Here is a 57,671-nt window from a genome sequence, read left to right as displayed (position 1 = left end):
AGTAATTGCTGACCATTATTAGATTGCGCCGTTACTGTGACTGTTTTACCTGTGCAGATTATTTTTAGTGCACAATCTACCAAAATTAAACTTTTGACACTGTCTTTAGAATCAATTTCTGCTGACTCTAAGAGTAATGAATTATCTTTATCAAGCAATCCATATAATGCCAATGGGCTATGTATATATTCTCGCACTTCGGTGATGCTAGTAACTTCACCTGGCGTTGTTGTTATATGACTAAAAATCAAACCTCATTCCCTCAAAAAAATAAAACCCCGCAAGCTAAGCTATGCGGGGTTTGAATAACGATACCTATGTTTCAGATAGACCATTACCGTCCCGCTATACCAGGCGCCACCACCAATGATGTGTAAAAGTTGCTACGTTATTCATGTTTGTTACCCTAAAATTTAAATATAAAAAAACCCGCAATAAGCGGGTTTAGAATGTGTTAGACACGACAATTCATCACCCGATAATTTACGAGTGCCACCACCAGATAGTGTTTTGGATTGAATTTATCATTGTTGTAATTCTATTTGTGTCTCAAGTGACTACAGTAAACCGTATCAACTGCGTTAGTGTCAAGTATTTATTTAAAACAATTTATTAAAAAATTTTGTTATACTTAATAACAACTTTCGCACATTTAATATGAGCAGTCTTCTCTTTTGATAAAATACGATTTACACAGTCATACCACACATTCTGACGGGCAATTAACTGTTGAGCAATTATTATTGCGTGCAGTTGAAAAAAATATAGATGTGTTTGCGATCACTGATCACGACACCACTGCTGCGGTTAAACCTGCACAAGCATATATAGAAAGCGAATCTCTACCATTAACCTTGATATCAGGGGTTGAAATTTCCACTAAGTGGGAAAGTTTTGAGATCCACATCGTGGCATTAAACGTAGATATTGACGAGTCAACATTGACCAGCTTATTGACTATCCAACAGCAAAAACGTGCTGATAGAGCTGTCGAGATCGGTCGTCGTTTAGAGAAAAATGGCTTTGATGGCATTTATCAACAAGCGCAAGAGCTTGCCGCAGATGCACAAATTACCCGTGCACATTATGCAAGAGCACTTATTGCTCGTGGCGTTGCAACTACAATTCCTGGGGTGTTTAAAAAATACCTTGGCCGCGCTAAAACGGGTTATGTACCAAGCGATTGGTGTGATATGCAAACCGCCATTGCCGCCATTCATGCCGCAGGTGGCGTTGCTGTGATTGCCCACCCTGGGCGTTATCAAATGTCAAATAAATGGCTGCGCAAATTATTGAGTCAGTTTAAAGATGCCGGTGGCGATGCAATGGAAGTTGCACAACCACAACAAGCACCGACTGAGCGACAGTTTTTAGGCGAATTGAGCCGTGAATACGATTTACTGTGTTCGCAAGGATCTGATTTTCATTTTCCTACTAGTTGGCTAGAATTAGGAAAAAACTTATATTTGCCAAAAGATTGCCAAGGCGTTTGGCAAACTTGGGAAGGGCAAACAGGAGAACTAAATGAGTGATTTTTTTCATATTCATCCAGATAATCCACAACCACGCTTAATTAATCAAGCGGTCGACATTATCAAACAAGGTGGAGTGGTGGTATACCCAACCGATTCAGGCTATGCAATAGGCTGTAATTTAGGTAACAAACAAGCAAAAGAGCGTATTGAGCGCATCCGTGGTATTGAAAAACACCATAACTTTACCTTAGTATGTCGTGATCTATCTGAGCTTTCTACTTATGCGCGAGTAGATAACCAACTATTTAGATTAATTAAAAACAATACACCCGGGCCTTATACGTTTATCTTTAAAGGCACTAAAGAAGTACCAAAACGTTTGTTAAACGACAAGAAAAAAACCATTGGTATTCGTGTAATAGAACATCCAATTACCTGCGCATTGCTAGCCGAGTTAGGTGAGCCATTGATGTCGTGTTCATTAATTTTACCCGGTGAGCAGTTTACTGAGTCTGATCCGGACGAGATACGTGATCGCATAGGTAATCAAGTTGATTTAATTATTCATGGCGGCTATTTAGCTGAGCAAGCAACCACAGTGATCGACCTGTCAGAAGATACAGTTGAGGTGCTGCGTGTAGGCTGTGGCGATACAGCTCCATTTGAATAACTACGCCAATAAACCATGAACGAACTACATACTGATGATGTAGCTCAAATACGAGAGCCGGGGCAACAAAAGTTGCCGCTGGCTTTTTTGCATGGCAAAGAAGTAATGAATACCCCGGAAGATTTGTATATTCCGCCAGACGCTCTAGAAGTAATTTTAGAAACCTTTGAAGGGCCACTTGATTTATTACTATATTTAATAAAAAAACATAAGTTAGATATTCTGGAATTGTCGATTTTTAGCATTACTGAACAATACGTCCGTTATGTTGAAATGATGACCGAGTTCCAATTGGAGCTTGCTGGTGAATATTTGGTGATGGCGGCATTACTTGCACAAATAAAATCACGACTATTACTGCCAAAACATGAAGAGCTTGAGGAAGAAGAAGATCCACGGGCTGAATTAATTCGTCGTTTACAAGAGTATGAACAATTTAAGCTAGCTGCGCAGAACCTTGATGATATTCCACGTGTTGGCCGCGATATTTTTATTGCCCATGCGTTAGTGCCTGAGCAGAACGAGCACGCTCAATTGTTACCTGATGTTGATTTAAAAGATTTACTATTTGCGCTCAGTGATGTGATGGCCCGAGCTAAAACTTTTGAGCATCATCAAATAACCGCAGAAGCTTTATCAACTCGCGAAAGAATGAGTTTAATTTTGCAAAAGTTATCGACAGCCGGCACGCAACTTCCTTTCACTGACTTATTCACTTTTGACGAAGGCCGCAGTGGTGTAGTGGTTAGCTTTATTGCTATGTTAGAGCTCATCAAAGAAAATCTTATCACTTGCTTGCAAGTCGATCCTACAACACAAATTTATATCGGTTTGGTTGAAAATAATTAAACAATTATTAGGGTGATGATGTTTATCATTGATTAACTTGCTAACTTGCTAACTTGCTAAATTTAATCTTAATTGTGCATATACGCACATAACTTGTTTGTTATTAGCTATTTTCTTCTATCTAGGTACGCGCTATTCTGATGTCATTCGATAATGGAATTAATAACACATGCTTAAAAATACAAAATCTTCGTACGGTGTGGTTGCCATTTTATTACATTGGTTAATGGCGGTAATGGTGATTGGCTTATTTGGCCTTGGCTTGTACATGGTTGAACTTACTTATTACGATAGTTGGTATAAAGGTTCTTTGGATTTACATAAAAGCGTAGGGATCACCTTAGTTGCTTTATTAATTTTTAGATTTGCTTGGCGTGCATTGGGCACGCAGCCTGAGCCAGTAGCGGGCAGCAGTAAAGCGTTAAATAATGTAGCGCATACAGTACATATATTTTTATATCTACTGCTTAGCGTCATTGTGATTTCAGGCTATTTGATTTCTACTGCGGATGGTCGTGCAATTGAGGTGTTTACCTTATTTAGTATTCCCGCAATTGATTTTTCAGTAGCTAATCAAGCAGATATTGCAGGTAAAGTTCACTACTATGTGGCATGTAGCCTCATAGGATTAGTGGTTTTACATGCTCTTGGGGCGTTAAAACATCACTTTATCGATAAAGATAAAACCTTAGTTAGAATGATAAAACCACAAAAGGATGATTAATAAATGAAAAAAATATTACTTTCAGCTGCAGTAGCAGCAACATTGTTTGGTGCTAATACTGCACACGCTGCAGATTATGTTATTGACACTCAAGGTGCCCATGCATTTGTAAATTTTAAAATTAAGCATCTAGGTTATAGCTGGTTACACGGTCGTTTTAATACTTTTGACGGCGGCTTTAGCTACGATGCAGCTAACCCAGATGCATCACAGATCATGGTTAATATTGATACTAAAAGTATCGATTCGAACCATGCTGAACGTGATAAGCATTTACGTGGTAAAGAGTTTTTAAATGTTGATAAGTTTCCAACAGCGACCTTCAAAAGTACGTCAATTAAGTTTGATGAAGAGGGTGATGAAGCTGATGTAACAGGTGAGTTTACCCTTCATGGTGTAACAAAAACGATTACCTTTGAAATCGATAAAATTGGTGAAGGTAAAGATCCATGGGGTGGTTACCGAGTTGGCTTTGAAGGTGAAACCAGTTTAAAGCTTGCTGATTTTGGTATTGATTACAACCTAGGTCCTGCATCTACACATGTTGATATTGGTTTATATATTGAAGGTGTGCGTAAGTAAAACCTAACCTGAATTCAGGTTAAATAAATATGCTAATATTGATAAACGCCTCACTCAGTTGGGGCGTTTTTGTTTGCTTGTAAACGTTGCTCTAGTAACGGTTTTAAATTATCTGGTAACCAACGTAATAACACTTCATGGTAGGCTGGTTGTTGTTTTATTTCTTTCAGTGCTGCATTAAGCACTTCAACTTGTGCGATACCTTGCTCGGTATTAGTACAGCCAATATAGCCATAACTCAGATCGGGAGCTTCAGTCAGAGGCAATTGCATTAACTGATCTTCAAACCCCATCGATTTTGCTAAATAGTAATGCTCGCTTGGGTAGCCCAATAAAATATCAATGCGCTTTTTCTTTAACATGTAAGTCAAACTGGCAAGGGTATCGCGACCAGGTCGAATAATTATGGATGCGTCGGCACTATTATTAATTACTGCATCAATAGCATTACCGTATGATCGGCTCATAGAAATCCCCAGTGCAAGTTGGTATTGATTGAGTAGGGTTTTCAATGATACAGGTGTACTTGTTTCAAGCTTGAGATGTTGCACAAGCTCTTGGTGAATAGCAATAGAAGGCGATAAGCCAACCGTCGAAGTCTGTTCACTAAAGCTGATGTGTTGTTTGCGGTGCGGGCTTTGGTATAGCGAGAGCATGCAGTAAGTATGATTTGGGTTAGACAGCTCCTGTATTGTGCGACTTGATGGAAAAATAGTACGGTTGAATGTATAGCTAGGAAGCTGTTGTTCTAATAAGGCGATAACACCTTCATCGCGGCCTGTTCCTGCGTATTGATCGTTAAAAATATAATAAGGGGCAAAGTCAGTGACTATCCAATCAATTGTTTTAGCATGCAAAGGAGTGCTAATTAACAATGATAAAAAAGCATAACGAAAGGCATAATGCATTAATTCAACCACAGATAAATTATTAATATACTAAGTGTAGCAGCTGTTGAATAGTTAGCTTAAAAAAAGCAAAACGCCAGCATTAGCTGGCGTCATTTAAATTGCGAGGAAGCAAATCAGTATCGATTAATTGGCTTTTAACCATTTAACAAATTGACGTGCGTCACTTGCTTTTGTAAATAAGGTATTTTTTAAACCTTGTGTATCAGAAAAAATAACACGTTGTTTATTTACTGAAATTGATTGCACTGGATGTGCGATTTGGATCATAGATCCGTTGTAACTATAAGACATAATAAAACTCACTTTTTTCTTGTTATCTTTAATGTGCGCTAATTTCTTTATTAGCTTTCAAAGCACAATTAGATAGACCGTGTTGTGTTTAGCTTCATTACAGTGTTGACGATCTTTATGACATTTATGCGACTATTTAAAAATATGCCGTAGTCTGAATTGGGGTTCTCGCCGTACAATAACTTAGCTCTATAATATACGTTTTGCGGGGATTACTGGATCAGGGTAAAGAGGTTAACCGCGAGGCTTTTTTAGGACCAAGAGGACAATTTACCCCAGTAATTTTATTTACGCAAGCATTATTTTAACTTTATTCTAGCCATTGTATTTTAACTGCTATATTTTAATTAGCTAATCTGAAAAAGGCGTTTAGCGGTATTTTAACTGTTGTGCGGTAATTTAACTGTAAATAATAAGATTTGGCTATGGAATACATTATCGTTAGTGATATTTTTGGTAAAACCGCTCATTTGAGTCACTTTGCACGGCAATTTAACGCTAAAAGCATAATTGTCGATCCGTACGATGGGCAATTGCAGCCAGTGATTGATGAGCAATTACAGTATGATTTATTTATCACTGAGTGTGGTCACGATAACTATTTCAACAAGCTTAATACCATTCTTAGTAGAGTAACTAAACCAACTACGGTAATCGGTTTTAGTGCTGGTGGAGCCGCTGCGTGGCGAAGCCAAGCAACTGTGAAAAATTCACAGATAAAAAGATTAGTGGCATTTTATCCAAATCAAGTTCGTCATTATTTAGATTTGTCTGCCAGCGTGGCCTGCGAGTTTATTTTTGCGAAGCAAGAAGTGCACTTTGATATTCTTCCTGTGCTCGCTTGTTTAGAGCAGCAAATCAAAGTGCAATGCCAGCGTGCAGACTACGGTCATGGGTTTATGAATCCCTTGTCAAAAGGCTTCGATAGCTTTGGTTATCAACAATATAGCCAATACTTGCTCACTGAAAATAATTAACTGAAATTACTACCTTGTAAAAAATCTTGGCTATACTTATTTTTTTATCCAATAAAATAATTATAAATCATGACCGTACAACTACCTCCTTATAGTCACTTTTTATCAAACCCTGTTGCAAAGCCACCATGTCGAATGACTAATGCAAATATGTATGGTTTTTTTGCAAAAATAGATCAGGATAAAGTTCAACAGTATATCGATACAACGCTTAATATTGTTGCAACGGATGAGTTATATTTTAAAGGCATAGGCGAATATGCATTATTAACCTTTACCGACATAGAAAAAATTGCCTCATTAACGCCGCCTTTTAGTGAGCACGGTTGGATGCAAGAGACTGATATTATTATTTGGTTACCAGTTGCAAAGGTTGAAAAGCAAGGCAATGATGAAGATATTACTCATCTTTATTGGTATCCGGCGTTTATTTGCGTAAATAATGTTTATGCATTAATAAACGGCAGAGAAACATGGGGTTACAATAAATATTTATGTGATTACCAGATGCCCAGTTCGGTAAGTGATATAACCGACTTTTCAGTTTCACTGGATTGTTTTAAGCATTTTTCGCCAACGTCAAAATTACAATCACAGCATTTATTTTCAGTCACCAAAAACGTCAAGACGCAAAGCGATGGCTTATTACCTGTATTAGAGGACTTTGGCGAGCATGTCGCCAATTTGTTTGATGGGGATCATCTTGGTATTGATTTTTCGCTATTAAAGCAGCTGTTACAGGGTTTTGTGAATCCACAGATGGATCAAATACTATTTAAGCAATTTCCTGACGGGCAAGGCGATAAGGCTGTTTTTCAAGCAGTTATGCACTCTCCTTCAGAAATAAAGAAAATCCATCAATTTAAGCTACTCAGTGGTGCTTATCAGCTACATTTACAGCAACTAGATAGTTTTCCTTTAGCGCAAATGTTTGGTTTACAGCTAGGAGCGCAAGCTGTGTATTTGCCGTTTTATATCAAGATGGATTTTGACCAACTTCAAGCTACACAAATACTCCCTAAGTAAGGATCCATTATGGAGCAAGAAAAAATAGTTATTATAGGCGGTGGTGTTGCCGCAATGACGGCTGCTTTATACCTGACTGAACAACCTAATTGGCAGCAAAAAAGACATATTACAGTGTACCAACAAGGTTGGCGTTTAGGAGGAAAAGGAGCCAGTGGCCGTAATGCTGTTATGGGGCAGCGCATAGAAGAGCATGGTTTACATGTCTGGTTTGGTGCCTATGTTAATAGTTTTAAAACCATTGAAACTGTATACGACAAGCTACAGCGTCCGCCAACGAGTGCACTGAGTACCTGGCAACAAGCACTTAAACCGCATAGTTTTATTGCCCTTGAGGAGCACATTGATGAACAGTGGCAAACGTGGCCTATAGACTTTCCTGTTTTACCTGGCAATCCTGCGAATGGGAGTTTAGATATTACCGTGTGGGACTTTGTAAAAATGACCCTTGCATGGCTAAAAAAATGGATACCACAATTTGAACTGGCCGCCAGAGTCCAAGCTAAGAGCACACAATTAACGACAAAAAAACCACGAGATAGATACCTACTACGCCATTTTCATCAACAAATTCAGACCTTGGTTTCTGATGGCAGTGATGCATGGCAAACCTTTACCAACGATATACAAAATCTCAATCAAGAAATCACTTCAACACCTAGCTTACTTGTCGATAAATTAAATAGCTTTGTGCAAAGTAACAACACACTGCAGCCACAAATTTCTGAGAAGAAAGATAGTTTAGTGATTTGGTATATTGTCAGAAAACTAAAACGCTGGATTAACCAAGAGTTAACCGAGTTACTGGATGACAATGCAGAGTTGAGGCGTATTTATATTTGTGCCGATTTAGCGATAGCGATGCTGGTTGGATTGATTAAAGATAAAGTTTATCGCGATGGTTTTGGGGTCATTAACAAGTATGATTTTCGTCAATGGTTATTAAAAAATGGTGCGAATAAACAATACAGTGTCGATTCTGCGCCCGTGCGTGGTTTTTATGATTTAGTGTTTGCCTACCCACAAGGTGATTTTAAAAAACCAAATGTAGAAGCTGGAGTTGCTGCACTTGCCATGCTTAGAATCGCATTGTGTTATCGCGGTGGGGTAATGTGGAAAATGCAGGCGGGAATGGGCGATGTTATTTTTGCGCCATTGTATGAACTATTAAAACAAAGAGGCGTTAACTTTGAATTCTTCCATCAACTACAGCAACTTACACCTGGGATTGATGAAAGTGGCCAAAACTGTGTTGCTTCTGTGTTATTACAACAGCAAGTGAGTTTAAATAACTCATCAGAGTATCAGCCATTAATTGATGTGAAAAACTTAGCTTGCTGGCCAAGTGAGCCTCTTTATCAGCAGATAAACCACGAGCAGGCCCTGTTACTAAAGCAGAATAATATTAATTTAGAATCATTTTGGAGTGATTGGCCCAGCTGTTACCAAGCACATTTTGGCGCACAACTACCAACTAAAACACTGCAGTTTAAAGATGATTTTGACCGGCTGATCCTTGGGGTCTCAGTTGCTTCATTAGAGCATGTTTGCCCACAATTATTAGCAATAGACGACAACTTTGCTGCTCAGGCTAAAAATGTTCTTTCGGTAGCTACACAAGCCAGTCAGATTTGGTTAAATAAAACAGATCAACAGTTAGGTTGGCAGTATATGCCGCCAAGTGAAGAAGGGCCTATTTTGAGTGGTTTTAGCGAACCGTTTGATACTTGGGCTGCAATGCAAAACTTAATTGATAAAGAGCAGTGGCCTGCAAGCAATAGTCCGCAGAATATTGCCTATTTTTGTAGTGCATTTCCTTGTCAAGAGTATCCACCACAGAGTGATCATGGTTTCCCTGCACGGGCAAAAGCACAAGTAAAAACTAACTTAACACAACTATTAACAACTAATATGCAGCCATTATGGCCGTTAGCTTATAACGATAATGACTTTGATTGGTCCATTTTATATACACAGCATGACGTGCCAGAATCAGCGCGCTTAGATCAACAGTACTGGCGAGTGAATGTTGATCCAAGTGAGCGTTATGTGCTGTCGGTTTCAGGTTCCAGTCAATATCGTTTAGCAACTGATGGCACGCAATTTAGTAATTTATTTATTACCGGCGATTGGATCAAAACAGGTGTTAATGCAGGTTGTGTTGAAGCTGCGGTTATGGCTGGAATGCAAACAGCACGAGCACTGTGTGGGTATCCGCAGCAGATCAGTGGTGAAAATGCCTTTGAAGCGCAGTAAAACTAGCTAATTAATGGATAACTTGGCGACTTTAATCAATAAATTAGTCTATAATCGTAAATAATTACAATATCTTTACATTGTCGGTATTAAGGTTCACCATCTAATGAAAAGCCAACGTTATCCTTTTTCAAATCATATATTGCTGCTGTGCTCGTCGAGCCTCGTTTTTGCTGTGGCTGCACAGGCAAAAAATGACGATTCGAGTGGCTCTAGCCAAAGCCTCGAAGTCATTGAGGTGTTCGCCCAAAAACGCGCGCAGGCAATTGAAGATGTTAGTATTGCCATTAGTCAGGTCAAAGGTGATAGCCTTAAAAATCAACATTATAAAGATTCAACAGAGTTATCGGTATTCGCGCCTAATTTAAAAATCAGCCAAAATGCGGCTGAAGGTACGCCACCGGCGGTAAATATCCGGGGGGTTGGTTTAGTTGACTACAATACGGCGAACACCTCGCCTGTGGCTATTTATGTAGACGACATTGCCGTAGGATCTGCAAGTAATCAGATCGTTAACTTCTTTGATATTGAGCAAGTGGATATTTTGCGTGGTCCGCAGGGGACTTTATTTGGCCGCAATTCAACTGGCGGAGCAATTTTAATTCGCACTAAACGCCCTGAATTTAACGAGTCGGGGTATTTAACAGCGGGTATAGCAAATAATAACGCGTTTAGTATTGATGCTATGTATAACAATCAATTAAGTGATAACAGCGCGTTTCGTGTCGCTTTAAATCATCAAGACTATGACTATTCAACCACCAATACTTTTGCACAATCACCTACCGCTGGAATGCAACAAACCAATGCACGGCTATCACTATTAAGTGAGTTTGATACTGTACAGGTATTGTTACAAGCGCACCTCGAAGATTGGCAGGGTATTGTGCAGCCTGTCGGTAATATCGGTGTAGTGGCGGATCCATTAACAGGTCAGTTATGTAGTCCTAGCGAAGCTGGTTCGACAAATTGCTATGATAACTTTGGCTTCAATGATGCCAGTGATGACTTTTACACGGTTAAAGTTAATAACGATTCTCCGCATAAAACGGATGGTAAAGGGTTTAGTGCACATATTAATTGGCAATTAAATGAGTTTAACGAAATTATTTCGATTAGTAGTTATAACCAATTAGAGCGCGATCATGCATTTAATTGTGATGGCTCACCAGCGCGATTATGCGAAGGAAATCTAGGTTTAGATACTCACTTATTTAGCCAAGAGTTACGCTTGCAAACGCAATGGAACAAACATACTTTAACCAGTGGTTTATATTACGCAGATGAATCAATCAAACAAGATAATATTAACGATATTTTAAGAGATTATCGCGGTATATTAGCCACCGACTTAACCGCAACCTTCTTCTATGATAACCAAATTGACACGCAAAATATTGCCGCTTTCAGCCAGTTAGACTATCAACTTAATTCAGATTGGTTGCTAAGTGTTGGACTACGTTATTCCTATGAGTCACTTGATTATGACTCAGTGGCACAATTAAATATGGTAGTTGATCCGAGTGATTTAGCAGGGGTTTTAGTGCCATTTTATCATGTGCAAGGCGAGCAATCTGATAATGGTTTTTCTGGCCAGTTTGCTGTGAACTACCTTATTAACGATACAACCCATGGCTATTACCGTTTTGCAAATGGGATTAAAAGTGGTGGTTATAATGGCGGGTTTTTATCTTCCCCAGAGCAAGCCGAATTAGCTGACTATGGCAAAGAGCGTCTCAATGCGCATGAAATTGGTACTAAATCATGGTGGCCTGAGCAAGGTGTGCGGTTTAATTGGGCTGCTTTTTATTATGATTATAATGATCAGCAAGTGTTTATGAACCAACCATCAGACTCACCACAAAAGCCACCCGTGCAATTATTAGAGAACGTTGGTGATTCAGTGATCTATGGCCTTGAAGCTGAACTCGATTATCAAGCGACTAAAGCACTTTCAATGCGTTTTGCGATGGGTTACATTCCCCATGCGGAATTTGAAGAATTTGTTGATCCTTTGGGTAACAGTTTGACTCATAATCGGCTGCCATTTACATCAAAGTGGAATGTTAGTGCAGGCGTAGAATATCGTTTAGAGCTTGCTGGTAATCCCTTAACAACACAATTACTAGTGGATTATCAATCAGACTATTATTTTGATCAAAACCAAAATCCGTATGCTATGCAAGATGGTTACAGTTTAGTCAATGGTAATATTCGTTATCAATTAGATAACCTAGGTTTTGTACTGTGGGGGAAAAATTTATTTGCCAGTGAGTACAGTAATTTGAAGTTTGATTTGAGCTCTTTCCTTGGCATGTTGGAAGATTTTAAAGGGGAAGGTCGCCGCTATGGTTTGGATATCAGTTATCAGTTCTAATCTTTTTGTCATTAAACTGAGGCGTATTGTATGCTGTTAAAAGCAATACAAGGTTTTTGCTATGTAGTCTTTTTAGGCTTGCTAACAATATATGTCTGCGAAGTGCGAGCAACACAGTCAGCGGGTGTGTTTGTTTATACAGAGCAACAACAAGATATAAATTTGTTTCAAGTTGGTACCTTATTAGCGGCAAGTTATGAAGGGTTTCCTGATAACAGCACTCAGATTGCGACGTGGCTTGACAATAAAAAACCACAAACAAGTACCACATATTATGGCGGAAGTTATTGGTTAGTTGTCGAACTTGAAAATCAGACTCAGCTAGCTGAATTAGTGTTGTTCCCTTACAACACCTTAGTATCGCGTATTGAAACACGTGTATATGATATGGCCGATCCCACATCTGAGGCCGCGCGTTACATAACAGGGGGGATTGAAAAAAACGAATTTGCTTTTCATTACGGCAATAAAATAGCACTTACACCAGGCAAGCGTTACTTTTTGATCACCAAGTATGAAAGTGACTACTTTTACACTCCTCCTAAACTGGTATTAAAACCCTATGCAGACTTCTTTACCCAGATCACCATCGAAAATATGGTGATGATGTTGTGCTTTGGGGTAGGCATTGCGCTGGGTTTGTATAACTTATTAATATATTTTGGCGCACGGGATGTAACTCACCTTTATTACGCCTTATTTACAGCATGCTGGGTATTTGCCTGGAGCCAGTTTTTCCATATTCCAGATCAACTATTTGGTTTTTATAATGCCCATTTTCATTGGCTAGGGTTTGTTTTAATACCATTAACTAACATTTTATTTTTCAATAATTTGCTTAAGCTAAAAGACAGTTTTCCACAATTAGCCAAAGCATCAATTATATTAGCTGTGGTGGCAACCGCAGGTTTGCCTTTCGCTGCTATGTGGCCAGGTTTTGGGTTTATTTGGGCAACCATAGTAACGGGGTGCACCTTATGCTTAGGCATGTACATAGGGGTTCGCAGTTGGATGAGTGGTTTTAAACCCGCGCGATACTTTGTCTTTGCTTACCTAGCGATGGCAATTCCTAATATGGTGGGAAATTTAACTAATTTAGGTGTACTGACGCCGATTGCAATCGATCTGTACTTATTAGGTTTGATTGGCACCGCCTTAGATGCGATGTTACTCGCGTTTGCAGTGGCAAATAAATTTAGTATCTTACATGATGAGAATGTTGAGCTTACTAAAAACCTCGAGCAAAAAGTGCAATTGCGTACGCAGGAGTTACAACAATTGGCGTCAGAACTCACTGATGCCAGTGAAGCTAAGAGCCGTTTTTTAGCAAATATGAGTCATGAAATACGTACGCCAATGACCTCTATTATAGGCTACGCAGATGGTATTATTTTAGGCGATATTAAGCCTCACGAACGAAATCATGGTATTCGGGTTATTTTACAAAACAGCCGCCATGTTTTAGGACTCATAAACGACATACTTGATATGTCAAAAATAGAGGCCAATCGCCTTGAAATTGATTTAGTCGAGACTGACTTATTTGCAACCATTGCGCATATAGAATCGCTATTAGGCAAACAAATTCGTGATAAAGGTCTTAAATTTAAAGTTGATTACCAATTCCCACTGCCTGATTGGATTATTTCTGATCCAACCCGATTACGACAAATATTGTTAAACTTAACAGCTAATGCATTAAAATTTACCACGGTAGGGCATATTCAATTAGTGGTGAGTTGCACTAAAGAGCAGCTTGTCATTAAAGTTAAAGACACCGGCATCGGGATGACAGAGGCTGAGCAACAAGACTTGTTCACGCCGTTTTATCAGGCTGACTCATCGATCTCACGTAAATATGGCGGTACAGGACTCGGTTTAAATATTTCAAAAAGTTTAGCCGAAAAGTTAGATGGTAATATCACCGTTCATTCCCATGTTGGCAGTGGCAGTGAGTTTAGCCTCAATATCGCGCTATATATGCCTGAACGAGTACGTTGGATCAATAGTTTTGATGAGATCTCTATAAGCAAAGAAAAAGAGCTGCCAAGTCAAGATCAGCGAAATCTCGTGGGTGAAGTGCTGGTAGCGGAAGATCATCCTGAAAACCGTGAATTGATCAAACGTATTTTAGAGCGAATGGGGTTAACGGTTACTGCGGTAGAAAATGGCAAAGATGCAGTGCAAGCGACCCTAGATCATCAATTTGATTTGATTTTATTAGATATTCAAATGCCAGTAATGGATGGCGAACAAGCGATTCATATTATGCAGGCAACAGGATTAACGACCCCCATTGTTGCCCTTACAGCAAATACTATGAAGCATGAAGTTGATCGCTATCTAAAACAAGGGTTTATTGATCATATAGGCAAACCAATTGACCGCAGTGAATTTAGTCATAAAATTGCTAGTTATTTAGATATCGAAATGCTTGAAGATGTAAAATTGCCAGAGCATGAATTTGAGGTGCTTAAACAGGTGTACATAAAAGGGCTTAAAAAGCAGCGAGAAACAATAACCAAGCAATATACAGATGGCGATATGACAGGGTTTGCACAAAGTGTTCATATGCTAAAAGGAACTGCTGGAATGTTTGAGTGCGAAACATTGTACCAACATGCAATCAAGTTAGACAAAGCCCTTAAAGCCGATAGCGTGATGTTAGATAGCCATTTAGTTTATCAAGTGTTTGATGAAATTGATGATATTTTATGTCACTCACCTCAGTAAAATAAGCTGCTCACGGGTAATGTCCGGAAAATCAGTACGCTGTGTATAACGGGCATATAAGGTTGAAAAAATGGCGCTGCGTGAAAGCTGATCAAATGTTGTGATCAGTTTTTTTGCTGTTGTTTTTGAGCTATAACAACACTCGTTATAGCGTTTTATTAATTGTGTCAAGCTTTGTCCTTGTTGCTGTAAAGCCAGCTCTGCTTCAATAAAAAATGCGCTACCACTCCAATAAACTCTTTGTTGTGCACCTTGTTGCCACATATCGTCGGCAAGTTCACTTAATGGCTGTTGCTTTGTTCGCGTTTGCTGACGTCCGCGTTCAAGCCCTGCAGATAGTCGATGTATAAATTGCTTCCTAGTGATCACTTTACTATCACGCATTATTATATTTTGCATATAGGTTGCAAATCCTTCACTTAACCAGAAGCCCGAATAGGGTAGTAACGGTAAGTAAAGGTGTGCCATTTCATGGTAGAGGGTCCAGTCATCACGTAATTGTGTAAAACTGGCAAAGCGATCAAAATGTAACTCTATGCCATCTGGATCACCACGGCGCACACTTCCCCAAGGCACGGGTTCAAATGCAATATACCGAGGGTGTAAATAAATGGGTAAATTAGAGTATGGCAGTGGGCCTAAAGTTGCCTGAGTTTGCTCAAGACTAAAATTCAGCCATTGCAGTATTATCTGCTGCTTGCTTTTTGACAGCTCGGTTAATCCTTGAGGATCAAGCTGGGCTGCGAAAACAGATGTACTCGCTAAACAAGTAACGAATAAAATTCGATTAAACAGTTTCATATCTGGTACTTAATGGTTTTTAATTGCTCACAGAAGACCGAGTAAAGCATAAAATCCGTTCACTATTTTATTGTTGAATGATAAGTATAGATGCTAAAACCACGACACTCACTGCCAACCATGGTTTAATGTTTATATGATATTTTATAATAAAAATATGGCAGGTTATGGGTTATCAACACATTGAAATCCCACCTCAGGGTGAACAAATTAGCATTGATAATAAAGGCGTGTGGCATATTCCGGCGCAGCCGATCATTGCTTACATTGATGGTGATGGAGTAGGGCAGGATATCTCCCCTTGTATGCGCGACATTGTGAACCATGCTGTGCAGTTATGTTATCAAGGAGTGCGAAAAATTCACTGGATGGAAGTCTTTAACGGTGAAAAAGCTGCGCAGCTATATGATGGGGATTGGTTTCCGCAAGAGACGATTCATGCGGTTCGGCAATTTAAAATAGCGATTAAAGGGCCTTTAACCACGCCGATTGGCGGAGGTTTTCGTTCACTCAATGTTGCTCTTCGTCATGAAATGGATTTGTTTGTAAATATGCGGCCGATTAAAGGCTATTGCGCATTACCGTCACCGTTAAAAAAACCTGAAAATACCAATATTGTTGTGATCCGCGATAGCTCTGAAGATGTGTACTCTGGAATTGAATGGCAAGCTGGCAGTGTCGAAGCCGAAAAAATGCTGGATTTTTTATGCCAAGAAATGGGCGTAACCCGTCTGCGCTTTGATCAACAATGTGGTATTGGCATTAAAAATATTTCTAAAGAAGGGTCAGAGCGGCTAGTGCGCTATGCAATAGCGTATGCGCTTGAACAAAATAGTGACTCGGTAACGGTAGTGCATAAAGGCAATGTACTTAAATTTACTGATGGTGCGTTTAAGCGTTGGGGGTTTGCCGTGGCGCAAACTGAGTTCTCAGCAATACCACACAGTAATGGCCGTTGGCTAGAAATACCGCGTGAGGGCTTGGCACCGTTAGTTATTAAAGAAGTGATTGCAGATAACATGCTCCAGCAAGCGTTAATGAATCCTGAGCAATTTGATGTAGTGGTAACAACCAACCAAAATGGCGATTATCTAGCAGATATGTTGACTGCACAAGTGGGTGGTATTGGTATTATGCCCGCAGCAAATTTAAATAATGAAGTGGCTTTTTTTGAACCAACTCATGGTACGTTTGAGCGTATTGCTGGACAAAATAGTGCAAATCCTACCAGTAGTATTTTAAGTGCGGTGATGATGCTACGGTTTATGAATTGGCACGAAGCGGCCAACAGTATAGAGCTGGCTTTGCAACAGACATTTATAGCCGGTGAAGTGACCTTTGATTTACAGGCAGAGCAGCAAAACTCGACCATCCTCAGTTGCAGTGATTTTACACAAAGGATAATCGAGCGTTTAAAAGTTTCATGAACTACGCTGCATTGGCGTTGTAGAGCTTTGCACGATACATGCAAGGGCGATTAGTCAGTGTTGCAGCACGTTGATAAATTGCTTTTGCATTGTGTTCATCGCTTGGTGTACCGCTTAATGTATCCATTAAAGCAACAACAATAATAGCTGGCACCTGACAGCAATATTCATCTAATACCGCAGTTGTTGTTTGTGCATCAACATGACAATGCGGGTGATTATGCTCAACTTGATACGCATGCAATAACGTTTGTACATCTAAACTGTCATTGTCAAAATGTTTGTTTTTACGACATTGACAGCCAAATTCATCAACCAGAGTCGCCAATGCTTGGTAAACATCATTACACTCAAGGGTGGTTTGCTTACAAAGTTTTTGTTCGATGAACGCATGTAAATGGCCGTCGATAAATAATCCGTCTTGTTGGGTGAAGCTTGCTGTAGTTTGCATCATAATGTTGTCTCTCAGTGTTAGTGGTTAACTCATTTGGTATGACTTCACTGTAGCCCTAAGCACACTATTTATGAAATTGTTGTTTTCAATAACTGATATTGATTTAATCAATAATAACGAGGGAGCTCCATTTTAATTAGAGCTTTCTAGCGATCAGCAATCGTATTAGCGAACGCTTGCAGTTCGCGGCGTAACCATTGGTGTGGGCTGGCATGATGCAGTAATGGGCTCCATAGCATTTTTACTTCAATTGGGACAATTTGAAACGGCACAGGGCTAATCACTAACTCGGTATGTTTAGTTAGCAGCATTGCTTGTCGTCTTGGTAGTGTGGCGATCAGTTGTGGCGATTGGCATAGCAAACTTGCCACCATGTAATGACGAGTAAACACCCGAATATGACGGGTTTGTTCAAGCTGCCAAAGAGCTTCGTCTACCCATCCCAGCTTTTGGCTACCTGATTTATTCGTGACGGCAGCTTCAGCCCCCCAGCCTGCACGATTTACCCAAATATGCTCTGACGCTAAGTATTGCTCTAGATCAGGCTGTTTTAAGTATGGGTTAGCTGGATGCATTAAACAGCAATAGTTATCGCGCCAGACACTGGCCTGATGAAAAGATCGTGGTAGGCCGTTGAAGCGATTGATGGCTAAGTCAATGCTGCCCTTTTCCATATCTTGCAGGCTAACATCGCTGGGGCTAAGCACATCAAAATTAAGTCCTGGATGTTTATTGAGTTGCTGGGTAATAAAAGGCGCGACTAGCGTTGATTCTAAATAATCATTCGCCATAATTCTAAAGGTGAGTTCGCCAGTGGTTGGATCAAACATATCACTGGGTTGGGTTATTGCCTCAGCCATTTTTAACAGCGCTTCTATTTCAGGTTTTAAACTCAGCGCTTTTGCAGTAGGAGTCATAGAGCCTGCGGCACGTACTAGGAGCGGATCGTCAAATAAATCACGTAAACGTTTTAGTGCATTACTCATTGCAGGTTGGGTTAATGCTAATTTATTTGCCGCTTTCGAGACATTTCGCTCATCTATCAGTACATTTAAGTACACAAGCAAGTTGAGATCGACATTTCTTATATTCATTTGATCAATCTTATTCATTCGCTGTATTAATTATCTAAATTAAAGCGTGCTTGCTAAGGTGTGTAAACCACTAAATAGACATAGTCATCATAAGTGATAGAAATATGCTAGAGCTAAAAACAGCAAATACGTTATCGACTCAAACTAGCAACGCAATTGAGCAAGTCATTGCGACCAAATTAGCGCGTGCCGTATTCGCAGGCTTTGAAGCGATGTTTGCTGAGTTTTTAAATATTACCTTAGGTGCACAAAGTCGTTTTGAGCAACGGCAATGGCAAAGTGTACAATCGGCAATGCGTGAGCGTTTACAAGTATATGAAAGGCAAGTTAAAAATGTTAGTGAAGCGGTGCGAGTCATTGCATTTAAAGAGCTCAACGATCCGCGACTGTGGCAGCAGGCAAAGCATATTTATGGCCAAATGGTGCAAGATCATGAAAACCAACCGATTGCGCATACATTTTTTAATTCAACTTTTGGCTCGATTTGGGATGATAAAAAAATTCGCACCGTGCATTTATTTGTTTTAAAAGCCAAATACCGCGCTAAATCTCGGCCATTTGATAATTTAGTAAGTCGTATTTCATTGCAAAATGGCTTTAGCCAGGCGGTGGAGCAACTTATTTATCGACAAGCTTTTCGGGTTGGATTTACAGATTTAGCTCATGATGTTGATATTTTGCAGCGTACTTTGGCGTTAGGTGCGCAGCAGCAATGTCGTCATGTGTATGAGCTGATGAATTTAAACGATGGCTATATTGAATACGCTAATTCACTGTTTTTTAGAAATAAAGCCTGCTACTTAATAGGTCGTTGTATTGCTAAAAATGGCGATAACATGCCCTTTGCTGTCGCTATTTTACATACCCAAAGCGGTTTAAAGCTTGATGCGGTGATGATGGGCGCAGATCAACTGAGTTTATTATTCGGCTTTGCTCGCACCTACTTTATGGTTGATACCGACCAACCCGCGCGCTATGTAGATTACTTATCAGTGCTAATGCCACATAAGCAACGATTTGAATTATTCAATGCCATTGGCTTTATTAAACATGCCAAAACAGAGTTTTATCGCTATAAGGTCGACACCACCAACAATAGTCCCATAGATGATAAGTACATTATTGCCCCCGGCACGCCAGGCATGGTGATGCTAGTATTTACCACTGCTGGCTCAGATTATGTTTATAAGGTAATAAAAGATAAATTTAGCGCGCCTAAAACATCAACCAAAGCACAGGTGATGGCAAAATACGACTTTGTAAAACAAGCGGATAGAGTCGGCCGTTTAGTCGACACCCATGAATTTCGCTATTTAGCATTTGATTTAAATCGTTTTAGCGATGAATTGCTTACCCATATGCGAGCGAGTATCGGCTCAAGTATGGCTATTGCAAATAAAGCCTTAGTGCTTAAGCATGTATACGTTGAGCGCAAAATGACACCACTTAATTTATACATCAATCAATGTGACGATAAACAACTGAATAATGTAATGCTTGATTACGGCAAGGCGATTAAAGAGTTAGCCGGGGCTAATATTTTCCCCGGTGATATGTTGATGAAAAACTTTGGTGTGACCCGTTGGGGGCGCGTGGTATTTTATGATTATGATGAAATTTGCCCATTAACTGATTGTAACTTTAGAGACTTACCGAGCAGTGAAAATAGTTTTGATGAACTAAGCAGCGAAAGCTATTTTGATGTTGCCGAAAATGATGTATTCCCGAGTCAGTTTAAAGTGTTTTTTAGTGCTGATCAGCAAGCATTTAGTCATTTTTGCCAGCAACATCAAGACTTATTTAGTCCTGATTTTTGGCTGCAGTGCCAAGCTGATATCAATGCTGGGCAATTGGCTGATGTGTATCCATACAAACAAAGTTGGCGATTTCAGCCGGGGGTTATTACCCATAAGTCTGATTAATTTTTGGTGTGTAAAAAGGTAAGCTTACATAAAATAAAAACCAAGGAAAACCATGAAATCTTTATTATTAGCAAGTTTATTTATCACCTCACCGCTGGTTATAGCTAACCCGCTATTAGGCAGTTGGGAGTTTGTGGAAGGGAAATATGCAGTTGAACAAGGTTATGTGACTGCCAAAGCACCAGAGCTGACCTCAGTTAAACTAATAACCGCCACTCATTTTAATTACATCACCCAAAAAAATGGCCAGTTTCATTATGCAGGTGGCGGGCAGTACACCTTAAAAAACCAACAATTTGTAGAGACTTTTGCTTACGGTAATATTGAATCGTTGCTTGGCAAAACCATGGCTTTTGATTACAAAATTGAAGGAGATTTGTGGCATCATTCTTTGACAGAAAATGGTAAGTTAGTCGAGGCCGAAGTGTGGCGCAAAATCGATTAACTCATCAATTCAGGAGCTGCAATGCAATTTATTTCTCATCAAGATCAGCATTTAACATTAAGCGACACCGCTAAACCGCAATTAAAAACTAATGAAGTGTTAATTAAAGTTGCTGCTATCGGCGTGAACCGCGCTGATTGTATGCAACGTCAAGGTAAGTATCCAGCGCCACAGGGCGACAGCCCCATTTTAGGGCTTGAATGCGCAGGCACAGTGATTGAGCTTGGCACCGAGGTTGATCAAAGTTGGCTTAATAAAGCGGTATTTACTTTGTGTGCAGGCGGTGCATATAGCGAATATGTGGCGGTCGATGCAGCACAATTAATGGCTTTACCAAGTGATTTAACTATGGCGCAAGGTGCAGCGATCAGCGAAGTATATTTAACCGCGTTTGGTGCGTTATTTCAACTTGGTAAGTTACAAGCAGGGCAAACAGCACTGATCCATGCTGGCGCAAGTGGCGTAGGTGGGGCTGCTATTCAAATGGCTAAACGTATTGGGGCAACGGTTGTTATTACCGCAGGTAGCGATGAAAAGTGCGAACACGCCAAAGCGCTTGGTGCTGATCATGTAATCAACTACAAAACCGACGATTTTGTTGTTTACATGCAAAACCATGGTTTAACGGCGAACGTGATTGTTGATCCGGTATCTGGGCGCTATTTAAGTAAAAATGCAGCAATCGCCGCCATGGATTGCCAAATAATTATGCTGGCATTTTTAGATGGTCGCTTCGCAGAAGTAGATTTTGCACTCTTGTTACAAAAGCGGATTTCATTTCATGGCTCAACACTGCGCAATCGCAGTCAAGCGTTTAAACGCCAACTACGCGATGAGTTTGTAGCAAAATTTTATGACGAAATAGCAAATCAACAGTTTGATTTAAATATTTATAAAACGTTGCCTTGGCAAGACGCTGGTGAGGCACACGCCATTCTTGAACGAAACGAAAATGCCGGAAAAGTTGTATTATTAGTTCAGTAGTTTAAAAACCAATATTTGCCCATATAACTATGGGCAACTATAAAGCGATTTAAGGCAAAAACATGAACCCAATTATAGCAACATTAAAAGAGCACAATGTTAGCGATGAAAAAGTACACGAACTTTTTCAAGCATTTACTCAAAACCCAATGATGGCAATGGCACTTGTGCAGCAACTCGGTATTCCACCAGAGAAGTTACAAGCACTAATGGGCTTGGTAATGACCCAGCCTCATTTAATAAAAGAAGCCGCTGATTCACTTGGTATTGGTGAAGGTGAGCTTGAAAAAGCTAAGCAGCAGTTTAAAAACCAATAACGAGTTATCAATGAGAGTACATTTAGTTACTCTCATTTGTTAAACATGCAATTATTAAGCAATGTCTATCGTGTAAGCGGCCAATAAGTTTTGCATTTTTTGTTGTTCATGTGCGGCAAACTCGATGCCCACACTTAAACGATCTCCCTGCATTTGATTGTTGCGCACATGCGCACTGATCACCACGGCACTGTTGTCGATAGGCGATAGAACATGCACAAACACGGGGCGTTTCTTAAGCGCTAAAAACCCTGAATTAACATGCACAGTAAAGCGACAACCAGTCGGTGAAATATCGATGATCAAACCTTGCAATAGATTTTCACTGTCATAAGTATGCGATTTATTAATGCTAATCTTTGCTGGTATATGGGTTTGTAAACGGCTGACTTCACGCAGTTGCCGACTCTCAATATTCTTAGGGTAAGCAAGGTAAAGTAACTTTTCTGGTCGAAAAGAAATAGCTAATATAGTGGTCGAAAAAGCGACGCACTCCCCACGTTCACCTTCGACTATATAGCGTACAATTGCGCCATTGCCTTCTTTTAACACATCAGCATATTGGCTTTTTTTTGCTTGGACAGGGTACTTTAAAATTAAATACTTACCAGCTTCATAGCCAACTAAAGAGAGTTTAAATCTGACACTTAATGGGTTGGTGAACTGAATGTCGATTAATTTACCAGGCAGTAAGTCTAAGCAAAACTTAGCTTTGCTAGCTTGCGCTGGTCTGTCTTGTGTAATTTCCATATATACGTAGTTATTATTATTTGTTTCCAAATATTATCCATCAAAAGAACTAAAAAATCACTACGAAAAACGACTGGTATTAGTTTATTAGCCTTAATTAATAGAAGTAATACACGCCTTGTTACAAAGTTGATTGAACTGATAAATATCTGCTTTGTCTATTAAATAACATACTAACTTATGGAACAAAACTGTGAAATACCTTTATAAAATATGGAAAAATAACCGCTCATTAATCGTATTTATCTCGCTGATGTGTGTTTTTAGAAGTGCAGTGGCTGACTGGTACGAAGTACCCACAGGTTCAATGCAGCCAACCATTGTTGAGGGCGACCGTATATTGACAGATAAAATGGCGTATGACCTACGAGTGCCTTTTACTAAAATTTCGCTGGTTAAACTAGCCGAGCCAGAGGCCGGCGATATTATTGTATTTGATTCTGTTGCGGCACAAAATCGCCTAATAAAAAGAGTGATAGGTGTACCGGGCGACACTGTTGCTTTAGTTAATAATCAACTTGTTATTAATGGTGAAAAGCTTGATTACGAAACTGTAGCTGAAACCGCCATAAACCGAGTGGAAATAGAGAATTTGCATGGCATAAAACATACCGTAAAACTCGCTAAGCAGCGCTCTTATATGCAAAATTTTGATCCACTTATCATCCCTACAGATATGTATTTAGCAATGGGGGATAACCGTGATAACAGTGCTGATTCACGAGTAATAGGCTTAGTACCAAGAGCTGAATTGCTCGGAAGGGCAAAGCGGGTGATAGTTTCACTGGATTACGATGACTATTATTTACCACGTAAAAACAGGCTTCTAAAAGAATTACAGTAATAGTAAGCGCTGTTATAGTCTGGTAAAGGATAGCACTGATAAAGAATAGTAGTGCAAAAAATAACAGCGCTAAAACTTAAAATAGCTTAGCGATTAAATTTAGCGTTGTTGACTCTCACCTAACAATAAACTGTATATAAAAATAGTGTTTATGATTTTGTCAGATATTACTGATCTCTAGCATTTTTGTATATTGCTGCATTTGTAAAAAATGAGGTGAAGTTAACTAGTTGTTTACAGGTATCTGTTTGATAGCTAAGATAAAAGCATTGTAATATATGGATATTTTTCTGTTTGTAAAAAGATAAATGTCGTAGATAAAATTGTTATACCTTCAAGGAAGCTCAGTGAAACTTTTAGTTTTGTTATTTTTATTTACTTCAATATCAACTTTTTCTTGTGATAAAAAAAGCGAAATAAAGAAAGTAGCGGCGTTTATAACTCAAGATAATTTCGCTGATTTATCAGAAATAACGGTTTATTACCCTGTTAATTATGGTGTTGCTGAGGCTGTAAGAGCTGTAATCTCTCTAGGTGAAATTGATAGGGTAACCTTGTATGTTCCTACAATTATTTCTGAACCATATGCTTTTGAAAGCAATCATGAGCTAGCTGATTATAAAGTATCAACCTTTACAATTAAGACTGATACGATAAATGAGGCTTATATTACTGTGAATTACCGAGCTCCGAAGAAAAATGATGGCTTAATCACTTTTTGTATGGGACCTTTTCGAGTCTATAAAATAAGTGAATTACCGATAAAGAAGGTATAATAAACGCATCAGAAATGACTTCAAACGCTTGGCTGGCGCTCATTCTTCGCTAATTATAGCCAAGCATTTTCCGCAATTTATGCGGGTGTTAACTTAACTAAACATGGTGCCCATATTGAGAGTTTCTGAAAGGCTGAAATATGCAGTCATCTTATCTTTTGCCAGTTGGCCACTATTCATTTGGCTGGGCACAGATCTCGTCGGTAGCTTTTGCGCACTTTCAGGGTTTATAGTTGGCTATTACTTTGCTCCAATAACTCACAGACAAACCAAAAAGTACCAAGTACAGCTTTTAGGTTTGGGCATGGGCTTTCTAGCTCTGTATTTATCGAGCTTTTTAATAAGTATATTTGAGTTAATTTCAGGTGAGCCTTTTAAAGGTGTAGGTTACTACTTAATATCAGCACTAACAGGGCCTTATTTTGGTCTAATGTTTTTCGGTATACCACTTATAATTTTTTCTTTTACCAATTATATGATTTGGCTATGGTCACCCAAACGTTAAGTTAACTGGGTAGCCGCAGGTCGCTAACTTCAGCCTCCACACCACCCATCATGCGCTTTTTATTAACAGGAAGTACAATGCGCGATTCACCTCCCGTAATGAATATTTATCCAAATATCTCTCAGTGACGTTATTTTATTGAAGGAATGTCAAAGGTCAGGCTGTATTGAGCCAGCATTCTTTTAAGTAAAAAGCGCAATCTTACAGTTAACAAAGGGATGAATAAATTGACCTTATGCGGTCAAACGAAAGTGAATGCGTTCGCTTCATCATGTGGCAACTGTATTGCCTGGTTCATAATATAGAAAAACGACAAAGCACGATGTACTAATTAGGGTAAGCCCTTACTTCCTCTAATACAGCCACCACAGATTTTTGAATACTCCCCTATAGGAGATGTTATGTGCTAATTTTTCACTTATTCAACAGCTTTAAGGCGTTTTGTTATAGCTTGAAGTTTATCTTCTAGAGTGAAAGATAGTACCAATGTTTCTTCTACAACTTCTTTTGTCTCATCTACTAACCCCATCAGCTCCGATTCTTGTTCTTCATCCAATCCTAAGATAATCATTTTTGATTGCACCGCTTGAGATAAATCATTAACGAGTATTCTTATTTGTTTATCTTGATCTAAACATAACTTTTTTATCGTGCCAAAATCTTCAGCAAGTTGACTTTTAAGGCTATTTAATGCGAGTTGCCGTATACTGCTTTTTTCTAATTGTTCTTCAATAAAGTCTATTCTACTTTCTACAATAGTAAGTAAGATAGCAAAGTTATCGCGAAGACGGCCAAGTAAGTCTTCATCTCTTGCATTGATCCCTTTTACTATCATTGAGCAGGTAGGCGAGTTAAATAATAAATTGGAACTAAATGGCACTATTCGCTTAGCTCCTCGGCCTAACTCAAGAATTTCTTTTTCTAAGTCAGTAATAGTGTGTTGTGGAAATTGGTGATATTGCTTTGCTACTCGAAACTCGACACAACAGCTCGCGCCTACATTGGTAAAATAGCGTTGGATGTTGCTAAATAAGGTATTCAGATCTGTTACTTCAAGATTGTCGGTAAAAAATTTTACTAAATCTCCAAGTTCACTTGCCTGTTGCATAGATGTGAAAGCGGTAGATGAAGCTACTTCGAACATTTCTTTTAAGTTGTTACGCTCTGTAATACGCAGCTCAACACGTTTTAATTTTTCACAAAGTACTTTGAAATCGACTGGCTTAGCAATATAGTCATCGCCTCCATATCCATAAGCGGCGAGTTTGTCTTCACTCGATGTTAAGGCTGAGATAAATATAATTTCACACTCGTCGTACGCACCGCATTCCTTTATCTCTTTAACTAAATCGTAACCCGTGAAGTCATTACTAAGTAAGATATCCATCAGTACTACCTGTGGCTGATGCTCTTCCATCAAAGCTAAGATAGGTTCACTCCCATCAGATGAAGTAATGTCATATTGCTTAGATAGCACCATTTCCATGATATTTCTATTTTGAGGGTTATCGTCGATGGACAATATTTTCACATGCACTCCTAAATTTAATTATCCTTATGCTGCATTATTTGATAATAGCCATGGAAATGGTTACCCGCAAATAATAAACTCATTTATGTTTTGAGCGCAGGCTTGGAGGTCAGCTTATTTTTAAAATAATAAAAGGCAAGTAATTTTAATTACATAGGCACTCATGCTAAATTTTGTAATGTCTAGCTTAAGAACTACAATTAGGTAAAGTATGCAGCAGGAAATAGAACTAAATAGATTGTTATTGCGTCCTTTCGTTTTTTCTGACGCTGAATGTGTTGCAAAATTGGCTGAAAAAACAATTTGTTCTGGCAATTAAAAAAGCCGTTGTTTAAAACAACGGCTTTTTAGTGTTAACTAGTTAAAGTCGAATTACATTACACGCATACCTGGCTCTGAGCCGTCGTCTGGGTTTAAAATATAGATTTCTTTACCGCCAGGGCCTGCTGCCAGTACCATGCCTTCTGACATGCCAAAGCGCATCTTGCGTGGCTTCAGGTTGGCAACCATAACCGTAAGTTTGCCTTCAATGTCTTCAGGGGCGTAGGCTGATTTAATACCTGCAAATACTTGGCGTGTTTCGCCGCCTAAGTCGAGCGTTAGTTTAAGTAGCTTATCAGCGCCTTCAACGTGCTCTGCTTTGGCTATTTTCGCTACACGTAAATCTACTTTGGCAAAATCGTCAAATTCGATTTCAGCTGCAATAGGCTCTTTTGCCAAAGGACTGTTTGGATCGATTTTGTCTTTTGCAGCGAGTAAGCTTTCTTTTGATTCTTCGACCATTTTATTTACTTTATCCATTTCTACACGTTGCATTAACGGTTTAAATTTATTGATAGGGTGGCTAACAAGCGCAGTTTGCGCGCCTTGCCAAGATAGATCATCATTTAAGAAGTCTTCTACGTTTGCCGCCATACCCGGTAATACTGGTTTTAAGTAAGTCATTAACACGCGGAATAAGTTAAGCCCAAGCGAACACACTTGGTGAGCTTGTTCTTGTTTCGTTTCGTCTTTGATCAATACCCATGGTGCTGCGGTATCAATAAATTGGTTTGCTTTATCAGCAAGCGCCATTATTTCACGAATAGCACGGCTATAATCACGGTTTTCATAGTGCTGAGCAACGGTATCGGTAGCTGCTTGGAATTCAGCTAATAATTGCGGCTCCATGACAGTGTCACTTAATTTACCGTCAAACTTTTTAGTAATAAAACCGGCGCAACGGCTGGCAATGTTAACCACTTTACCAACTAAGTCTGAATTTACACGTAGTGCAAAGTCTTCTAAGTTTAAGTCAAGATCGGTGATGCCGCTGTTAAGTTTAGCTGCGTAGTAATAACGTAAAAACTCAGGGTCGAGGTTGTCTAAATATGTACGCGCTTTAATAAACGTGCCTTTCGATTTAGACATTTTAGCGCCATTAACCGTTACAAAACCATGCGCGAATACATTGGTTGGCTTTCTGAATTTTGCGCCTTCAAGCATTGCTGGCCAAAATAAGCTGTGGAAGTAGATAATATCTTTACCGATAAAGTGGTAAAGCTCAGCGTCAGAGCCTTCTTGCCAAAATGCATCAAAGTCGATGCCTTGTTTGTCGCATAAGTTCTTAAAGCTGGCCATGTAACCAATTGGCGCATCAAGCCAGACATAAAAATATTTACCAGGCGCACCAGGGATTTCAAAGCCAAAGTAGGGCGCATCGCGGCTGATATCCCATTGTTGCAGGCCATCGGCAAACCATTCGTCTAGTTTATTGGCCATTTCTTGCTGAATAGTGCCGGAGTGAAGCCACTCTTTTAACATGCCTTCAAATGCTGGCAGGTCAAAAAAGTAATGCTCAGAGTCTTTAAGTACTGGCTCAGCACCTGACATCACAGAGCGCGGGTTGATAAGCTCTGTTGGGCTATATGTTGCGCCACATGCGTCACAGCTGTCGCCATTTTGGTCTTCAGACTTACAGGTTGGGCACGTACCAGTTACAAAGCGATCGGGTAAGAAAATGCCTTTTTCAGGATCAAATAACTGTGAAATAGTATGCTTTTTGATATGACCGGCATCGTTTAAGCGATTATAAATAAGCTCGCTGAACTCTTTGTTTTCTTGGCTGTGGGTGCTGTGGTAGTTATCAAATTTAATATTGAAGTCTGCAAAGTCACGTTGACGTTCAATGCTGACATTTTTTACCATTTCTTCCGGCGTGATCCCTTGCTTTTGTGCATTGAGCATAATTGGCGTGCCATGGGCATCGTCGGCGCAAACATAATAAGCTTCGTGGCCTTGTAGTTTTTGAAAACGTGACCAGATATCAGTCTGAATATATTCCAATAAATGGCCTAAATGTGTTGGGCCGTTGGCATAAGGTAATGCACTGGTAATGAGGATCTTTCGCTGTGCCATAATCATTCCGAATTGACGGTTCCTGTTAAGGAACGGATGAAAATCATAATATTATCAGCAAACCTAAAGGAAACACCTTCGTGGTTGGCCGATTTTCATTAATTGACTGGTGTTAATGCCCTGAATGTTACATAATTCCGAGGCAATTTTCATCAAAGAAACACTATTTTATTGTTATGTTTGGATTGTCGAAACTATTCTCCTCTAAATCGGTGCAAAAACAACCGATTCTTACTGCCTTAGCAGGGTATCGCAGTGCCGCTTTTGCTGTCGGCATTGATGAAAAATTCATTAAAAGCATTGAATCAAAAACTGATAAATCAATATTGCTTCATTTAACGCTGCCATTTGCTGCGTTATCTGAAATGCCAAAGGTAGCAGCGTTTGTAAGCCAACAACTTAATCAAGCAGTGACAATTAACGCAAGCATTGAGCTGACTGAAGCATGTAAGTTCAAAGCGATAAAACATATTGTGTTGATTGCATCAGGCAAAGGAGGTGTGGGTAAATCAACCACAGCGGTAAATTTAGCGGGCGCACTCAAAGCTGAAGGCGCGAAAGTGGGGATTTTAGATGCGGATATTTATGGCCCGTCTATTCCAATGTTGCTAGGCCTTGAAGGAGCAACACCCACGGCTAAAAATGACAAGCAATTGCTACCATTTGACGCTAATGGCATCAAAGCACAATCAATTGGCTTTTTAGTGCCTAGTGATGATGCCACTGTTTGGCGTGGACCGATGGCGTCGGGCGCATTAACGCAACTGTTAAATGAAACTGCATGGGGTGAACTTGATTACCTGATTGTAGATATGCCACCAGGAACTGGGGATATTCAACTTACTATGAGTCAGAAAGTACCTGCCAGTGGCACGGTGATTGTGACGACTCCGCAAGATTTAGCACTTGCTGATGCGCAAAAAGGCATTGCCATGTTTAATAAAGTGAATGTGCCAGTATTGGGCTTGATTGAAAATATGAGTCATTTTTTATGCTCACATTGCGGCAAACCAAATCATGTGTTTGGCAAGGATGGCGCAATAAAATTAGCTCAGCGTCATGGTGTGCCTGTGTTGTCGCAAATTCCTTTGGCGATTGATATTCGCGAATACTCAGAGCAAGGCAAATTAATTGCGATGGATAACCAGGCTGCGGTGAGTGAAACATATGCTGATGCTGCGCGGCTGATTGCCAGTATGCTTTACTATCAACAACCCCATCATAATTCAGTCGAAATTGTGATTACGGATGATTAATTAATGAGATTATCAGATACCCATATTAAAGAATATATTGCCCAACAGCGTATTATTATTGAGCCAAGTCCGACCGATGAAATGATTTCTGGGGTAACGGCAGATTTACGTTTAGGTAATAAGTTTCGTGTATTTCAAGATCATACAGCAGCTTATGTTGATTTAAGTGGTCCAAAAGATCAGCTTAATAAAGCAATGGAATCAATAATGAGCGATGAAATCGTGTTAAAAGAGGGCGATGCATTCTTTTTACACCCAGGTGAATTAGCCCTTGCGATGACCTATGAAAAAGTCACGTTGCCGGCAGATATCGTTGGCTGGCTTGACGGCCGTTCATCTTTGGCACGTCTAGGTTTAATGGTGCATGTAACGGCCCATCGGATTGATCCCGGTTGGTCTGGTAATATCGTGTTAGAGTTTTATAACTCCGGTAAATTGCCGTTGGCATTACGACCAATGATGAAAATCGGCGCTATGAGCTTTGAGACCATGTCAGGCCCTGCTGAAAATCCGTACAACACGCGTAAAGATGCTAAATATAAAGATCAAACCAGCGCAGTTGCAAGTCGTATTAGTGATGATAGTAACTAATTAAAATATAGCTTTAAAATAAAGGCTTATCATTTGATAGGCCTTTTATTACTTAAGAATATAATCACTCGATTTAATTACCATACACTCTGCTTAAGCATTTTACTGACATATTATTCCCAAGTTTAGGTTATTTACTGGCAATTTCACTTAATACCTCCATACTTTAATTATAGTTTTATAATGTACTATTTATATAATGCACATGGAGTGACAGTGGATCAGGCAAGCATATTAGCGCGAACATATTGTATAAAGATTTTGTTAATATTGTTTAGCATCACTGCTACAACGCCTTTGCTGGCTGATGAAGTGATTTCCAGTGGCTGGATAGTGCCAGCAAATACGCCTTTTCAAACTACCAAACCTCTACTAGAACAAGTTGTCGCTACAGACTCAAAAACAGATTTATCACATGTTCGTATCAAGGCAGAGCAAGGCTATTGGTTTATTATTGATTTGGATAAACAGTCGCAATCAAAGATTGAGGTAATTTATGCAGATAACTCCCATTTAGCACAGCTTGATTTTTATACTCTTGATGAGAATTTCAACCCGTTAGCTGAAGTAAATAATGATGCATACCGTTACGTTAATAAGGTACTGCCACATGCAATTTTGCCTACAGAAGAAGATACTCGCTGGGCTGTAGTCTATGTTCGTCACAGTGAAGATGAATGGCTCAGTGTTGGGCTTTCTACAGGTACGCATTTTGCTAAGTTGACCAACACTAAACTGCGAAATTTCTTTTTGATAACAGGATTATTGCTGTTGTGTATTGCCGTTGTTGGCACTGTATACGGTTTATCCTATCAAGCAAAATCACTTTACCTACTTGCATACCTTGTATGTGTGTTAAGCGAGTTCTTAATAGCAAAAGGGGTATTGAATTACTTTAATATTGAATTTGCGTCTTTATGGTATACAAAGCTACAGTTTTCATTTCAAGTGCTGGCATTGGGGGTGATTAATTTTTACTTTATCCATTATTTACAGTCGCAGAACCTTTTAAATGCTCGACAAGATAAGTTAACAGTTTATATAAGTTTATTTTGTTTTGCAGCCATCTTAAGCTGTTTTATGAAGCAATCAGTACATCTAACCGTGGTAATTCTATGTTTAGGTTTTATGTTAGTGATGCTGAGTTATTTATTTTTTTATTGGCTAAGTAATACCAAAAAAGTGGTGCAATTTAAGTTTGTACTTGCCTGGTTTGCAGTGATTTTACAAACGTTATGTTGGCAAGCAACGCTGGTGGCAGGTGCACAGATACAGCAATTTAACGATGTGTTACTGGTGGTAAATGTGATTGCTGCTGTGATGGCGTTACTTATTCATGAGCGTAAGTGTGTTAAGCAATATAGTTACAGTCTTACTCATGACGACGATACAAAACTACCCAATAAACAGTTACTAATTAAGCGCCTTGATAGCGAGGTGAAATTAGCAATCGAACATTCTTTATTGTTATTTAGGCCTGCTGTACTGATTAATGCTCGAGCAAATTTTGGCTATGAACATGTAAATGAGCAGATAAAATTAACCATGGGCAAATTAGCGCAGCAATTAGCCTCAATGAATGTATTGTGTGTTGAAGCTAACCATCAGCATAGTCGTTGTATTGCCAGGTTAGATGACAGTACTTATGGGGTCGTGATAATCGGCAAGCTAGAGTTAAGCCAAATAGAACAGTTTGTATGTGTGATTAATAGTGTCTTTGCTGAGGGTCTAACTCATAAACGTATTCACTTAATTGATAAAGTTGAAATCGGTGTAGCAAATTATCCTCTACATGCCAGTACATCATTACAACTAGTCCAGCGAGGGCTGCAAGCACTGGCGGTTAAACCCCTTCATGGTGAACGCTGGCATATGTTTAATATAGAGAATGTGACGTTATCGCAACGGCGCATTGCGATTGCATCAGCTCTAAAAGAAGCCATTGAATGCGATCAGCTTAGTTTATTTTTTCAACCGCAGATATATCTAAACACCGGTAAAGTGCACGGCGCGGAAGCTTTATTACGTTGGGAGCATCCACAATTGGGTAATGTTCCCCCTGATTTATTTATCCCTATTGCTGAATCATCAGGGATAATTTCAGATTTAACCGAATGGGTTATTACGCAAGCACTGCAATATCAAAAGAAAATGATTGTATTATTGCCTGAGCATATTGTATCTATCAATATTTCGGCTAAAGATTTGCTGCGTAAAGATTTACCAGTGTTATTTATAACGTTGTTGAATGAGCATCAACTCAACCCGGCTAATGTAATGTTAGAACTAACGGAATCGGCAACACTCTTTGAGGGGGTTGATATAAAAAATGCCCTGAATGATTACCGTTTAATTGGCGTTAAAATAGCAATTGATGACTTTGGCACGGGGTATTCATCACTCGCGTATTTGAGCAAAATGGGCTTTGATGAAATAAAAATAGATAAGCAATTTGTAATGAATATTGAATACTCTAAAAATGATCAAACAATTTGTCGTGCTACCTGTGATATTGCCAAATCACTGGGTTCATACGTAGTGGCCGAAGGGATAGAAGATAGCCAAAGTATGGCTAAATTACAAAGCTATGGCTGTGAAGTTGGTCAGGGATACTTTTTTTCACGACCATTACCGTTTGACGATTACATGCAGTGGCTTGAAGAAAATCTTGAAACCACCACAGTATTTGTTAATGATCTTGAAAAAGTCGTTGACCTAATTGGGAAAAATAATTATTAAGTGCGTGATTACAAATTTTCAAGCTATCGTGTTTAGGATAAATAAGTGCTGAGCTATTGAGCCCAGAGACTAAAAAGTGATTAACGATCTGCTCATTACAAGCAATACATGCTTCAAAACTACGCGCAGCTAGCTCTTCAGGCATACTCATATAAAACTGCTGCTGTTGTTTATCAAATTCTATACAGTCTAAAACATATTGATTAGCGTGTTGACCGGTTGGTTCTAGAAATACTCCTTGGTAAAACTTATTTAATGCTAAGTTTAGTGGGTGACTTTGCTCAATCGTGTGCTCCAGCCAAAGTTTAGAGGCAAAATGCTGTGGCGAATGCTGGGGAAATATGTGCTTAGTTATGTGATGATCAAACGCATGAAACCATTCATGCGCCAGCGCGCCACCACCTGCATTTTTTGCCAGCGCAAGAGTTCGAGTACGGCTATTATAATGTGCTTGGACGTGTTGTTGACCGCCATGGCCAAAAGCAAAATTGAGTTTCCCCCTCAGACCAATGGTCTTTGGCGGCACTTGCAGTATTTGCGCTAAATCGGCTAGTGCGTCGTAAATTAAATTAGCACTAATAAAGCGTTCTTCTTTGGTGACCCATTTACCCACCACCATAGTACGAAAACCAAATGTATCGCGGATATCACTAAAGTCAACTTGGTCATCAAATCGATAATCCGGTCCCTGGCGGTAAAACCCGCGCTTTAAGCGATTATTGGCACTCATTTGGCTTGATAACGCGCTTTAACATGCTCAGGCATAAACTGGGTTTGTTTGCTGTTGAGTGCTTCCAGTGCGTGATACAGAGGTTCAGGGTTAATATGCTCAATCAAGGCTAAACTATGTGCAACCGCTTCTAATGTGGAGAGGCTATCTGCACGGGGAGCTTTGCGAATACGATATCGGTTTTGTGGGATCGTCGTAAAGCTGACCTTTTTAAAAGCCGCAAGGGCTGGGGTAAGTTGCATGATCTTAAATGCTTTTTTCCAGGTGCCATCGATTACAATTAGATGACTTAACCGGCTTTTAAATTGTTGTGCTGCGGTACTTTCATCATCCAGTAGGATGGCATTATCATCAGGGTAGAGTAAGGCTGTTGTGGCAACGGGTAGTGTGCTTAGTTGTGCAAAATCAGCCTGCGTTTCTCCTACCATGATGTCGTATTGCGTTAGGCACAGTGTGAGTAAACGGGCGGTGTTTTTAGTGATTTTTACTTCGCTAGGATGCTGCAAAATTATAACTTTGAGTTTATTTTCCAGTACCGACAAATCTTCACAAAGGCACGTTTGTAGACTAAATTTACAATTAACACACAATGAACGGGACATAAAATAATCTTGTTTAATAGCAATAAGTTGAAAAACCCGCTAATTATACGCTTAATGAGACAATTAGTTGGTTTTTTTTCTATAGAACGATAAAGTATAAAAATAGTATAAGTTACTGGTTTAGTGTTGCTAAATACAAAAGGATGAATAATGAATACAATAGTCATTGATGAAAGCGCATTGGAAAGTATGGAATCGTTATTAGGCGAGCAATTTAGCGATACGCTGACTTTTTGTTGTGCTGAATTTGAACGATTAGGCTCTGAAGTATTGGCTACAATACATAGTGATATCCAAGTCGCAAGTCGCCATGCTCATAGTTTAAAATCAAATGCCGCGCAGTTTGGTGCCAGCAGTCTATCTCAGGTGGCCAGAGAAATTGAACAAAGCTTAAATAATAATGATGTTTCTCAGGCGCTTGCGGCAGCTCAGCAGCTTGACAACCAAGTTGCCGGTTCAGCAGCTAAGTTAACTGATTGGTTACAAAGCCGTTAGTTAGCTATACCCAGACGTGAATTTATTTCAGTTTTGAAGTATTAAATCCACTGGTATTTAGCCCCTTTACTAGGTTAATCTAGCTGTTCCACTAGTAGAGGTAAAAATGTCAGAAATTAAAAAGAGTCATAAATTACAAGGCGTTTGTTATGACATTCGTGGGCCGGTGTTAGTTCAGGCTCGCAAAATGGAAGATGAAGGCCAAAAAGTTTTAAAATTGAATATTGGTAATCCTGCGGCATTTGGGTTTGATATGCCTGAAGATATGCACCGCGATATTATTCGTAACTTGTATTCAGCCCAAGGCTACTGTGACTCCAAAGGCCTCTACTCAGCCCGTGTGGCTATTTATCAGCACTACCAACAACGTGGTTTATATAACCTAGACGTCGATAATATTTATATTGGTAATGGGGTCAGTGAATTAATTCAAATGACGACCCAAGCCTTGCTGAATAATGATGATGAGGTGTTGATCCCAGCACCTGATTATCCATTGTGGACCGCTTCAGTCAAACTTGCGGGTGGTAATCCAGTCCATTACCTATGTGATGAAGAGCAAGATTGGTTCCCTGATATTGCTGATATTCGAAGTAAAATCACGTCAAAAACTAAAGCATTAGTGCTGATCAACCCTAATAATCCGACGGGTGCAGTATACGACGACGCACTTTTACAGCAGTTAATTGATATTGCACGTGAACATAAATTACTGTTATTGAGTGATGAAATCTACGAGAAGATTTTATACGATGGGATCACGCACAGCTCCATTGGTGCACTGTGTGATGATGTGCCGATAATTACTTTTAATGGCTTAGCAAAAACCTATCGCGCAGCGGGTTTGCGTATGGGGTGGATGGTATTAAGTGGCCGTACTGCATTGATGGATGATTTACGTAAAGGTTTAGATATCTTAGCCTCTATGCGTTTATGTGCCAATGTGCCGGCACAATATGCGATCCAGCAAGCATTAGGTGGCGTACAGTCGATTGATGATTTAATAAATCCCGGTGGGCGTTTATACGAACAACGTGATATTGCATGGCGTGGTTTAAATGCGATAGAAGGTATTTCGTGTGCAAAACCAAAAGGAGCATTGTACGCATTTGCCAAAGTAGATACTGAGCGTTTTAATATCAAAAATGATGAAAAAATGATTTTAGATTTACTCAAAGCAGAAAAGATCTTACTGGTTCACGGAAGAGCATTTAACTGGCCAAATCCAGATCATTTCAGATTGGTATTTTTACCTAACAAAGATGATTTAACGACTGCTATGAGTAAGATGCAACGCTTTTTTAGCGATTACAGACAAAGCTAACGTAGTAATAAAGTTATAAATACTAAAAAGCGAGCATTAATACTGCTCGCTTTTTAGTTTAATGTAATAGCTTAATAGGCTTTATCAACGCGGACTGTATTATCTGATAAATATACTAAGCGCACGCTGTCGCCAGTTCTAAATATCATTTGATTGTCTTTGTCTTGTACCACCATAAATTGTTCACCGTTTTCAACTTTGATCATTAACTCGACTAAGTGGTATTGATTATAATGGCTGCTTTGTTGCCTGTTGTTCGCCACACTGCCACCGATGACCGAGCCTAGAATAGTCGCTGCGGTGCGACCACTGCCGCCGCCAAATTGGTTACCAATAACGCCACCAAGTAATGCACCGCCAAAGGTTTTCCAGCCACTATTTTTGTCTTGAACAAGTTCTTGCTCGGTAATATTACGTACAGATTGAACACTGCCAAATAGTACTTGCTGGACAGGAACGGCTTTATTGCGTTCGTATGCGGCAAAGCTTGGATTACTGATGAGCAGGGCTGTACACAGCCCAAGTATGAGTTTATTCATCATTTACCTCCTCAGCTGAATTACCAGCCAAAGGTTGATTTTTCGCGGGTTTTACGAATTTCTGTTTCGTCCGCCCATTCTACTAAGCCACTTTTTAAATCCATTAAGCGCATTGTGAATTTATAGTATACGTCGGCTTTATCAGCATTCGATTTTACGATGCTCGACAGGTTGCCATAAAGCATATACTGCGCGCCAACTTGTTGGCCAAATGCAATCGCTTTAGTTGGGTCTACTAGGGCATCATCATTTTGAAAGTTCAATTGTTCTCGAGCGGCTTCTACGCGACCCATATCAACAAAACGAAATTTACCACTGCGCAATAATTGTGTTGAAATTGAATCGGTAATTGATTCAGTATCAATGTGTTCACTGGTTTTGTTTTTTATACGTTCAACAAATACGATTGGTCGAGTATTAGCTGTTAATGTGCCGACCACAGGTGATGCCAACAGTGAATCCGTCATTTGGCTGGCGACTTTTTGTAAGTCAGTTGAACCGAAGTTAATATCAGTTGTTTCTACAGCTTGTGCGTCTCCGTAGCTGACTACGGCTTTATTGGCACAGCCACTGAGGGCAAGCGCACTCAAACCTAACAACGCAAAACCCGAGAGTGTTTTAAGCGTTGGTTTTTTAGTTGTGTTTACTGTATTCATAATGGTGTCCTTTAATCTTTAAATTCTTGTGCTTGTGTCGATACTTCGCGTACCGCTAATGAAAATGTAACCGCATCAGATGTAGGTGCAAGGCCAGGCAGTTGCACGTTAGCAAAACCGAATAAAGTCAATGATTGCCAAGGAGAATGATTGCCTTTGATCACAAAACCATCGCCGTCATACCAGGTAAATTGATACTGTAAATATTGTGATTTTTTATACTGACTCGAAAGTGTGACAACAACATCAGTTAATTGATTCGTTTGGCGAGTCTTTACATCACTAATGGCCAGCTTTTTACCTAGTGCAGGATTATCGACTTTTAGCTGTTGTTGGTATTGCGCTGAAGCTTGTTCAACACTTATACCTGATGTAGTCGGTCTACTGGTACAGGCAGCAAGTAGACAGACCGTTAATAATGGCACTAAATATTTCATGATAGCTCCTAAAGTTGCACTACATGGGAATTAAAATAGTTGTTAATAGAGGTTAGATAAATCAAGGTTAACCCTTGCTTACTAACCGTAAAGTTTATGTCTTTCTGATTGGCAAGTTTTAAAACATGGTCTCCTGCTGTTAACTGGGTGCGCGCAACACTTATTTGATTAGGTAAAGTTAACCAACTGCGGGTATCTGCTTGCTCAGAGGCTAGGTTGTATAGATTAGCGAGTATATTACCCACATCGCCGCCACTTCTAGCCAGCTCTGCCCGTACTTTTTCTTTAGCGACTAACCGCAGTATTTGCCTCGATACTCTTGCCGGTGTTTGCTCTTCAAGTGTTTTAGCCGCTAACGCTTCTATTCTTACCAATGGACTCAAAGGTAAAATCTGTGTTCCGATACTAATATCACTAACCGCTGGTATATAAGCTCTATCTTTATAAACGGGCATCGCTAAGCTATAAAAACGGGCATCACCACCGGATGTATAAATAGGCAGACGCAACACAAATTCATCTTTTTCTGGCACTAAACCTTGTTCGATCAAGACCACAACGTCACCGCTGTTGGCGACTTGTTTTGGTAATTCAGCAAAGCGTTTTTTATACTCGGAAAAATCTTGATCAAACCCTTGCTGTTTTGCTAATTGCAGCACAACCTGCTGCAAATAGGTATTTTCAGGATTGATCTCTAGTGCCTTTTTATAATCAATATAGGCATCATCGTATTGCTTATTACTTTGATAGAGCAAACCTGACAGATAAAATGTAAACGCATTTTGATAGCCATTTTTTACGTTTTTGATCACCTCATCCATACTTGGGTAATGTTTTTGTGCTGCTTTTACGCTAGCATCTATGTCGTCTTGATTAGCCGTTAACGCATCTGTTTGTACTTTATTTGCACGGCGAACTTCGACTAATGCGCCTTCAATATTATGTTGATATATATAATTAAGTGCTTGGTAACTGTGCAGCATACTCATTTCATAAGCCGCTGGCGTATAGCTAATGACTGAATCATTGGTAAAAAGGGCGTTACTTTGTTCAAGCCCTGAGCTTACTTGTATTTTTGCTGCTTGGCGTTTTATTTCCATTTGCTGATATACCGCTTCGTACTGTGGTTTTGCAGCCTCATTTTGATTATTTAAATTGCTTAAACGGGCCTGCTCTAATTGATTGAGCAAGTAGTTACTATGTGACTGCCCATTAGTCGGCAAAAGCTGTTGGGCTTGGTCGATATTGTTGGTCTTAATAGCTTGGCGTACAGGCGTCATTTGGGTAGCGTAATCTGAAAACAGATCACTAAACCCAATGGTGCTGCATCCACTTAGCATGACACAAAAGCCAAAAATAACACTGCGTTGCACATGGCACTCCTTTTATAAGCGTTAATACAGATTAGCATAATCTAATCCAGAGAAGATGTTAAACAATGTAAAAAAGCGTAGCAATCACCGTGTTTATAAGAAATAGTTACGCGATCATTGGTCACTGAGTTGTTGCACGATACATTCGAATGATCAAAACAAAAGGTAAGCTTTGCGCTATTATGGCAATCCTGTATAAATAGGTACTTCAGGCAAACAGGTAGCTGATTTTCTTATTATGTTGATTAATTAATGGATCGAGTGGTTGCCGACTACTAAACGATAGAATAACTCACCTCATAGGGTTTAATGCTTAGCAAGATTAAAACTAAGGATCACTTTGAAAGCAACACTGTTTACGGTACTCGCCCTAGTGGCATTTGCAGCTAATTCTCTTTTATGTCGTATGGCATTAGCACAAAATTACATTGATCCATGGAATTTTACAGCTTTGCGGCTATTCAGTGGCGCATTGTGTTTAGGATTTATTTTCCTTATACAAGTAGTACCAACAGAGTCTTTAGCTAGGGAAGATAACAATCTTAATAATGCAGAGCATGAACGTGGTAGTTGGCGCAGCAGTGTTAGCTTACTGGTTTATGCGTTATGTTTTTCAATTGCCTATGTAGAATTGGACACTGGAACTGGCGCGTTGATTTTATTTTCTGCTGTTCAATTGACTATGATTGGCTGGGGGATTTTCAACAAGGAGCGACTCACGACTGTACAGTGGTGTGCATTTATTATCGCTGTCATTGGTTTTGTGTATTTAATGCTGCCATCGGCAACGATGCCGTCAATGAGCCCAGCATTATTAATGACGATTAGCGGTATTGCGTGGGGGATATACAGTATTCGCGGAAAAGTGTGTCTATCCCCACTGAAAACCACAACGTTTAATTTTGTGCGTAGTTTATTTGCATTACCGATATTGTTGATCGTGGGTTTTGGTTATTTATCGGGGATCAGTTGGCAGGGGATCGCGCTTGCATGTGCATCTGGTGCTCTTGCGTCGGGTATTGGCTATAGTGTTTGGTATGTTGCCGTACCCTTATTAAAAAGCAGTCAAGCCGCAGTGGTTCAGCTGTGTGTGCCAGTGATAGCTGCACTGGCAGGGATGTTATTTTTAGCGGAAGAACTAAGCATTCAGTTTGTTATTGCCAGCGCCGTTATTCTTGGCGCTGTGCTAGTTTTTTTACTGGCTAAACAGCCGCAGGGCTGACATTCAGCACGTAACGCTGATACAGTTGCGGCAAATTCGCCAAAATAGCAGCTTTGCCGGCAAGCTGACTGTTATTTATAGTATTAGCTAATACGGTTAAACTCTGATGTTGTAGTAAAATGTCAGATTGCACTATGTGGCTAATATGCCAAGGTTCAGGCGCAACGCCGCCTAAATCATGTTGATAAGGGCGATAAAAGCCATACTTTTCTAAATGACTATCAAGCCACTTGGTCAGCGCTGCAAAAGGGCCATTGTCTTGGTATTCGTGAGGCTCTAACTGCAGCTGATAGTCATCAGAAACACTGGCTTGGTCAAAAATATCAAGATCAGTACCAAAGTGATGGCGACTGCTTCCCGGTAGGGCTGAATAAAGCATAATGGCATGGCATTTTTCAATGTCTGTCATGGAGGCTAAATCAACGGGCTGTTGCTGCTTATTGAGCACAGGTCGATGACCATTAAATTTAGCATTCCAAATCAATGCTTGACGTTCAAAGTTACGAAAGCTTGATGCAATAGTCAGTGCAAAGCCTGCATCGCGAGCTGCATTTTGCAACTGCATAAAGTCATCAATAATGTCTTTATGCAGTTTATGATCTTGATAATCAACAAGCAGTAGCTCGTCTTTACCACAGGCACACTCAGCCAACTGCTGCGATGTGAGCTTAGCAGGGATCATGTTAAAAGTTGCTCTAGAATTTGCTCGTAAATATCAGCAAGTGCAATGAGATCATCACAATTAACGCACTCATTCACTTTATGAATGGTGTCGTTACGTGGGCCAAGTTCAATAACCTTTGCGCCGGTTTGTGCTATAAAACGTCCATCTGAAGTACCGCCAGTGGTTTCAAGTGCGGTATTTAAGCCAGTTATTGATTTGATAGCTGCAACCGTGGCATCAATAAGCGGGCCGCCTTCGGTGATAAATGGCTGACCGTTAACAATCCAACTCAGCTCGTATGCAAAATCATATTCAGCCAGAATGTCGTTAACTCGTTGCTGGAGTTGCTGATGAGTTACTTCGGTACTAAAGCGAAAATTAAATTGCACTTCAAGCTCGCCTGGGATCACATTGCCAGCTCCCGTACCGCCATTAATATTTGAAATCTGAAAACTAGTAGCAGGGAAAAATTCATTGCCGTTGTCCCATACCGTTTGACTCAACTGGGCAAGCATTGGCGCTGCAATATGAATAGGGTTTAGAGCAAGTTGCGGATAAGCCACATGACCTTGTATGCCTTTAACAGTTAAAAAGCCAGTCAGTGAGCCTCGGCGGCCATTTTTAACGACATCACCCAGTACATCACGCGATGAAGGCTCGCCGACCAAACACATATCTATTTTTTCACCTCTGGCCTCCAGCGTATCGATTACTCGCGTGGTGCCGTTGATAAAAGGGCCTTCTTCATCAGAGGTAATTAAAAAAGAAATTGAGCCTTTATGATCGGGGTGTTTAGTTACAAATCGCTCGGTTGCTACCACCATGGCAGCTAAAGAGCCTTTCATATCAGCCGCACCACGGCCATGCAACATGCCATCGGCTAGAAAGCCAGAGAAAGGCGGGTGCTGCCAGTTCTTTTCTGGTCCAGTTGGTACTACATCAGTGTGACCTGCAAAGCAAAAGTGCGGTGAGCTGTCGCCTTTACGCGCCCATGTATTTTGGGTGTCAGTAAAAAACAGTGATTCAATATTAAAACCAAGCTGTGCCAATCGCTCATTCATTATAGTTTGGCAATCTGCATCTTCAGGGGTGACTGAGCGACGCTGTATTAAGGCTTGTGCAAGTTCGATGACAGGATGACTCATGATGCAAAAATCTCATCGTATTGCGCTGATTTAAAACCTAAATGATAGCTGTTGTTGCGAATAAGCACTGGGCGCTTGATCATTGCCGGTTGTGCTACCAAAATTGCCAAGGCAGTGTCTTTATCAAGGTTCTGTTTTTGCTCATCTGATAATTGGCGATAGGTTGTGCCACGTTTATTGACCAGATCTTGCCAGTCGATGTGCGTTGCAAACTCAGTGATCATATCAAGGCTTATGCCGTCTTTACGGTAATCATGAAAATTAAAGTCAATGTTGTTATCGGTTAAATATTTTTTGGCTTTTTTTATAGTGTCGCAGTTACTAATGCCGTAAAGAGTCGTCATATTAATTACTTCTTAGTTAGTGTTAAAAGAGTATCTACCCCAGCTGTAACCTGAGATAAAGAATAATGTATTGGTTTAAGTTGATGCCCGTTAAGTAAAATAAGGCTGGCAAGTAAGGGGCTATTGAGATCTCTAAGATCAAAATAAGCGAGCCGTTGCCCTTTGGTTATTTTACTGCCGTTGAGTTGGGCTATATGAGTGTGTTTAATGTGTTTAATGTGTTGCTGTTGGTCTAAATATAAATTTAGAAGCACTTTTAAGCCATTGTTGGCTTGTAAAATAAATTCAGTACCGGCATTTTTTACTTGCATTAATGTACCATCAAAGGGCGCTAATATTTTATGATTGCTCAGGGCAACCATAATCCCTGGGCCAAGTGTGCCGTAGCTAAAGAAGGGTTCTGGGTGCTCGCTTAATGGGGCAACTTTACCACTAAAAGGGCTACAAATTGCAATGCTGTTAGCCGCTAACTGACGTTGTGGTAAATAACTAATATCCGTGTATTTCATTATGTTAATTTGGGCTCATTGAGAAACTGATAGCCATCTTTTTTTAACGCGCTGATGGCATCTTTAATACGCTGTTGTTTTACTAAAACGTAATCGGTGTCGTAGGTTGAAATAGCAAAAATAGAGATATTTGCTCTGGCTAAAACTCCAGAAATATTTGCCATTATTCCGGTTAATGAAAAACCCAGTGGACCGATCACTTCTAACGCGCGCCAATCGTGCTCAGCATCAAGGCTTTCAATGGCGAACTGGCTAGGGCAAACAATAGATAACTCATCGTTGGTTTTGGCGATAATAAACATTGATTGTTTGAATAAAGCAGCGGGGATCTCGCTATCAACATCAAGGCTATGAATGGTAAAGGCCGTACTATGCAGTTGTAACGTTTGCTTAGACATTGCTACCCCTTTTTTAATTGTGAGACTTCCCATCTGTGTATACTGATCAATAGTATAGATTATCTTACTTAAATAAAAGAGCAATGTTGTCCACAATTTCTGTGGATAAGGTTGGGAATAGGGAGGTATAACAACGCTAAGTTATTTATTTTATTTATAATTATTATTAGCTAAAGAAATGCACAGGGTAAAGTGATCATCATGCAATCACTTTACCCATGGTGTTAAATGTTTTCGGCTTGTGCCGCTTGGATAGCAGTAAGTGCAATGGTATAGACAATATCATCAACCAAAGCACCGCGGCTTAAGTCATTGACGGGTTTGCGCATACCTTGCAACATTGGGCCGATACTTATCAAATCAGCACTTCGTTGCACCGCTTTATAAGTGGTATTACCGGTATTTAAGTCTGGAAATATAAACACCGTCGCTTTACCAGCCACTGGGCTATTTGGTGCTTTTTTAAGTGCGACATTTTCCATAATCGCCGCATCATATTGTAATGGGCCATCGATGATCAGATCAGGGCGTTTTTGTTGCGCTAACTTTGTTGCCAGACGGACTTTTTCTACATCAGCCCCAGTGCCTGACGTGCCGGTGCTGTAGCTTATCATCGCTACTCGTGGCTCAATACCAAATGCGGCGGCTGAGTCTGCAGATTGAATGGCAATATCGGCTAATTGCTCAGCGGTTGGATCAGGATTAATGGCACAATCCCCGTATACCAGTACTTGGTCAGGCAGCAACATAAAAAACACCGACGAGACTAATGATGACCCTGGTGCTGTTTTTATTAATTGCAGCGGCGGACGAATAGTGTTGGCGGTTGTATTTACTGCACCCGAGACCAGACCATCGACTTGACCACGCTCTAACATCATAGTGCCAAGCACAACGTTGTCTTGGAGCTGTTCAAGGGCAACCACTTCAGTCAGGCCTTTGCTTTTACGAATTTCAACCATAGGCGCAACATAGTCGTTGATCACATCATGAGGTTCGATAATGGTTACATTTTCGTTTAGCTCAACACCTTGTTGTATAGCGATACGTTCAATTTCTTCTCGATCGCCCAATAGAATGGTCTTCGCAATACCACGTTGACCGCAAATAGCGGCGGCTTTTATTGTGCGAGGCTCATTGCCTTCAGGTAACACTATAGTTTTTGCCGCTTGGCGGGCTTTATCCGTGAGTAAATAACGAAATGCTGGAGGCGACATTTTACGAGTTTTGCCGACACTTTTAGCAAGCGTATCTAACCAGTCAGAATCAATATGGCTGGCATTATGATGCTTTACTTTATCAATTCGTTGTACGTCATCGCACGGTACTTCCATATTAAAGTTATGCAGTAGCAATGAAGTACGCCAGGTGTCAGCATCTGTACTGAGGATTGGCAGGCCGGTGGCCATCGCTTGTTCGCACAAGGTCATGATCCGTGGCTCAGGTTTAAAACCACCAGTTAATAAGATAGCTCCTAATTTAGTGCCATTCATGGCTGATAAACAGGCCGCAACTAACACATCTGAACGATCGCCTGGGGTCACCAGCAGTGCGCCTGGGGTAAAATGATTTAAGATATTTGACACTGTTCTGGCACAAAATGTTACGCGGCGTAGACGACGATGAGCCATATCACCTTCGTTGATCACGTCAGCTTTTAAATACGCACATAAATCTTTAACGCGCGGAGCAACCAGCTCAAAATCCCATGGGATCGAGCCAAGTAACATAAACGGATGTTTTCTAAAAATAGGTAAAGATGCTAAGCGATTGAGCTCATTGTCAAGCTCGTCTGGTTTATGTGCTTCCACGAGATCTGCGCGTGCTCTGCCTTCATCATCCAGTGGTGCATTTACTTTATTAAAAATACAGCCTAATACGCGGGCATGGTCAACACTGCCATAATACCCGGCTGCAATTTCTAGGCGGTCTTCAATTTGATCGTTACTGTCATTACCAGGAGTGAGCACAAAAACAATGTCAGCGCCGAGAGTTTGTGCTATTTCGCGGTTTACTCTACCTGCATAAGGTTGGCGGCGAGTAGGGACCATACCTTCGATAATTGCGACTACATCGTTGCCTATGGCATTTTCAAAGCGCTCAACAATTTCTTCAAGTAAATCATCACCTTTTCCATCCCCGATCATTTGCTCTGCATAATCAAGCGCAAAAGGAGTAGGTGGTGTAATAGGTGAGCCTTGGGTGACAATTTGTGTTGATTTTTCAGGGCCCGTTTCACCTGAGCGAGGCTGGGCTATGGGCTTGAAAAAATTAACTTTGACCGCTTTTTGTTCTAACGCACGCACTAATCCGACTGAGACCGATGTTAAACCAACCCCAGTAGAGATAGGTACTAGCATAATTCGACGTGCCATAATTATAACTCCTGTGCAATTGAGGCGGCATCAAGAGCAATGACCCACTCTTCATTTGTTGGCATTACTACTGCTTTTGTTTTTGCATTATTACTGCTGATAACCCCTTGTGTGCCAAATCGGGCTGCAAGGTTGGCTGTACTGTCGCAATCAAGGCCAAGATAGCTCAGTTGTATTATTACTTTATCACGAATAATATCGGAGTTTTCACCAATACCACCGGTAAAAATTAACGCATCAAGGCGTTGCAATGGCACCATAAATGCGGCTATTTGTTTTGCTAAACGATAACAAAACATCTCCAATGCTAAAATGGCTTTTTCATTTCCTGCAACAGCAGCTTCTTCTATTGTACGACAGTCATTAGAAAGTTCACTGATACCCAGTAAGCCACTTTGTTGGTTTAATAAGTCATCAATTTGTTGTGCATCGTAGTTAAGTTGGGTGGTTAAAAAGTTAAATAAACCCGGATCAATATCTCCGCTGCGGGTGCCCATCATTAAGCCTTCTAGTGGAGTTAAGCCCATGCTGGTATCAACACTTTTGCCATTTTTAATTGCACACACAGAGCAGCCATTACCTAAGTGAGCGCTGATAAAATTACTTTGCTCAATAGGCTGGTTTAAAAGGACTGCTGTTTGACCTGCAACATAATAATGGCTGGTACCATGAAAGCCGTAACGTCTAACACCATAATCAGTATAAAGTTTATAAGGGAGGGCATATAAATAGGCAACATTGCCCATGGTTTGATGAAACGCGGTATCAAACACTGCTACTTGCGGTAGTCCCTTGAATGATGCTTGCGCAGCAGCAATGCCTAATAAATTAGCGTGCCCATGTAATGGCGCAAGCGTAGCGGCTTGAGTGATTCCTTTAATTACATCGTCGTCAATCAGTACCGATTTAGTAAAGTGCTCGCCGCCGTGAACCACGCGATGACCTACTGCAATAAGGTTTTCAGCTAAATGGTGTTCGTTGATAAGGCTAACTAAGGTATCGATTGCTGCACTGTGAGCTTGATTAGGCGCAAGTTCAATCAGTTGTTTTTTGCCAAGGTATTTGTATTTCACAGATGGCGACGATGAGCCTAGGCGTTCAGCAAGACCTGAAATGATTTCTTCAGATGTGGTGGCATCTAAAATAGCGAATTTTAAACTCGAACTTCCACAGTTCAGTACAAGAACATGGTGAGGTGATGATTGCGAAGACATAACAGGATCCCATTTTTTGACAATTGCGCATTAAGCTTAGTTGTTATATAACCAAGTACTCGAGCATAGTGATTAAAGTAAAAGAGTCATTGGTCGATAAATTGCTATGGATATCTGTAATGACTATACTAAAGTCTAGTTGACTTAACGTGCGCTTATTTTAACTCATTAATTGTTTTAAGGTAAGTTTAAACCATGATCAAAAACACGTTTTGGACGAAAAAGGTGGAAGGGATTTTACACAGGAATGTTACCGTGAATATGATACACTCATTGCGGTAACATTAATAAATATACCAGCGACACCTAGGAGTCATGATGCAAAAAAGTGTGATGTCACAAGTCCAAACTGGTCGTGAATATGCAAAAAAATGGCCTATGCGTAAAGAATTAGCGCCTCTGTTCACGGAGTTTAGAGTGATCAAAGCCACCGAGCTGGCAATTACAGTAATGCCGATTTTGGCAATGCTCACTTTATTTATGCAAATTAATTATTTAGGCAGCAGTTTTTTACCTCAAGCAGTCGCTATCGCGTTGTTTTTTTTATCTCTACCGCTACAGGGATTGCTGTGGTTAGGCAAGCGTGCAGATACTGTACTTGAGCCTGCGATGGAGCATTGGTATAAAGAGCTCCATACGAAAATGGTAGCCAATGGCTACCAAGGGCATGTCCCTAAAGATAAACCACGTTATGCAGAGTTGGCCCATTTACTCAATGATATGTTTGATAAAATGGACCGCGCGTTTACCCGAGAGAATCTGTAACACGTTTAAATTGACTAACATAAAATGACAGGGTGACGACTTGCTCACCTTGTTGTTCTAGTTGTTGCCAATGTTCAGGACGAAACTTCCAAGCAAAGGGAGTCATAGTGATCAAGTTCTTCACATCTTTAAATGACAAGCTTATCTGTTGTTCTAATAATGTTTGCTCTATAAGCTCAAACCCTACAGGCGCAGCAATCGGTGTATGCGCATTGACGTCTCGGTAAATATAGTGCTTGAGTTCTTTTAAATGCCAAGGGCCAGGGCTTGCAACTACCAATGTAGCGTCTGGTTTTGCTAATCGAGCCAATTCAGCATCAAATAATGGGGCAAAAATACTCACTAATACATCTGCTGAGCCATCATTAAATGGAGCTTGGCTGATTGATGCAACGCTAAAATTACAATTACTGTATCGCTTTGCAGCATATTTAACTGCTGATTTTGATATATCGACGCCATAAACGTGTGCAGTACATGCATTGGCAATCGCATGAGTATAAAAACCTTCCCCGCACCCTAAATCAATTACCTGTTGTGGTGCTTGCAGAGCAACTCGCTGTGCAACGGCATGTTGTAAAAACTGGTAGTGCCCAGTGGTTAAAAAAGCACGCCTTGCTTGTACCATGTCAAGATTATCGCCAGGTTGCTTAGAGTTCTTTTGTTGCACAGGTAATAAATTCACATAGCCTTCTTTTGCAGTATCAAAGCTATGGTTGTTAATACATTTTAGCACTTTGGCATGTAACTCAAGCGATTGTTGGCAGAGCGGGCATTGGTAATCGAGACTCATGGATCTAGGTAATCCTTATCATAAAATGTTGTTACCCAATGTGGGCGATAGGTGATCAATAGGGTAATGGCCATGCCGTTTAACATCGCTTCAGGAAAGCAAATAATGACACATAAATAGAGATAGTTTTCACTTAATTCAAACCAATTGTAATTGCCGGTTAAATAATAAAATAAGCTAATGGTGATAATCTTAAAGCAGGCGATGAAAGCGGCGCAAATAAAAGTACATACAAAAATGTAAATGAAAAAATGCCGTGGTAATAGGTTATAACACAGTATAAATACCCCATAACTGACTAAAATGGGTAAGTAAGCGGTTAACAATAAGTGGATAGGTAATTGCGCAATGCTTATTTGATTGAAAGCCGTTAATAGCAGACTTGCTAGGGTTGCGCTCAATAATGCAAAGCGCCAGCCTAAAATAAGCGTTATGGCAGTTACACCTAAAATATGCAGTTCAAGACCGGGTAATATGCCGGCTTTAATTCGCCACAATAAGGCAAATGCTAACGCACAGACAAATAGGCCTGTTTGACGGGCTGGCGTGGTTATTAAATGTTGGTAGTGTGACTTATTGACACTCGACCAAAAAATACAGCCGATAACAAGCCAAGCAATTGCCTGAAGTTCAATGCTTATTATCGGGATTGTCGTTAGCTTATCCATTAGCGTTAACTAAAGGTTGACCATATTGGCGCATGATCTGATGGCTTTTCAATACCACGTAATTCATAGTCAATTCCCGCTTCAATACAACGAGCAGCCAAAGTTGGAGTCGCTAGGATAACGTCAATGCGTAGACCACGATTATCATCAAAGCCTCGAGAGCGATAATCAAACCAAGAGTACTGTTCGCTTGTGTCTGGGTGAAGTTCACGGAAGGTGTCTGTAAAGCCCCAATCTAGCAAGGTTGCAAGCCATTGACGTTCTTCAGGCTGGAATGAACATTTGCCAGTTTTTAACCAACGCTTGCGATTAACCTCACCAATGCCAATATCAAGATCAGTAGGAGAAATATTGATGTCGCCCATGACAATGACATCCTCGTCGTTACTGTGGTGGCTTTGTAAGTGAGTCATTAGATCACGGTAGAACTGTCGCTTATACGGAAATTTTGTTTCATGAGTAATGTTATCGCCTTGTGGAAAATAGCCATTCATTACGGTTAGATCACGGCCATTTTCTTGGCTAACAGTGACGCTGATCATGCGCTTTTGTGATTCATCAGTATCTGTTGCGAATCCTTTAACCACAGACTTAGGTTCAGTTTTGCATAACATAGCTACGCCATAATGTGCTTTTTGACCATGAAAATAAACGTGGTAACCCATATTTTGAACATCTTCGAGTGGGAAAGCTTCATCATGTACTTTTATTTCTTGTAAGCCGATTATATCAGGCTGATGTTTATCTATGATTGCTTGTAATTGGTGCAGACGAGCTCTCAGCCCGTTAATGTTAAATGAAATTACTTTCATGGCTTGACCTTTAATTAGAGTTATCTTTTGCAGATTATGGCAAATTCTACCATCAATTAGCGTATGGTACATGCGCTTATTTATAATAATAAGCCGCTCAATTGTTGAACAAAGTATGAATTTTTATTAAACATTGTTAACGCTTTTTTAAATAAAAAATTAAATAGATAATTCGGTTGATTTGTAAACTTCGGTCTATATAATGCGCAAAAATTGCTCACAATATAACTCCACTTAAAGGTAAATCATGAAACTACAATTATTAGCATTATTCGTCGCAGCGACTGCTTTCTCTGAGACTGCCAGTGCAGCACATTATTATAATGCTGATCATAAAATTGAATCTAAATTATGCTCAATCAGTGCTAACGAAGGATTTACTGCAGCACGCAAAGTTGCAGCCCAGCACGGGGTGTATTTATCACGTTATTCAAAAAGTATTTTGTGTAATGGTGATGATATTCGTGATATTGCAAAAAAAGTGGATGATAAAGTTCGCCAAGAAAAAGTAATTGAAGTGTTTGCTAAAAACTCACAGGCAGAAACACAGCTATGTATTACTGCCTTGAAGCAAGGTTTGGCTCCAGTGAAAGAAAAAATAGCAAACTTAAACTCATTGATTTGTAATGGTGAAGTGGTTACTGAGTTTGTGAAACGATATCAAGGTGCGACAATTTGATTAAAAATGTAACGCACTAGCTCGTTTATCTACAATAGCAGCGCTTTAATCGCTGCTATTTTACATTTTTATAGAATAACTTTTCCAACCTTTGTATTGATCTGGCATAATAGCGCGCTGAATATACCGCAACGTCTTGGTGCCTATGGTGACAAAATCTGCTACGAAAATGGCTACGAAACGAATCAGTGATGAGCAGCTTGTTGAGATCATTGAAGCGGCGATTTTTGTTGCGGGAAAACCAGTCAGTAAACGGCATTTAAAAGACACCGTATTAACTGAGTTAAGTGTGTCTATGACACGTATTAACCTCGCGATTGAACAGATCCAAATTCATTATCAAACCCGTGGTATTCGCTTAGTTGAAGTCGGTAGTGGATTTAGATTTCAGGCGTGTGCCAGCTTAGCCCCTTGGTTAAATAACCTTTGGCAAGAACGGGCGCCTAAATATTCCCGTGCACTATTAGAAACTCTTTCGCTTATTGCTTATCGTCAGCCGATAACTCGGGGCGAGATAGAGCAAGTACGTGGAGTGACCGTAGGCTCAACTATTATTAAAAGTCTGCTCGAGCGTGAGTGGATACATGTTGTTGGTCATAAAGAGGTGCCAGGTAGGCCCGCTTTATATGCCACAACCAAACAATTTTTAGATTATTTTTCGTTAACAGGTTTAGATAACTTACCGCTACTGCCAAAACAGCAGCAAAGTAAAATTGACCAGTTATTGAGTGATCCTTCTGTGAGAGAACTATCCGAATGAGTATACAAGGTGAAAAGTTACAAAAAGTCTTAGCAAGAGCGGGCGTAGGTTCGCGACGTGAGATGGAAAAATACATTGATGCAAATCGTGTCAGTGTTAATGGTAAAGTAGCAAAGCTGGGTGATCGTGTTGAAGAAACCGACCAGATCCGTGTTGATGGCCATACGGTAAAAATTGAAGAAAAAGCTGAACGTATCTGTCGCGTTGTTATGTATAACAAACCTGAAGGTGAGTTATGTACACGTAAAGATCCTGAAGGACGTAGAACGGTATTTGACCGCCTGCCGCGCGTTGATGGTGAACGTTGGATTGCTGTTGGTCGTTTAGATATAAATACAGCAGGTTTAATGTTGTTCACCAATGATGGTGAGCTTGCTAACCGCTTAATGCACCCAAGTTACGAAGTAGAGCGTGAATATTCAGCACGTGTATTTGGTGAAGTAACAGCAGAAACTATCAAAAATTTAACCAAAGGGGTTGAGCTTGAAGATGGTATGGCAAAATTTCTTACTATTAAACCACTGGGCGGCGAAGGTATTAACCGCTGGTATAATGTAACGCTGACTGAAGGGCGTAACCGTGAAGTTCGTCGTTTATGGCAGTCTCAAGACGTTGAGGTTTCTCGCCTTATTCGTATTCGTTATGGTAAATTAGAGCTCGATAAACGTCTACCACAAGGTGGTTGGGCTGAGCTAGATTTAGAGACTGTAAATTACTTACGTAAAACAGTTAAGCTTGGCCGTGAAACGCAAACAAAATTATCTGTTATGCCTGAAAAACGCAAAGATAAGCGCGCTAAAATTAATCAAATTCGTAAAGCAGTCAAAAAACATAATAATCGCGTTAAACAAACTAAACGCCGTTAATATCTGCCTTGCATTAAAAAAGCCGCTAATTAGCGGCTTTTTTATGTTTAGTACTTGGTTTATACCAATCGACTTAAATATTTAACCATTCTAGCGGGCTAAATAAAGTGCTAACTGCGTTAGGGATTTTTTATGTAGAACAACTACATGTCAAAATTCCTGCCTTGTTATCACTGTATTTATCTGTCGCTATAAATGGTCAGTAACTTAACACGACTGGTATTATTTCTTTGTTTGCGCGTCTAATGATTGACCATTGACGTCTTTTGAATCATCACTCATTAAGTATAAATAAGTTGGCATTAAGTCTTCAGGGCAGGCTAGTTTATCGCGATCTTCGCCTGGATAGACACTGGCACGCATAGCTGTGTGGGTGGCGCCGGGATTAATACAATTTATCCGGATATTCGTTTTACCAACTTCACATGCCCATGTTTGCATCATTCCTTCAACTGCAAATTTTGAAATGGCATACGCGCCCCAAAACTCACGACCTTGGCGACCAACCCCAGAAGAGGTGAAAATAATTGAAGCACTTGGAGATTTACGTAAAACTGGAAACATATATTTTGTGATCATCGCTTGAGCGGTAACATTCACTTTCATGATGTTATCAAACGTTGATGAACAAAAATGCTCAAGTGGACCCAGTGAGCCAATTATTCCTGCATTATTGAGCAAGCCATCTAGTTTACCAAATTGCTGTTCAATGGTAGCGCCTAAATCACGAAAGTTTTGTTTGCTTGCACCTTTTAAATCCATCGGTACAATCGCAGGTTTTGGCCCGCCAACGGCAATGATTTCATCGTATACGGCTTCCAGTTTGCTGGTGGTTTTACCCAATAATATAACCGTTGCGCCATGTTTGGCATAAGTTATTGCAGCCACTCGGCCAATGCCGTCACCTGCACCAGTTACTAAGATCACTTTGTCTTGTAGGGCATTATCAGCCGCTTTATAGGTTTGCATAATAAAGGTCCAAAAAATCAATTTGATTGATTTTAACATAGCAAAACACCAAGTTATCGAATTTATTGCAAAATAAGGTGGCGAAATTTGAAACTTTACGTTAACTTTAACTGGTCTAATGTCTTATTAATAACCTAATTACATTATTTTAACTAAATATTACGCGAAAACTTAAAAGAATTAGTAACAAAATTAGCTACACTTATTTATCAACACACATAAAAAAAAGATTACGTGCGGAGCAAACAATATGAAAAAAATGCTACTCTCACTTGCAATTACAGCTGCTCTAGCTGGTTGTGGCGGCGGTGAAACGTTAGAAGATGTTAAAAATGATACACCACCAGTTATTCCATCAGCTACAGTTAAGTTTGATCCCGCAAATGGGGTTATTTCAGTACCAAATGATTTATTAATGAGTGGTACAAAAGATGGCACTATTAATATCCCCGGTGAGTTGAGTGCTAATGGTGTATCAGTGCCAAGAAGCGCCTATGCTAACCCGTCCCTGGCACTAGGTGCACTTGATGGCTGGTCTAGCCAAGTTCCTTATAAAATAGATCTTACCTTTCCTGCGAATGTTAGCCTTGATGAAAGTTCGGCTGGTGCGCCGGGATCTGTGCGTATTTTTGAAGTTGTTATGGGCGCTAATTTAACAGATGCAGATTGCGCAGCGGTACCCGCTGGAGCCGGATGTAAACTATTAGGTGAATTAACCTTTGGCGTTGATTTCATCACTAAAGCAAGTGGCAATGCGGTTGCTATTATTCCATTAAAACCGTTTAAAGCTGGCAGCTCGTATATTAATGTGCTGACGACTGAGCTTAAAGACTCATTAGGGCGTTCTATCGAGCCTTCATCAACTTATGGTTTGGTTAGTGAAGAGACCCCACTGATCACCGAGAGCCAATTAGCGCTTCAAGGCGTGGTAAACAGTTATGAAAATGTGGTCACGTCAGGTGGCACTATTAGTAAAGATGATATTATTTTTAGTGGGGCGATGACGATTCAGTCTGTTGGTCCGGTACTTGGTACTATTAAAAAGTTACTAGCAGCAAGCCTGCAAAACCCAGCCTTGCCAACACCAATGGTTCAAATCCCAGAGCAACCACTGCTAACGGTTGAGCAAGTCTTTGCTTCACAAGGTGTTACTGGACTTTCGCCAGCATTTGCAGGTGTTCAATATCAAAAAGGTAGTGTGACACTACCTATGTATTTATCTCAGCCTGAAGGAAAAGAAATTTCAAATTTGGCTGACACATATTGGCAAGGCATGTGTTCAAGCCCAGTTGCCGTTCTTAATCAGCAAGCAGCTGATCAAGCGCTGCGCGAAGCAGGAAAAGAAGATGAAATTGATCCTACAATGTTTGATGTTGGTCCATATGAGCCGCTTTGCCAAGGTTTAAGTGAGGGGAGATTACATGATTACCCGAAAATTGATATTACTCGCCACTTAACAAAATACAATCCGATCCCAAAAGTGCAAAGCCAGCAAGAAGTAACTGTTCAGATAACAAAACCTATTTTGCCTGTAATAAATTTTATCAGAACACAAAGTCTTGGTATGTCGGCACTTGAAATGCCAGCTGGTGGTTGGCCGGTGGTGATAATGCAACATGGTATTACTTCTAAAAAAGAAGATATGCTGGCATTAACGGCTAGTTTAGCGATTCAAGGCTTTGCAACGGCCTCAATAGACCATCCAGTGCATGGTGAACGTGGTATTGACGTGGATGACGATGGTAATGATGATTTTAATGCATCAACAGGCTCTGTCCTGGCGTATATGAATTTGCAATCATTACTAGTAGCACGTGACAATTTAAGACAGTCTGCAGCTGATTTACTTGCTTTACGTCTTGGTCTAAACTTTACAAACGATACATCACTTAACACTTCTGATGTAGTGTTTATTGGACATTCATTAGGCTCAGTAGTTGCTCCCGCTTTTGTTACTCAAGCAAATACACCTTTAGATAGCCAAGTTGATGGTCTGTTCAAAGTCAATAGCGTCGCACTTGCTAGCGGTGGTGGTGGGATAGCCAGCTTCTTACTAGAATCGGCGAGTTTTGGCCCATTTGTTCAAGGCTCAGTATTGCTATCAGCTGGGACATCTGAATCTGCTGAGTTCCAAGCTTATAGAGAGAGCTCTGCTGTATCAAATTGTGGTGAAGCAGTTTCTACGAGCGAGAGTATTTCATGTGGGTATGGAGAATATTACACTTCGTTAAATGCAGCTGGTGAAATGACTAAGCTAGCTAACATTCAAGGTGTAATGAGTCAGTTCTCATTTGCAGCACAGACGGCACTTGATAGCGGGGATCCTACAAACTATGCATCTGCTATAAAAGCGCTTGGCACACCTGTTTATATGAATGTGGTAGTTGGAGATGGAGAAGTTAATGGAAATAAACCAGACCAAGTGATTCCACCAATGACTGTAAACAATCCAATTGCAGGCTCACTGCCACTTGCTAACTTAATGGGTTTAACGACAGTAACCCAGTCGCAAGCGCCTACTGACGATGGTATGAGTTATTTAGTTAAATTTACCAAAGGGCATCACAGCTCAGTACTTACACCTGCACCGAATGCAGCCGCAGGCGCGACGGCTGAAGGAAGCGCTGCCGCGACAAGTGAAATGCAATTACAGATTGCAACTTACTTAGTAACTCGAGGTCGTGCGTTATCTATTCAAAATACCGAGATTGTCACTGATTAACTTTTTAGAGTATTAAAATAAATGAAAAGCCACTGAAAAGTGGCTTTTTTTTGTTTGAATGGTAAATTAGGTCAAATTTTTGTTTGGAGAATACGATTGGAATTTCTATATGAGTACGGGCTGTTTCTAGCTAAAACGGCGACATTTGTGATTGCCGCCGCTGCGGTAATATTAATTAGTGTCGCTGCAGCGATAAAGCCTAAAAGTAAAAAAGGTGAGATTGAGATTGATGATATTTCTGAGCAGTTAGATGATTTGAAAAATGATTTTATTGCAAGCACCTTATCTAAAAAAGCATTAAAAGCACACCATAAAGCACAAAAGAATGATGCTAAAAAAAGCACTGATGAACAGTCGAAACCACGATTATATGTACTTGATTTTAATGGTAGTATGGATGCTAATGAAGTCGATAGCTTACGTGAAGAAATTACCGCAATTGTTGCAATTGCCGATCCTAAGCAAGACAAAGTGTTGGTTAGGCTAGAAAGTGGTGGCGGGGTAGTTCATGGCTATGGACTTGCTGCTTCCCAGCTACAACGCATTAAAAATAGAGGTATTCACCTTACGGTTGCGATTGATAAAGTTGCTGCCAGTGGTGGTTACATGATGGCCTGTGTCGCTGATGAAATTGTTGCCGCACCGTTTGCTATCGTTGGCTCTATTGGTGTGATAGCACAAATTCCAAATTTTAATAAAATTCTGAAGAAAAACGATGTTGATTTTGAACAAATCACTGCGGGTGAGTTTAAACGTACCCTAACTTTATTTGGTGAAAATACAGATAAAGCACGGGAGAAGTTTAAAGAAGAAATAGAGCAAACTCATGACTTATTCAAACAGTTTGTTAGCAGTCAACGGCCAAGTTTAGATATTAACTTAGTGGCAACAGGTGAGCACTGGTTT

56 protein-coding genes (2 of these 56 cut by a window edge) are annotated in these 57,671 nt (G+C 40.1%); 30 read left to right on the top strand and 26 right to left on the bottom strand.

The genetic code is table 11. From position 1 onward, the window contains the following. On the bottom strand, nt 1–251 hold the 5' end (the start) of the coding sequence (locus H5163_RS07525) for an anthranilate synthase component 1 (protein ID WP_182734838.1). It extends 1,318 nt beyond the left edge of the window; only the first 251 of its 1,569 coding nucleotides appear in the window; its start codon is at nt 249–251; the stop codon falls past the left edge of the window. Between the two features lie 423 nt (nt 252–674). On the opposite strand from H5163_RS07525, the gene H5163_RS07520 reads away from it, so the two are divergent. The 5 genes from H5163_RS07520 to H5163_RS07500 all read left to right on the top strand — a co-directional run bounded on the left by H5163_RS07520 (nt 675) and on the right by H5163_RS07500 (nt 4,300). Continuing rightward, nucleotides 675–1,532 carry an RNase RNM gene (locus H5163_RS07520; protein WP_145233653.1) on the top strand — a complete coding sequence of 286 codons (858 nt, stop codon included), beginning with the start codon at nt 675–677 and terminating at the stop codon, nt 1,530–1,532. Further along, entirely contained in the window at nt 1,525–2,145 is a 621-nt protein-coding gene (locus tag H5163_RS07515; protein WP_145233655.1) for an L-threonylcarbamoyladenylate synthase, read from the top strand. Before H5163_RS07520 ends, H5163_RS07515 begins: the two co-directional genes overlap by 8 nt. Before the next feature lie 15 nt (nt 2,146–2,160). Next, nucleotides 2,161–2,994, top strand: a complete 834-nt coding sequence (locus tag H5163_RS07510; protein ID WP_182734836.1) for a ScpA family protein — start codon at nt 2,161–2,163, stop codon at nt 2,992–2,994. Between the two features lie 169 nt (nt 2,995–3,163). After that, complete coding sequence (locus tag H5163_RS07505) at nt 3,164–3,718, top strand: cytochrome b (RefSeq protein ID WP_149981004.1); 555 nt, start codon at nt 3,164–3,166, stop codon at nt 3,716–3,718. Between the two features lie 3 nt (nt 3,719–3,721). Beyond that, a complete protein-coding gene (locus tag H5163_RS07500; protein ID WP_145233661.1) occupies nt 3,722–4,300 on the top strand; it encodes a YceI family protein in 579 nt (192 codons plus the stop codon). Nucleotides 4,301–4,350: 50 nt separating this feature from the next. Here H5163_RS07500 and H5163_RS07495 read toward each other — a convergent pair whose 3' ends face one another. Together H5163_RS07495 and H5163_RS07490 are read right to left on the bottom strand one after the other, a co-directional pair. Beyond that, nucleotides 4,351–5,208, bottom strand: coding sequence for a TIGR02285 family protein (locus H5163_RS07495; protein ID WP_145233663.1), 858 nt, complete (start codon nt 5,206–5,208; stop codon nt 4,351–4,353). 126 nt (nt 5,209–5,334) lie between these two features. Next, nucleotides 5,335–5,478 carry a hypothetical protein gene (locus H5163_RS07490; protein ID WP_182717921.1) on the bottom strand — a complete coding sequence of 48 codons (144 nt, stop codon included), beginning with the start codon at nt 5,476–5,478 and terminating at the stop codon, nt 5,335–5,337. 449 nt (nt 5,479–5,927) lie between these two features. Here H5163_RS07490 and H5163_RS07485 point away from each other — a divergent pair, with 449 nt between their 5' ends. From H5163_RS07485 to H5163_RS07465, 5 genes are all read left to right on the top strand, one after another. After that, entirely contained in the window at nt 5,928–6,479 is a 552-nt protein-coding gene (locus H5163_RS07485) for a dienelactone hydrolase family protein (protein ID WP_182734834.1), read from the top strand. 69 nt (nt 6,480–6,548) lie between these two features. After that, nucleotides 6,549–7,505 carry an acetoacetate decarboxylase family protein gene (locus H5163_RS07480; protein ID WP_182734832.1) on the top strand — a complete coding sequence of 319 codons (957 nt, stop codon included), beginning with the start codon at nt 6,549–6,551 and terminating at the stop codon, nt 7,503–7,505. A gap of 9 nt (nt 7,506–7,514) precedes the next feature. Continuing rightward, complete coding sequence (locus tag H5163_RS07475) at nt 7,515–9,761, top strand: NAD(P)-binding protein (protein WP_182734830.1); 2,247 nt, start codon at nt 7,515–7,517, stop codon at nt 9,759–9,761. Between the two features lie 106 nt (nt 9,762–9,867). Continuing rightward, nucleotides 9,868–12,138, top strand: a complete 2,271-nt coding sequence (locus tag H5163_RS07470) for a TonB-dependent receptor (protein WP_145233672.1) — start codon at nt 9,868–9,870, stop codon at nt 12,136–12,138. A gap of 30 nt (nt 12,139–12,168) precedes the next feature. Then, nucleotides 12,169–14,871: a 7TM diverse intracellular signaling domain-containing protein gene (locus H5163_RS07465; RefSeq protein WP_182734828.1), complete on the top strand. Its 2,703-nt coding sequence runs from the start codon at nt 12,169–12,171 to the stop codon at nt 14,869–14,871. Here H5163_RS07465 and H5163_RS07460 read toward each other — a convergent pair. Further along, entirely contained in the window at nt 14,860–15,672 is an 813-nt protein-coding gene (locus tag H5163_RS07460; protein WP_182734826.1) for a hypothetical protein, read from the bottom strand. The genes H5163_RS07465 and H5163_RS07460 overlap by 12 nt on opposite strands. 167 nt (nt 15,673–15,839) lie before the next feature. Here H5163_RS07460 and icd point away from each other — a divergent pair, with 167 nt between their 5' ends. After that, entirely contained in the window at nt 15,840–17,099 is a 1,260-nt protein-coding gene (gene icd, locus H5163_RS07455; RefSeq protein WP_182734824.1) for an NADP-dependent isocitrate dehydrogenase, read from the top strand. A gap of 1 nt (nt 17,100) precedes the next feature. Here icd and H5163_RS07450 read toward each other — a convergent pair whose 3' ends face one another. Together H5163_RS07450 and H5163_RS07445 are read right to left on the bottom strand one after the other, a co-directional pair. Further along, nucleotides 17,101–17,550, bottom strand: coding sequence for a hypothetical protein (locus H5163_RS07450; protein ID WP_182734869.1), 450 nt, complete (start codon nt 17,548–17,550; stop codon nt 17,101–17,103). A 149-nt stretch (nt 17,551–17,699) separates the two neighbouring features. After that, nucleotides 17,700–18,647 (bottom strand): LysR family transcriptional regulator, encoded by a 948-nt coding sequence (locus tag H5163_RS07445; RefSeq protein ID WP_145233680.1) that lies wholly within the window; start codon nt 18,645–18,647, stop codon nt 17,700–17,702. Between the two features lie 104 nt (nt 18,648–18,751). Here H5163_RS07445 and aceK point away from each other — a divergent pair, with 104 nt between their 5' ends. From aceK to H5163_RS07425, 4 genes are all read left to right on the top strand, one after another. Further along, nucleotides 18,752–20,569 carry a bifunctional isocitrate dehydrogenase kinase/phosphatase gene (gene aceK / locus H5163_RS07440; protein ID WP_182734822.1) on the top strand — a complete coding sequence of 606 codons (1,818 nt, stop codon included), beginning with the start codon at nt 18,752–18,754 and terminating at the stop codon, nt 20,567–20,569. Nucleotides 20,570–20,621: 52 nt separating this feature from the next. After that, complete coding sequence (locus tag H5163_RS07435) at nt 20,622–21,014, top strand: hypothetical protein (protein WP_182734820.1); 393 nt, start codon at nt 20,622–20,624, stop codon at nt 21,012–21,014. Nucleotides 21,015–21,035: 21 nt separating this feature from the next. Continuing rightward, entirely contained in the window at nt 21,036–21,998 is a 963-nt protein-coding gene (locus tag H5163_RS07430) for a zinc-binding dehydrogenase (RefSeq protein WP_182734818.1), read from the top strand. Between the two features lie 62 nt (nt 21,999–22,060). Further along, nucleotides 22,061–22,315 carry a DUF2999 family protein gene (locus tag H5163_RS07425; protein ID WP_145233688.1) on the top strand — a complete coding sequence of 85 codons (255 nt, stop codon included), beginning with the start codon at nt 22,061–22,063 and terminating at the stop codon, nt 22,313–22,315. Nucleotides 22,316–22,369: 54 nt separating this feature from the next. Here the strand turns inward: H5163_RS07425 and H5163_RS07420 are convergent, their stop codons facing one another. Continuing rightward, nucleotides 22,370–23,095 (bottom strand): flagellar brake protein, encoded by a 726-nt coding sequence (locus H5163_RS07420; protein WP_257325865.1) that lies wholly within the window; start codon nt 23,093–23,095, stop codon nt 22,370–22,372. Between the two features lie 163 nt (nt 23,096–23,258). On the opposite strand from H5163_RS07420, the gene lepB reads away from it, so the two are divergent. From lepB to H5163_RS07405, 3 genes are all read left to right on the top strand, one after another. Beyond that, nucleotides 23,259–23,909, top strand: coding sequence for a signal peptidase I (gene lepB / locus H5163_RS07415; protein ID WP_145233690.1), 651 nt, complete (start codon nt 23,259–23,261; stop codon nt 23,907–23,909). A gap of 347 nt (nt 23,910–24,256) precedes the next feature. Then, complete coding sequence (locus tag H5163_RS07410) at nt 24,257–24,685, top strand: hypothetical protein (RefSeq protein WP_145233693.1); 429 nt, start codon at nt 24,257–24,259, stop codon at nt 24,683–24,685. 115 nt (nt 24,686–24,800) lie between these two features. After that, nucleotides 24,801–25,190 (top strand): hypothetical protein, encoded by a 390-nt coding sequence (locus tag H5163_RS07405; protein ID WP_182734816.1) that lies wholly within the window; start codon nt 24,801–24,803, stop codon nt 25,188–25,190. Nucleotides 25,191–25,608: 418 nt separating this feature from the next. On the opposite strand, the gene H5163_RS07400 is transcribed toward H5163_RS07405, so the two are convergent. Both H5163_RS07400 and metG read right to left on the bottom strand, forming a co-directional pair. After that, a complete protein-coding gene (locus H5163_RS07400; RefSeq protein ID WP_257325867.1) occupies nt 25,609–26,721 on the bottom strand; it encodes a PleD family two-component system response regulator in 1,113 nt (370 codons plus the stop codon). Nucleotides 26,722–27,093: 372 nt separating this feature from the next. Continuing rightward, nucleotides 27,094–29,118 carry a methionine--tRNA ligase gene (gene metG / locus H5163_RS07395; RefSeq protein ID WP_182734814.1) on the bottom strand — a complete coding sequence of 675 codons (2,025 nt, stop codon included), beginning with the start codon at nt 29,116–29,118 and terminating at the stop codon, nt 27,094–27,096. A 176-nt stretch (nt 29,119–29,294) separates the two neighbouring features. Here metG and apbC point away from each other — a divergent pair, with 176 nt between their 5' ends. The 3 genes from apbC (at nt 29,295) to H5163_RS07380 (ending at nt 33,704) form a co-directional block, all read left to right on the top strand. Further along, complete coding sequence (apbC, locus tag H5163_RS07390) at nt 29,295–30,374, top strand: iron-sulfur cluster carrier protein ApbC (protein WP_182734813.1); 1,080 nt, start codon at nt 29,295–29,297, stop codon at nt 30,372–30,374. Between the two features lie 3 nt (nt 30,375–30,377). Next, entirely contained in the window at nt 30,378–30,965 is a 588-nt protein-coding gene (gene dcd, locus H5163_RS07385; RefSeq protein ID WP_145233702.1) for a dCTP deaminase, read from the top strand. A 270-nt stretch (nt 30,966–31,235) separates the two neighbouring features. Beyond that, nucleotides 31,236–33,704, top strand: coding sequence for a bifunctional diguanylate cyclase/phosphodiesterase (locus H5163_RS07380; protein WP_182734811.1), 2,469 nt, complete (start codon nt 31,236–31,238; stop codon nt 33,702–33,704). On the opposite strand, the gene H5163_RS07375 is transcribed toward H5163_RS07380, so the two are convergent. Both H5163_RS07375 and H5163_RS07370 read right to left on the bottom strand, forming a co-directional pair. Next, nucleotides 33,655–34,434 (bottom strand): CLCA_X family protein, encoded by a 780-nt coding sequence (locus H5163_RS07375; protein WP_182730976.1) that lies wholly within the window; start codon nt 34,432–34,434, stop codon nt 33,655–33,657. The genes H5163_RS07380 and H5163_RS07375 overlap by 50 nt on opposite strands. After that, a complete protein-coding gene (locus tag H5163_RS07370) occupies nt 34,431–35,036 on the bottom strand; it encodes a tRNA-uridine aminocarboxypropyltransferase (protein WP_145233708.1) in 606 nt (201 codons plus the stop codon). Before H5163_RS07370 ends, H5163_RS07375 begins: the two co-directional genes overlap by 4 nt. A gap of 150 nt (nt 35,037–35,186) precedes the next feature. On the opposite strand from H5163_RS07370, the gene H5163_RS07365 reads away from it, so the two are divergent. After that, nucleotides 35,187–35,531 (top strand): Hpt domain-containing protein, encoded by a 345-nt coding sequence (locus tag H5163_RS07365; protein WP_145233710.1) that lies wholly within the window; start codon nt 35,187–35,189, stop codon nt 35,529–35,531. A gap of 106 nt (nt 35,532–35,637) precedes the next feature. After that, nucleotides 35,638–36,855 (top strand): pyridoxal phosphate-dependent aminotransferase, encoded by a 1,218-nt coding sequence (locus tag H5163_RS07360; RefSeq protein ID WP_145233714.1) that lies wholly within the window; start codon nt 35,638–35,640, stop codon nt 36,853–36,855. Between the two features lie 71 nt (nt 36,856–36,926). Here H5163_RS07360 and H5163_RS07355 read toward each other — a convergent pair whose 3' ends face one another. From H5163_RS07355 to H5163_RS07340, 4 genes are read right to left on the bottom strand one after another with little or no spacing between them, the layout of a single operon-like run. Then, nucleotides 36,927–37,394 carry a glycine zipper 2TM domain-containing protein gene (locus tag H5163_RS07355; RefSeq protein WP_149981188.1) on the bottom strand — a complete coding sequence of 156 codons (468 nt, stop codon included), beginning with the start codon at nt 37,392–37,394 and terminating at the stop codon, nt 36,927–36,929. A 20-nt stretch (nt 37,395–37,414) separates the two neighbouring features. Beyond that, nucleotides 37,415–38,050 carry a penicillin-binding protein activator LpoB gene (lpoB, locus tag H5163_RS07350; protein WP_145233716.1) on the bottom strand — a complete coding sequence of 212 codons (636 nt, stop codon included), beginning with the start codon at nt 38,048–38,050 and terminating at the stop codon, nt 37,415–37,417. A gap of 11 nt (nt 38,051–38,061) precedes the next feature. Then, complete coding sequence (locus H5163_RS07345) at nt 38,062–38,487, bottom strand: YcfL family protein (RefSeq protein WP_145233718.1); 426 nt, start codon at nt 38,485–38,487, stop codon at nt 38,062–38,064. Nucleotides 38,488–38,495: 8 nt separating this feature from the next. Next, entirely contained in the window at nt 38,496–39,860 is a 1,365-nt protein-coding gene (locus tag H5163_RS07340; protein ID WP_182734809.1) for a tetratricopeptide repeat protein, read from the bottom strand. A 340-nt stretch (nt 39,861–40,200) separates the two neighbouring features. Here H5163_RS07340 and H5163_RS07335 point away from each other — a divergent pair, with 340 nt between their 5' ends. Next, nucleotides 40,201–41,082: a DMT family transporter gene (locus H5163_RS07335; protein WP_182734808.1), complete on the top strand. Its 882-nt coding sequence runs from the start codon at nt 40,201–40,203 to the stop codon at nt 41,080–41,082. On the opposite strand, the gene H5163_RS07330 is transcribed toward H5163_RS07335, so the two are convergent. From H5163_RS07330 to H5163_RS07300, 7 genes are all read right to left on the bottom strand, one after another. Further along, on the bottom strand, nt 41,063–41,764 hold the full coding sequence (locus tag H5163_RS07330; protein ID WP_182734806.1) for a M15 family metallopeptidase: 702 nt from the start codon (nt 41,762–41,764) through the stop codon (nt 41,063–41,065). The genes H5163_RS07335 and H5163_RS07330 overlap by 20 nt on opposite strands. After that, nucleotides 41,761–42,891, bottom strand: coding sequence for a succinyl-diaminopimelate desuccinylase (gene dapE, locus H5163_RS07325; protein WP_182734804.1), 1,131 nt, complete (start codon nt 42,889–42,891; stop codon nt 41,761–41,763). The genes H5163_RS07330 and dapE overlap by 4 nt, the downstream gene beginning before the upstream one ends. Next, nucleotides 42,888–43,235, bottom strand: coding sequence for an ArsC family reductase (locus H5163_RS07320; RefSeq protein WP_182734802.1), 348 nt, complete (start codon nt 43,233–43,235; stop codon nt 42,888–42,890). Before H5163_RS07320 ends, dapE begins: the two co-directional genes overlap by 4 nt. A gap of 5 nt (nt 43,236–43,240) precedes the next feature. Then, nucleotides 43,241–43,744: a PTS glucose transporter subunit IIA gene (locus H5163_RS07315; protein WP_182734800.1), complete on the bottom strand. Its 504-nt coding sequence runs from the start codon at nt 43,742–43,744 to the stop codon at nt 43,241–43,243. Continuing rightward, the gene (locus H5163_RS07310) at nt 43,744–44,142 is read right to left on the bottom strand and encodes an ACT domain-containing protein (protein WP_145233734.1); all 399 of its coding nucleotides are present in this window, start codon (nt 44,140–44,142) and stop codon (nt 43,744–43,746) included. The genes H5163_RS07315 and H5163_RS07310 overlap by 1 nt, the downstream gene beginning before the upstream one ends. A gap of 224 nt (nt 44,143–44,366) precedes the next feature. After that, nucleotides 44,367–46,517, bottom strand: a complete 2,151-nt coding sequence (gene pta, locus H5163_RS07305; protein ID WP_182734798.1) for a phosphate acetyltransferase — start codon at nt 46,515–46,517, stop codon at nt 44,367–44,369. Nucleotides 46,518–46,519: 2 nt separating this feature from the next. Next, nucleotides 46,520–47,731 (bottom strand): acetate kinase, encoded by a 1,212-nt coding sequence (locus tag H5163_RS07300; RefSeq protein WP_182734797.1) that lies wholly within the window; start codon nt 47,729–47,731, stop codon nt 46,520–46,522. Between the two features lie 318 nt (nt 47,732–48,049). Here H5163_RS07300 and yfbV point away from each other — a divergent pair, with 318 nt between their 5' ends. Next, nucleotides 48,050–48,496 (top strand): terminus macrodomain insulation protein YfbV, encoded by a 447-nt coding sequence (yfbV, locus tag H5163_RS07295; RefSeq protein ID WP_145234096.1) that lies wholly within the window; start codon nt 48,050–48,052, stop codon nt 48,494–48,496. Here the strand turns inward: yfbV and rlmA are convergent. The 3 genes from rlmA to xthA are packed head-to-tail and all read right to left on the bottom strand — an operon-like array spanning nt 48,477 to nt 50,769. Beyond that, nucleotides 48,477–49,289 carry a 23S rRNA (guanine(745)-N(1))-methyltransferase gene (gene rlmA, locus H5163_RS07290; RefSeq protein ID WP_182734795.1) on the bottom strand — a complete coding sequence of 271 codons (813 nt, stop codon included), beginning with the start codon at nt 49,287–49,289 and terminating at the stop codon, nt 48,477–48,479. The two genes, yfbV and rlmA, sit on opposite strands and share 20 nt — an antisense overlap. Further along, complete coding sequence (locus H5163_RS07285) at nt 49,286–49,933, bottom strand: energy-coupling factor ABC transporter permease (protein ID WP_182734865.1); 648 nt, start codon at nt 49,931–49,933, stop codon at nt 49,286–49,288. Before H5163_RS07285 ends, rlmA begins: the two co-directional genes overlap by 4 nt. Nucleotides 49,934–49,962: 29 nt before the next feature. Next, entirely contained in the window at nt 49,963–50,769 is an 807-nt protein-coding gene (xthA, locus tag H5163_RS07280; RefSeq protein WP_182734793.1) for an exodeoxyribonuclease III, read from the bottom strand. A 247-nt stretch (nt 50,770–51,016) separates the two neighbouring features. On the opposite strand from xthA, the gene H5163_RS07275 reads away from it, so the two are divergent. The 3 genes from H5163_RS07275 (at nt 51,017) to rluB (ending at nt 53,074) form a co-directional block, all read left to right on the top strand. Next, entirely contained in the window at nt 51,017–51,448 is a 432-nt protein-coding gene (locus H5163_RS07275) for an exonuclease III (RefSeq protein WP_145233745.1), read from the top strand. A gap of 169 nt (nt 51,449–51,617) precedes the next feature. Beyond that, nucleotides 51,618–52,208: an SMC-Scp complex subunit ScpB gene (gene scpB / locus H5163_RS07270; protein WP_182734792.1), complete on the top strand. Its 591-nt coding sequence runs from the start codon at nt 51,618–51,620 to the stop codon at nt 52,206–52,208. Beyond that, nucleotides 52,205–53,074, top strand: a complete 870-nt coding sequence (gene rluB / locus H5163_RS07265; RefSeq protein ID WP_145233749.1) for a 23S rRNA pseudouridine(2605) synthase RluB — start codon at nt 52,205–52,207, stop codon at nt 53,072–53,074. Before scpB ends, rluB begins: the two co-directional genes overlap by 4 nt. A gap of 222 nt (nt 53,075–53,296) precedes the next feature. On the opposite strand, the gene H5163_RS07260 is transcribed toward rluB, so the two are convergent. Continuing rightward, nucleotides 53,297–54,043, bottom strand: a complete 747-nt coding sequence (locus H5163_RS07260) for a YciK family oxidoreductase (RefSeq protein ID WP_182734863.1) — start codon at nt 54,041–54,043, stop codon at nt 53,297–53,299. 250 nt (nt 54,044–54,293) lie between these two features. On the opposite strand from H5163_RS07260, the gene H5163_RS07255 reads away from it, so the two are divergent. Together H5163_RS07255 and sohB are read left to right on the top strand one after the other, a co-directional pair. Then, entirely contained in the window at nt 54,294–56,765 is a 2,472-nt protein-coding gene (locus tag H5163_RS07255; RefSeq protein WP_182734790.1) for a VolA/Pla-1 family phospholipase, read from the top strand. A gap of 96 nt (nt 56,766–56,861) precedes the next feature. After that, on the top strand, nt 56,862–57,671 hold the 5' portion of the coding sequence (gene sohB, locus H5163_RS07250) for a protease SohB (protein ID WP_182734788.1). It continues 207 nt past the right edge of the window; 810 of the gene's 1,017 nt are visible here — the first part of the coding sequence; its start codon is at nt 56,862–56,864; its stop codon lies off the right edge, out of view.

Source organism: Pseudoalteromonas sp. SG44-8 (genome assembly GCF_014164125.1).
GTDB lineage: Bacteria > Pseudomonadota > Gammaproteobacteria > Enterobacterales > Alteromonadaceae > Pseudoalteromonas > Pseudoalteromonas rhizosphaerae.
The sequence above is the reverse complement of the archived record's forward strand: the minus strand, read 5'-3'. Positions and strand labels throughout refer to the sequence as shown.

Excerpts from the sequence above, each read along its gene's own strand:
- H5163_RS07430 (WP_182734818.1), top strand. The coding sequence starts at position 21,036 with ATGCAATTTATTTCTCATCAAGATCAGCATTTAACATTAAGCGACACC.
- H5163_RS07375 (WP_182730976.1), bottom strand. The coding sequence starts at position 34,434 with ATGAGTGCCAATAATCGCTTAAAGCGCGGGTTTTACCGCCAGGGACCG.
- apbC (WP_182734813.1), top strand. The coding sequence starts at position 29,295 with ATGTTTGGATTGTCGAAACTATTCTCCTCTAAATCGGTGCAAAAACAA.
- pta (WP_182734798.1), bottom strand. The coding sequence starts at position 46,517 with ATGGCACGTCGAATTATGCTAGTACCTATCTCTACTGGGGTTGGTTTA.
- H5163_RS07510 (WP_182734836.1), top strand. The coding sequence starts at position 2,161 with ATGAACGAACTACATACTGATGATGTAGCTCAAATACGAGAGCCGGGG.
- aceK (WP_182734822.1), top strand. The coding sequence starts at position 18,752 with ATGCTAGAGCTAAAAACAGCAAATACGTTATCGACTCAAACTAGCAAC.
- H5163_RS07475 (WP_182734830.1), top strand. The coding sequence starts at position 7,515 with ATGGAGCAAGAAAAAATAGTTATTATAGGCGGTGGTGTTGCCGCAATG.
- H5163_RS07360 (WP_145233714.1), top strand. The coding sequence starts at position 35,638 with ATGTCAGAAATTAAAAAGAGTCATAAATTACAAGGCGTTTGTTATGAC.
- H5163_RS07345 (WP_145233718.1), bottom strand. The coding sequence starts at position 38,487 with ATGAAATATTTAGTGCCATTATTAACGGTCTGTCTACTTGCTGCCTGT.
- H5163_RS07500 (WP_145233661.1), top strand. The coding sequence starts at position 3,722 with ATGAAAAAAATATTACTTTCAGCTGCAGTAGCAGCAACATTGTTTGGT.
- H5163_RS07480 (WP_182734832.1), top strand. The coding sequence starts at position 6,549 with ATGACCGTACAACTACCTCCTTATAGTCACTTTTTATCAAACCCTGTT.
- H5163_RS07315 (WP_182734800.1), bottom strand. The coding sequence starts at position 43,744 with ATGAAATACACGGATATTAGTTATTTACCACAACGTCAGTTAGCGGCT.
- H5163_RS07495 (WP_145233663.1), bottom strand. The coding sequence starts at position 5,208 with ATGCATTATGCCTTTCGTTATGCTTTTTTATCATTGTTAATTAGCACT.
- H5163_RS07505 (WP_149981004.1), top strand. The coding sequence starts at position 3,164 with ATGCTTAAAAATACAAAATCTTCGTACGGTGTGGTTGCCATTTTATTA.
- H5163_RS07460 (WP_182734826.1), bottom strand. The coding sequence starts at position 15,672 with ATGAAACTGTTTAATCGAATTTTATTCGTTACTTGTTTAGCGAGTACA.
- H5163_RS07470 (WP_145233672.1), top strand. The coding sequence starts at position 9,868 with ATGAAAAGCCAACGTTATCCTTTTTCAAATCATATATTGCTGCTGTGC.
- scpB (WP_182734792.1), top strand. The coding sequence starts at position 51,618 with ATGGCTACGAAACGAATCAGTGATGAGCAGCTTGTTGAGATCATTGAA.
- H5163_RS07370 (WP_145233708.1), bottom strand. The coding sequence starts at position 35,036 with ATGTCCCGTTCATTGTGTGTTAATTGTAAATTTAGTCTACAAACGTGC.
- H5163_RS07490 (WP_182717921.1), bottom strand. The coding sequence starts at position 5,478 with ATGATCCAAATCGCACATCCAGTGCAATCAATTTCAGTAAATAAACAA.
- dcd (WP_145233702.1), top strand. The coding sequence starts at position 30,378 with ATGAGATTATCAGATACCCATATTAAAGAATATATTGCCCAACAGCGT.
- H5163_RS07450 (WP_182734869.1), bottom strand. The coding sequence starts at position 17,550 with ATGCAAACTACAGCAAGCTTCACCCAACAAGACGGATTATTTATCGAC.
- H5163_RS07300 (WP_182734797.1), bottom strand. The coding sequence starts at position 47,731 with ATGTCTTCGCAATCATCACCTCACCATGTTCTTGTACTGAACTGTGGA.
- xthA (WP_182734793.1), bottom strand. The coding sequence starts at position 50,769 with ATGAAAGTAATTTCATTTAACATTAACGGGCTGAGAGCTCGTCTGCAC.
- lpoB (WP_145233716.1), bottom strand. The coding sequence starts at position 38,050 with ATGAATACAGTAAACACAACTAAAAAACCAACGCTTAAAACACTCTCG.
- icd (WP_182734824.1), top strand. The coding sequence starts at position 15,840 with ATGGGTTATCAACACATTGAAATCCCACCTCAGGGTGAACAAATTAGC.
- H5163_RS07515 (WP_145233655.1), top strand. The coding sequence starts at position 1,525 with ATGAGTGATTTTTTTCATATTCATCCAGATAATCCACAACCACGCTTA.
- H5163_RS07310 (WP_145233734.1), bottom strand. The coding sequence starts at position 44,142 with ATGTCTAAGCAAACGTTACAACTGCATAGTACGGCCTTTACCATTCAT.
- rluB (WP_145233749.1), top strand. The coding sequence starts at position 52,205 with ATGAGTATACAAGGTGAAAAGTTACAAAAAGTCTTAGCAAGAGCGGGC.
- H5163_RS07465 (WP_182734828.1), top strand. The coding sequence starts at position 12,169 with ATGCTGTTAAAAGCAATACAAGGTTTTTGCTATGTAGTCTTTTTAGGC.
- H5163_RS07320 (WP_182734802.1), bottom strand. The coding sequence starts at position 43,235 with ATGACGACTCTTTACGGCATTAGTAACTGCGACACTATAAAAAAAGCC.
- H5163_RS07425 (WP_145233688.1), top strand. The coding sequence starts at position 22,061 with ATGAACCCAATTATAGCAACATTAAAAGAGCACAATGTTAGCGATGAA.
- H5163_RS07435 (WP_182734820.1), top strand. The coding sequence starts at position 20,622 with ATGAAATCTTTATTATTAGCAAGTTTATTTATCACCTCACCGCTGGTT.
- H5163_RS07275 (WP_145233745.1), top strand. The coding sequence starts at position 51,017 with ATGAAACTACAATTATTAGCATTATTCGTCGCAGCGACTGCTTTCTCT.
- H5163_RS07485 (WP_182734834.1), top strand. The coding sequence starts at position 5,928 with ATGGAATACATTATCGTTAGTGATATTTTTGGTAAAACCGCTCATTTG.
- H5163_RS07330 (WP_182734806.1), bottom strand. The coding sequence starts at position 41,764 with ATGATCCCTGCTAAGCTCACATCGCAGCAGTTGGCTGAGTGTGCCTGT.
- rlmA (WP_182734795.1), bottom strand. The coding sequence starts at position 49,289 with ATGAGTCTCGATTACCAATGCCCGCTCTGCCAACAATCGCTTGAGTTA.
- yfbV (WP_145234096.1), top strand. The coding sequence starts at position 48,050 with ATGCAAAAAAGTGTGATGTCACAAGTCCAAACTGGTCGTGAATATGCA.
- dapE (WP_182734804.1), bottom strand. The coding sequence starts at position 42,891 with ATGAGTCATCCTGTCATCGAACTTGCACAAGCCTTAATACAGCGTCGC.
- H5163_RS07255 (WP_182734790.1), top strand. The coding sequence starts at position 54,294 with ATGAAAAAAATGCTACTCTCACTTGCAATTACAGCTGCTCTAGCTGGT.
- metG (WP_182734814.1), bottom strand. The coding sequence starts at position 29,118 with ATGGCACAGCGAAAGATCCTCATTACCAGTGCATTACCTTATGCCAAC.
- H5163_RS07365 (WP_145233710.1), top strand. The coding sequence starts at position 35,187 with ATGAATACAATAGTCATTGATGAAAGCGCATTGGAAAGTATGGAATCG.
- H5163_RS07445 (WP_145233680.1), bottom strand. The coding sequence starts at position 18,647 with ATGAATATAAGAAATGTCGATCTCAACTTGCTTGTGTACTTAAATGTA.
- H5163_RS07260 (WP_182734863.1), bottom strand. The coding sequence starts at position 54,043 with ATGCAAACCTATAAAGCGGCTGATAATGCCCTACAAGACAAAGTGATC.
- H5163_RS07355 (WP_149981188.1), bottom strand. The coding sequence starts at position 37,394 with ATGAATAAACTCATACTTGGGCTGTGTACAGCCCTGCTCATCAGTAAT.